Annotated in this window: 54 protein-coding genes and 1 pseudogene; 23 read left to right on the top strand and 32 right to left on the bottom strand. The window is 61.6% G+C overall.

Annotated elements, in window-relative coordinates:
- The 3 genes and pseudogenes from Q7J58_RS03825 to Q7J58_RS03815 all read right to left on the bottom strand — a co-directional run.
- A pseudogene (locus tag Q7J58_RS03825) lies at nucleotides 1-1481 on the bottom strand (aconitate hydratase B); the annotation flags it as partial.
- A 68-nt stretch (nucleotides 1482-1549) separates the two neighbouring features.
- Nucleotides 1550-2560: an aldolase/citrate lyase family protein gene (locus Q7J58_RS03820; protein WP_304823656.1), complete on the bottom strand. Its 1011-nt coding sequence runs from the start codon at nucleotides 2558-2560 to the stop codon at nucleotides 1550-1552.
- 21 nt (nucleotides 2561-2581) lie between these two features.
- Entirely contained in the window at nucleotides 2582-3568 is a 987-nt protein-coding gene (locus Q7J58_RS03815) for a malate dehydrogenase (protein WP_304823654.1), read from the bottom strand.
- Between the two features lie 212 nt (nucleotides 3569-3780).
- On the opposite strand from Q7J58_RS03815, the gene Q7J58_RS03810 reads away from it, so the two are divergent.
- The 19 genes from Q7J58_RS03810 (at nucleotide 3781) to Q7J58_RS03720 (ending at nucleotide 23102) form a co-directional block, all read left to right on the top strand.
- Nucleotides 3781-4617: a GntR family transcriptional regulator gene (locus Q7J58_RS03810; RefSeq protein WP_304823651.1), complete on the top strand. Its 837-nt coding sequence runs from the start codon at nucleotides 3781-3783 to the stop codon at nucleotides 4615-4617.
- 159 nt (nucleotides 4618-4776) lie between these two features.
- Nucleotides 4777-5208, top strand: a complete 432-nt coding sequence (gene sdhC / locus Q7J58_RS03805; protein ID WP_304823648.1) for a succinate dehydrogenase, cytochrome b556 subunit — start codon at nucleotides 4777-4779, stop codon at nucleotides 5206-5208.
- 22 nt (nucleotides 5209-5230) lie between these two features.
- On the top strand, nucleotides 5231-5596 hold the full coding sequence (gene sdhD / locus Q7J58_RS03800) for a succinate dehydrogenase, hydrophobic membrane anchor protein (RefSeq protein ID WP_304823645.1): 366 nt from the start codon (nucleotides 5231-5233) through the stop codon (nucleotides 5594-5596).
- A 4-nt stretch (nucleotides 5597-5600) separates the two neighbouring features.
- The gene (gene sdhA, locus Q7J58_RS03795; RefSeq protein ID WP_304823642.1) at nucleotides 5601-7406 is read left to right on the top strand and encodes a succinate dehydrogenase flavoprotein subunit; all 1806 of its coding nucleotides are present in this window, start codon (nucleotides 5601-5603) and stop codon (nucleotides 7404-7406) included.
- A 42-nt stretch (nucleotides 7407-7448) separates the two neighbouring features.
- Complete coding sequence (locus tag Q7J58_RS03790) at nucleotides 7449-8153, top strand: succinate dehydrogenase iron-sulfur subunit (protein ID WP_304823639.1); 705 nt, start codon at nucleotides 7449-7451, stop codon at nucleotides 8151-8153.
- Between the two features lie 19 nt (nucleotides 8154-8172).
- Nucleotides 8173-8481 (top strand): succinate dehydrogenase assembly factor 2, encoded by a 309-nt coding sequence (locus tag Q7J58_RS03785; protein WP_304823636.1) that lies wholly within the window; start codon nucleotides 8173-8175, stop codon nucleotides 8479-8481.
- A gap of 22 nt (nucleotides 8482-8503) precedes the next feature.
- Nucleotides 8504-9814, top strand: coding sequence for a citrate synthase (locus Q7J58_RS03780; RefSeq protein ID WP_304823633.1), 1311 nt, complete (start codon nucleotides 8504-8506; stop codon nucleotides 9812-9814).
- Nucleotides 9815-9939: 125 nt separating this feature from the next.
- Nucleotides 9940-11361, top strand: a complete 1422-nt coding sequence (gene leuC / locus Q7J58_RS03775) for a 3-isopropylmalate dehydratase large subunit (protein ID WP_304823630.1) — start codon at nucleotides 9940-9942, stop codon at nucleotides 11359-11361.
- 11 nt (nucleotides 11362-11372) lie between these two features.
- Nucleotides 11373-11504, top strand: coding sequence for an entericidin A/B family lipoprotein (locus Q7J58_RS03770; protein ID WP_304823628.1), 132 nt, complete (start codon nucleotides 11373-11375; stop codon nucleotides 11502-11504).
- Nucleotides 11505-12155 (top strand): 3-isopropylmalate dehydratase small subunit, encoded by a 651-nt coding sequence (gene leuD, locus Q7J58_RS03765; protein ID WP_304823625.1) that lies wholly within the window; start codon nucleotides 11505-11507, stop codon nucleotides 12153-12155.
- A 32-nt stretch (nucleotides 12156-12187) separates the two neighbouring features.
- Nucleotides 12188-13276: a 3-isopropylmalate dehydrogenase gene (leuB, locus tag Q7J58_RS03760; RefSeq protein ID WP_304823622.1), complete on the top strand. Its 1089-nt coding sequence runs from the start codon at nucleotides 12188-12190 to the stop codon at nucleotides 13274-13276.
- Between the two features lie 83 nt (nucleotides 13277-13359).
- Nucleotides 13360-14490, top strand: coding sequence for an aspartate-semialdehyde dehydrogenase (gene asd / locus Q7J58_RS03755; protein ID WP_304823619.1), 1131 nt, complete (start codon nucleotides 13360-13362; stop codon nucleotides 14488-14490).
- 181 nt (nucleotides 14491-14671) lie between these two features.
- Entirely contained in the window at nucleotides 14672-17428 is a 2757-nt protein-coding gene (locus Q7J58_RS03750; protein ID WP_304823616.1) for a FimV/HubP family polar landmark protein, read from the top strand.
- Nucleotides 17429-17716: 288 nt separating this feature from the next.
- Nucleotides 17717-18553, top strand: coding sequence for a tRNA pseudouridine(38-40) synthase TruA (gene truA / locus Q7J58_RS03745; protein ID WP_304823613.1), 837 nt, complete (start codon nucleotides 17717-17719; stop codon nucleotides 18551-18553).
- A complete protein-coding gene (locus tag Q7J58_RS03740; protein ID WP_304823610.1) occupies nucleotides 18550-19257 on the top strand; it encodes a phosphoribosylanthranilate isomerase in 708 nt (235 codons plus the stop codon). Before truA ends, Q7J58_RS03740 begins: the two co-directional genes overlap by 4 nt.
- Before the next feature lie 44 nt (nucleotides 19258-19301).
- A complete protein-coding gene (gene trpB, locus Q7J58_RS03735; RefSeq protein ID WP_304823607.1) occupies nucleotides 19302-20591 on the top strand; it encodes a tryptophan synthase subunit beta in 1290 nt (429 codons plus the stop codon).
- Nucleotides 20588-21397, top strand: coding sequence for a tryptophan synthase subunit alpha (gene trpA, locus Q7J58_RS03730; protein ID WP_304823604.1), 810 nt, complete (start codon nucleotides 20588-20590; stop codon nucleotides 21395-21397). The genes trpB and trpA overlap by 4 nt, the downstream gene beginning before the upstream one ends.
- A 149-nt stretch (nucleotides 21398-21546) precedes the next feature.
- Entirely contained in the window at nucleotides 21547-22425 is an 879-nt protein-coding gene (gene accD / locus Q7J58_RS03725; RefSeq protein WP_304823601.1) for an acetyl-CoA carboxylase, carboxyltransferase subunit beta, read from the top strand.
- Nucleotides 22426-22445: 20 nt separating this feature from the next.
- The gene (locus Q7J58_RS03720; RefSeq protein ID WP_304823598.1) at nucleotides 22446-23102 is read left to right on the top strand and encodes an LON peptidase substrate-binding domain-containing protein; all 657 of its coding nucleotides are present in this window, start codon (nucleotides 22446-22448) and stop codon (nucleotides 23100-23102) included.
- Nucleotides 23103-23189: 87 nt separating this feature from the next.
- Here Q7J58_RS03720 and nagZ read toward each other — a convergent pair whose 3' ends face one another.
- From nagZ to Q7J58_RS03610, 22 genes are all read right to left on the bottom strand, one after another.
- Nucleotides 23190-24281, bottom strand: coding sequence for a beta-N-acetylhexosaminidase (gene nagZ, locus Q7J58_RS03715; RefSeq protein ID WP_304823595.1), 1092 nt, complete (start codon nucleotides 24279-24281; stop codon nucleotides 23190-23192).
- A 40-nt stretch (nucleotides 24282-24321) separates the two neighbouring features.
- Entirely contained in the window at nucleotides 24322-24714 is a 393-nt protein-coding gene (gene acpS / locus Q7J58_RS03710; protein ID WP_304823592.1) for a holo-ACP synthase, read from the bottom strand.
- A 5-nt stretch (nucleotides 24715-24719) separates the two neighbouring features.
- A complete protein-coding gene (locus Q7J58_RS03705; protein WP_304823589.1) occupies nucleotides 24720-25490 on the bottom strand; it encodes a pyridoxine 5'-phosphate synthase in 771 nt (256 codons plus the stop codon).
- On the bottom strand, nucleotides 25487-26305 hold the full coding sequence (gene recO, locus Q7J58_RS03700) for a DNA repair protein RecO (RefSeq protein ID WP_304823586.1): 819 nt from the start codon (nucleotides 26303-26305) through the stop codon (nucleotides 25487-25489). The genes Q7J58_RS03705 and recO overlap by 4 nt, the downstream gene beginning before the upstream one ends.
- Nucleotides 26305-27240: a GTPase Era gene (era, locus tag Q7J58_RS03695; protein WP_304823659.1), complete on the bottom strand. Its 936-nt coding sequence runs from the start codon at nucleotides 27238-27240 to the stop codon at nucleotides 26305-26307. Before era ends, recO begins: the two co-directional genes overlap by 1 nt.
- 210 nt (nucleotides 27241-27450) lie before the next feature.
- A complete protein-coding gene (gene rnc, locus Q7J58_RS03690; protein WP_304823583.1) occupies nucleotides 27451-28131 on the bottom strand; it encodes a ribonuclease III in 681 nt (226 codons plus the stop codon).
- Nucleotides 28132-28174: 43 nt separating this feature from the next.
- Complete coding sequence (locus Q7J58_RS03685; protein WP_304823581.1) at nucleotides 28175-28522, bottom strand: DUF4845 domain-containing protein; 348 nt, start codon at nucleotides 28520-28522, stop codon at nucleotides 28175-28177.
- A gap of 39 nt (nucleotides 28523-28561) precedes the next feature.
- Entirely contained in the window at nucleotides 28562-29539 is a 978-nt protein-coding gene (lepB, locus tag Q7J58_RS03680; protein WP_304823578.1) for a signal peptidase I, read from the bottom strand.
- Entirely contained in the window at nucleotides 29539-31347 is a 1809-nt protein-coding gene (gene lepA, locus Q7J58_RS03675; protein WP_304823576.1) for a translation elongation factor 4, read from the bottom strand. Before lepA ends, lepB begins: the two co-directional genes overlap by 1 nt.
- Before the next feature lie 528 nt (nucleotides 31348-31875).
- Entirely contained in the window at nucleotides 31876-33378 is a 1503-nt protein-coding gene (locus Q7J58_RS03670) for a DegQ family serine endoprotease (RefSeq protein ID WP_304823574.1), read from the bottom strand.
- A gap of 89 nt (nucleotides 33379-33467) precedes the next feature.
- Entirely contained in the window at nucleotides 33468-34388 is a 921-nt protein-coding gene (locus Q7J58_RS03665; protein ID WP_304823571.1) for a MucB/RseB C-terminal domain-containing protein, read from the bottom strand.
- A 165-nt stretch (nucleotides 34389-34553) separates the two neighbouring features.
- Entirely contained in the window at nucleotides 34554-35282 is a 729-nt protein-coding gene (locus tag Q7J58_RS03660; RefSeq protein WP_304823568.1) for a sigma-E factor negative regulatory protein, read from the bottom strand.
- A gap of 58 nt (nucleotides 35283-35340) precedes the next feature.
- Nucleotides 35341-35982 (bottom strand): RNA polymerase sigma factor RpoE, encoded by a 642-nt coding sequence (rpoE, locus tag Q7J58_RS03655; protein WP_304823566.1) that lies wholly within the window; start codon nucleotides 35980-35982, stop codon nucleotides 35341-35343.
- A gap of 81 nt (nucleotides 35983-36063) precedes the next feature.
- The gene (locus Q7J58_RS03650; RefSeq protein WP_304823563.1) at nucleotides 36064-36546 is read right to left on the bottom strand and encodes a hypothetical protein; all 483 of its coding nucleotides are present in this window, start codon (nucleotides 36544-36546) and stop codon (nucleotides 36064-36066) included.
- A 35-nt stretch (nucleotides 36547-36581) separates the two neighbouring features.
- Nucleotides 36582-37826: a beta-ketoacyl-ACP synthase II gene (fabF, locus tag Q7J58_RS03645; protein WP_304823560.1), complete on the bottom strand. Its 1245-nt coding sequence runs from the start codon at nucleotides 37824-37826 to the stop codon at nucleotides 36582-36584.
- Nucleotides 37827-37919: 93 nt separating this feature from the next.
- On the bottom strand, nucleotides 37920-38159 hold the full coding sequence (acpP, locus tag Q7J58_RS03640) for an acyl carrier protein (RefSeq protein ID WP_304823557.1): 240 nt from the start codon (nucleotides 38157-38159) through the stop codon (nucleotides 37920-37922).
- 120 nt (nucleotides 38160-38279) lie between these two features.
- Nucleotides 38280-39041, bottom strand: coding sequence for a 3-oxoacyl-ACP reductase FabG (gene fabG / locus Q7J58_RS03635; protein ID WP_304823555.1), 762 nt, complete (start codon nucleotides 39039-39041; stop codon nucleotides 38280-38282).
- 16 nt (nucleotides 39042-39057) lie between these two features.
- Entirely contained in the window at nucleotides 39058-40008 is a 951-nt protein-coding gene (fabD, locus tag Q7J58_RS03630; RefSeq protein ID WP_304823552.1) for an ACP S-malonyltransferase, read from the bottom strand.
- A gap of 64 nt (nucleotides 40009-40072) precedes the next feature.
- A complete protein-coding gene (locus Q7J58_RS03625) occupies nucleotides 40073-41050 on the bottom strand; it encodes a beta-ketoacyl-ACP synthase III (RefSeq protein ID WP_304823549.1) in 978 nt (325 codons plus the stop codon).
- Nucleotides 41051-41068: 18 nt separating this feature from the next.
- Nucleotides 41069-42130, bottom strand: a complete 1062-nt coding sequence (gene plsX, locus Q7J58_RS03620; protein ID WP_304823546.1) for a phosphate acyltransferase PlsX — start codon at nucleotides 42128-42130, stop codon at nucleotides 41069-41071.
- 134 nt (nucleotides 42131-42264) lie between these two features.
- The gene (gene rpmF, locus Q7J58_RS03615; RefSeq protein ID WP_019575026.1) at nucleotides 42265-42447 is read right to left on the bottom strand and encodes a 50S ribosomal protein L32; all 183 of its coding nucleotides are present in this window, start codon (nucleotides 42445-42447) and stop codon (nucleotides 42265-42267) included.
- Between the two features lie 276 nt (nucleotides 42448-42723).
- Nucleotides 42724-43293: a YceD family protein gene (locus Q7J58_RS03610; protein WP_304823543.1), complete on the bottom strand. Its 570-nt coding sequence runs from the start codon at nucleotides 43291-43293 to the stop codon at nucleotides 42724-42726.
- A gap of 36 nt (nucleotides 43294-43329) precedes the next feature.
- Between Q7J58_RS03610 and Q7J58_RS03605 the strand changes: the two genes are divergently transcribed.
- The 3 genes from Q7J58_RS03605 (at nucleotide 43330) to galE (ending at nucleotide 45941) form a co-directional block, all read left to right on the top strand.
- Nucleotides 43330-43944: a Maf family nucleotide pyrophosphatase gene (locus Q7J58_RS03605; protein WP_304823540.1), complete on the top strand. Its 615-nt coding sequence runs from the start codon at nucleotides 43330-43332 to the stop codon at nucleotides 43942-43944.
- Entirely contained in the window at nucleotides 43941-44741 is an 801-nt protein-coding gene (locus tag Q7J58_RS03600) for an SAM-dependent methyltransferase (protein ID WP_304823537.1), read from the top strand. Before Q7J58_RS03605 ends, Q7J58_RS03600 begins: the two co-directional genes overlap by 4 nt.
- A 165-nt stretch (nucleotides 44742-44906) precedes the next feature.
- The gene (gene galE / locus Q7J58_RS03595) at nucleotides 44907-45941 is read left to right on the top strand and encodes a UDP-glucose 4-epimerase GalE (RefSeq protein ID WP_304823534.1); all 1035 of its coding nucleotides are present in this window, start codon (nucleotides 44907-44909) and stop codon (nucleotides 45939-45941) included.
- Nucleotides 45942-46061: 120 nt separating this feature from the next.
- On the opposite strand, the gene Q7J58_RS03590 is transcribed toward galE, so the two are convergent.
- The 7 genes from Q7J58_RS03590 to xdhC form a co-directional block, all read right to left on the bottom strand.
- The gene (locus Q7J58_RS03590) at nucleotides 46062-47033 is read right to left on the bottom strand and encodes a S49 family peptidase (RefSeq protein ID WP_304823531.1); all 972 of its coding nucleotides are present in this window, start codon (nucleotides 47031-47033) and stop codon (nucleotides 46062-46064) included.
- Nucleotides 47034-47045: 12 nt separating this feature from the next.
- Complete coding sequence (locus tag Q7J58_RS03585; protein WP_304823528.1) at nucleotides 47046-47429, bottom strand: Rieske 2Fe-2S domain-containing protein; 384 nt, start codon at nucleotides 47427-47429, stop codon at nucleotides 47046-47048.
- A 45-nt stretch (nucleotides 47430-47474) separates the two neighbouring features.
- Nucleotides 47475-48134, bottom strand: coding sequence for an HAD-IA family hydrolase (locus Q7J58_RS03580; protein WP_304823525.1), 660 nt, complete (start codon nucleotides 48132-48134; stop codon nucleotides 47475-47477).
- A gap of 23 nt (nucleotides 48135-48157) precedes the next feature.
- Complete coding sequence (fghA, locus tag Q7J58_RS03575; protein ID WP_304823522.1) at nucleotides 48158-49021, bottom strand: S-formylglutathione hydrolase; 864 nt, start codon at nucleotides 49019-49021, stop codon at nucleotides 48158-48160.
- A 2-nt stretch (nucleotides 49022-49023) separates the two neighbouring features.
- Nucleotides 49024-50130 (bottom strand): S-(hydroxymethyl)glutathione dehydrogenase/class III alcohol dehydrogenase, encoded by a 1107-nt coding sequence (locus Q7J58_RS03570; RefSeq protein ID WP_304823519.1) that lies wholly within the window; start codon nucleotides 50128-50130, stop codon nucleotides 49024-49026.
- A 77-nt stretch (nucleotides 50131-50207) separates the two neighbouring features.
- Nucleotides 50208-51404 carry a urate hydroxylase PuuD gene (locus Q7J58_RS03565; protein WP_304823517.1) on the bottom strand — a complete coding sequence of 399 codons (1197 nt, stop codon included), beginning with the start codon at nucleotides 51402-51404 and terminating at the stop codon, nucleotides 50208-50210.
- A gap of 212 nt (nucleotides 51405-51616) precedes the next feature.
- Entirely contained in the window at nucleotides 51617-52441 is an 825-nt protein-coding gene (xdhC, locus tag Q7J58_RS03560; RefSeq protein WP_304823514.1) for a xanthine dehydrogenase accessory protein XdhC, read from the bottom strand.
- Between the two features lie 188 nt (nucleotides 52442-52629).
- Here xdhC and Q7J58_RS03555 point away from each other — a divergent pair, with 188 nt between their 5' ends.
- Nucleotides 52630-53211 (top strand): hypothetical protein, encoded by a 582-nt coding sequence (locus Q7J58_RS03555; protein ID WP_304823511.1) that lies wholly within the window; start codon nucleotides 52630-52632, stop codon nucleotides 53209-53211.
- Nucleotides 53212-53382 lie beyond the last annotated feature (171 nt).

Here is a 53382-nt window from a genome sequence, read left to right as displayed (position 1 = left end):
AGCAGGCGGTTGAGCCAGCTGTGGATCACGCCGTCGCCAGGACGCAGGGCCACGCCGCCGCGGCTGCTGATGAACTTGGGCAGTTCGCGGTGGGTTTTCACGTCCACGGGTTTGGGGTAGGCAGCCGTGTGGCAGAAGGACTGCATCACCAAGTCGGCGCTGAAGCCCAGGCAGGCCAAGTCTTTCAGTTCATCGCGGGTCATGGGGCCGGTGGTGTCTTGGCTGCCCACGGTGGTCATTTTGGGTTCGCAATACGTACCGGGACGCACGCCCTGGCCTTCTGGCAAACCAACGGCGCGACCGACCATTTTTTGCGCCAGCGTGAAACCGGCGTTGGTGGCGGTGGGCACGCTGGGCAGGCGGAACAGCGTCGAGGCTGGCAGACCCAGGAATTCGCGGGCTTTGGCGGTCAGGCTGCGGCCAATGATGAGGTTGATACGACCACCGGCGCGCACTTCGTCAAACAGCACGTCGCTTTTCAGCTTGAACTCGGCCACGGTTTCGCCGTTTTTGACCAGCTTGCCGTCGTAGGGCAGCACGTCGATGACGTCGCCCATTTCCAGCTTGGACACGTCCACTTCAATGGGCAGCGAGCCGGAGTCTTCTTGGGTATTGAAAAAGATGGGGGCAATTTTGCCGCCGAGGGTGACGCCGCCGAAGCGCTTGTTGGGCACGAAGGGGATGTCCTGTCCGGTGGCCCAAACCACCGAGTTGGTGGCCGACTTGCGCGAAGAGCCGGTGCCGACCACGTCGCCCACGTAGGCCACCAGATGGCCTTTTTTCTTCAGGTCTTCAATGAACTGCATCGGGCCGCGCTTGCCATCTTCCTCGGGCTTGAAGGCTGCGTCCGGGCGGGTGTTCTTCAACATCGCCAGGTAGTGCATGGGGATGTCGGGGCGCGTGGTGGCGTCGGGCGCGGGCGACAGGTCGTCGGTGTTGGTTTCACCGGGCACCTTGAACACGGTGACGGTGATTTTTTGGTCCACTTCGGGGCGGCTGGTGAACCATTCCCCGTCGGCCCAGCTCTGCATCACTTCTTGGGCCACGGCGTTGCCGGCCTTGGCTTTTTCGGCCACGTCGTTGAAGTAGTCAAACATCAACAGGGTTTTCTTGAGCGCGGCACCGGCCACGGCGGCCACTTCGGCGTCGTCCAGCAGCTCAATGAGGGGGTGGACGTTGTAGCCGCCGACCATGGTGCCCAGCAGCTCGGTGGCTTTGGCTTTGGAGATCAGGGCGACCTGGATGTCACCGTGCGCCACAGCGGCCAGGAAGGATGCCTTGACCTTGGCCGCATCGTCCACGCCCGGGGGTACGCGGTGCGTGAGCAAATCCATCAGGAAAGCGTCTTCGCCTGCGGGCGGTGCCTTGATGAGTTCGATCAGGGCAGCCACCTGCTTGGCATCGAGGGCCAGCGGCGGAATGCCCAGCGCAGCGCGTTCGGCGGCGTGGGCGCGGTAGTCGGACAGGAAGGTTGCAGACATGGCGTTCTCCAGGAAAAAAGGAAATGTTCGTGGGTCTTGAAAAAAGCAACCGTGGGTTGCAAGCAAGCTCAGTGCCGCCCAGCACCGGTCCCGGTGGCGGTCGAAACAAAGTAGTGCCGCACCGGTTCGGGGAGCTGCACCCCAGTGCGGTGCGCGCGCTCCAGCAACTGCCAGTAATAACGGTAGCTGGCACGGTCGTGCAGGCGCCCTTCAAATTGCACCGGAGCCCAGTCGGTGGAGGCGGCGCGTTCAATAATGCAAGCTGCGTCGTGCACCTCGCCCTCGTTGGGTGCAAAAGCAGCCACGATGGCACGGATCTGGTCGGGGTGGATGCTCCACATGCGGGTGTAGCCCAGTTCGTTGGCGGCTTTGCGAGCGGCTGCCTTCAATGCCGACAGGTCTTTGAACTCGGTGACCACGCAATGCGAGGGCACTTTGCCGTGGGCGTGACACGCCGAAGCCATGTCGAGCTTGGCGCGCAGCACCAACGGGTGACCGAACTGGCCCGCTACACCCATGGCGCTCGCCGGTATGGCGCCACCGTGGGCCGAGACAAAGTCCATCAGGCCAAAACTCAGGCTTTGCACCCGAGGGTGGGCCGCGATGTCAAATGCGCGGTGCACCGCCGCTGGCGATTCAATGAGCACGTGCAGCGGCAACGCAGTGGCTCCAGCAGCGTCCAGCGCGGCCACGGCACGTTGCACATCGGCCACCGATTCGACCTTGGGCACCATCAGGTGCGTGAGACGCGCGGCCGCCCGGCCAGCAATGGAGGCTACGTCGGCATCGAAATGGGGATGGTCCACTGGGTGAACCCGCACCGCCACACGGGCTCGCGCCTGGGCCGCCAAGACCAGCTCGGTCACCAGCGCGGCATGCTCAACCTCGCCACCCACCGGAGCGCCGTCTTCGCAGTCCAGCGTCACGTCAAAAACGCAGGCACCCAACTCGTCGGTCATCTCGGCCTGCAACTGCAGGCTTTTGCGCATGCGCGCCTCAACCCCGCTGTAGTGATCACAGACCGGCAACGCAAACGCGCCGGCCTGTGCTCCTGCAAGGATGTCGCGCGGGTGAGGCATCACAGACGGGTTACCAAGCGGTTACAGCAGGTGCTTCACACCGTCTTTTTCGCCTTCGAGCTCGGCCAGGGTCTTGTTGATGCACTCTTGCGAGAAGGCATCGATTTCCAGGCCTTCGACCACGGTGTATTCGCCGTTGGCGCAGGTGACGGGGAAGCCGAACATCACGTCCTTGGGGATGCCGTACCAGCCTTGCGAAGGGATACCCATGGTGACCCATTCGCCGTTGGTGCCCAGGGCCCAATCGCGCATGTGGTCGATGGCGGCGTTGGCGGCCGAAGCGGCCGACGACAGGCCGCGCGCCTCAATGATGGCGGCGCCGCGCTTGCCCACGGTGGGCAGAAACACGTTGGCGTTCCATTCCTGATCGTTGATCATGTCTTTCACCGAAGCGCCGTCGATGGTGGCGAAACGGTAGTCGGCGTACATGGTGGGCGAGTGGTTGCCCCACACGGCCAGCTTCTTGATGGACGACACGGCCTTGCCGGTCTTGGCGGCCAGCTGGCTGGCGGCGCGGTTGTGGTCCAGGCGCAGCATGGCAGTGAAGTTGCCCGGCTTGAGATCGGGGGCCGACTTCATGGCAATGTAGGCGTTGGTGTTGGCGGGGTTGCCGACCACCAACACCTTGACGTCACGGCTGGCCACGGCATTCAGGGCCTTGCCCTGGGCGGTGAAGATGGCGCCGTTGATGGCAAGCAGCTCGGCGCGCTCCATGCCTGGGCCGCGGGGGCGCGAGCCAACCAGCAGCGCGTAGTCAGCGTCCTTGAAGGCGGTCATCGGGTCGCTGTGAGCGGTCATTTCAACCAGCAGCGGGAAGGCGCAATCGTCCAACTCCATCATCACGCCCTTGAGCGCCTTTTGCGGGCCGTCCACCGGCACTTCCAGCAACTGCAGGATCACCGGCTGGTCTTTGCCCAGCATCTCGCCCGAGGCGATACGGAACAGCAGGGCGTAACCGATCTGACCAGCGGCACCGGTAACGGCAACACGAACGGGCTTCTTGCTCATGGTGAAAACTCCAGAAAAGGACGTTGGGGAACGAAAAAATAGGATGTGAAACGATCCCTGAAACACGGAAAACAAAGGATCCGACCAACGGTCCGTGCATCAAGGCCTGTCTCCAAGTGTACCCTCGCAAACCCGGATACGTCAATTTGTCTTATGTCTTATATAAGATATGATTGCGATGACCGAGCGGTACCGCAGAGTCCACAGAACCCATGGCCAACCCATCCGCACACCCCCCTGAACCGCCACCCCAAGACGGCCGCATTGCGGCCGAGGGTACGGAGCACTCGGCTGCCGATGGTCCAACCCAACCCAGCCATATCGCACCTGCGTTCAGCCCGCTTTACCAGCAAATCAAAACACTGATCTTGCGCAGCCTGCAGGCCGGAGAGTGGAAACCGGGCGACATGATCCCCAGTGAATTCGACCTGGCTGCGCGCTTTCGCGTGAGCCAGGGCACGGTGCGCAAAGCCATCGACGAACTGGCCACGGACAACCTACTGGTACGCCGCCAGGGCAAAGGCACCTATGTAGCCACCCACGCCGAGCAGCACATCCAATACCGTTTTTTGCGCCTGCTGCCCGACACCGGCGACCTTGCTGGCCAAGGCCCGGCCGAGCGCCGCATCATCGAATGCCGCCGTTTGCGTGCCAGCGCCGAGGTGGCTCGCCAGCTGGCGTTGCGCACGGGCGACCCGATCCTGCAGGTCAAGCGCGTGCTGGCCTTTGCCGGCACACCTGCCATTCTGGAAGACCTGTGGCTACCCGGCGGTCCCTTCAAAGGCCTGACGCTGGAAACCTTGTCTGAAGACAAGGGGCCGATGTACGCGCTGTTTGAAACGCAGTTTGGTGTGCGCATGGTACGCGCCACCGAAAAGATCAAGGCCGTGAGCGCCGACGCCGACGCAGCCCGGTTGCTGGGTGTACCCGAGGGCCACCCGCTGCTGAGCGTGGAGCGCCTTGCCTGCACCTACAACGACGTGCCCATGGAGCTGCGACGCGGCTTGTACCGCACCGAATCGCGCCACTACCGCAACGAACTCAGCTAAGCCACGCATGCACCAGTGCCATGAAAGTCAGAGCAAACATCCGAGTGTCAGCCTCCGGTATGCTGCGTTGCAATAGAATTTGACAGCCCGTGGTCTGAGTTACCAACGAGTTACATCCCCCTTCCAAACCCCCTGTCCTCCCCGGAAGAAAGCCCCACCATGACCGAGTTGACCAAGAAGCGGCCCGAGTTCCGCAACATCAACGCCTTCAAGGATCTCACCACCTACCGCTTGCCACTGGCGGGCTGGGTGTCGATCCTGCACCGCGCCAGCGGCGGCCTGATGTTCATTTTGTTGCCGCTGATCGTCTGGCTGTTCGACACCTCGGTGTCTTCGGAACTGTCGTTCGAACGCTTCAGCGCCGCCTTCTCGGTGGGTCTGGGTTTTGTGCCTAGCTGGTTCTTCAAGCTGGTCGTGCTGGCCATCATCTGGGCTTACCTGCACCACCTGATCGCCGGTGTTCGCCACCTCTACATGGACGCCCGCCATGCGGTGAGCAAAGAGTTCGGCAAGTCTTCAGCCATCGCCACCCTGGTGCTGAGCATCGGCTTGACCGTGGTGCTGGGCGCCAAGCTGTTTGGCCTGTACTGATTCACCGCGAGGAAATAACAACATGTCTGTCAATTTCGGATCCCACCGCGTCGTCACTGGCGCCCACTACGGTTTGCGCGACTGGCTGGCGCAGCGCGTCACCGCCGCCCTCATGGCGCTGTTCACACTGATCGTGCTGGTGCAGGTGCTGTTCACCAGCGGCCCCATCGGCTACGAAACATGGGCTGGCATCTTCGCCGCTCAATGGATGAAAGCACTCACATTCGTGATCTTCGTTGCCCTTGCTTACCACGTGTGGATCGGCATGCGCGACATCTGGATGGACTATGTCAAGCCCGCAGGCATTCGCCTCGCGCTGCACGTCTTCACCATCGTCTGGCTCGTGGCCTGTCTGGGCTGGGCTGTTCAAGTTCTCTGGAGGCTCTAAAGCCATGACCGCAACTGCAAATCTTCCCAAGCGCCAATTTGATGTGGTGATCGTCGGTGCTGGCGGCTCCGGCATGCGCGCCTCGCTGCAACTCGCCCGCGCCGGCCTGAAAGTGGCTGTTCTCTCCAAAGTGTTCCCCACCCGCAGCCACACCGTGGCGGCGCAGGGTGGCGTGTCGGCCTCGCTGGGCAACATGAGCGAAGACAACTGGCATTACCACTTCTACGACACCATCAAGGGTTCGGACTGGCTAGGCGACCAGGATGCCATTGAGTTCATGTGCCGCGAAGCCCCGAAAGTGGTTTACGAGCTGGAACACTTCGGCATGCCGTTCGACCGCAACCCCGACGGCACCATCTACCAGCGCCCCTTCGGCGGCCACACCGCCAACTACGGCGAAAAGCCGGTGCAACGCGCTTGCGCCGCCGCCGACCGCACCGGCCACGCCATGCTGCACACGCTGTACCAGCAAAACGTGGCCGCCCGCACCACTTTCTTCGTCGAATGGATGGCGCTGGATCTGATCCGCGACGCCGAAGGCGACGTGGTGGGCGTGACTGCCCTTGAAATGGAAACTGGCGAAACCTACATCCTGGAAGCCAAGACCACCTTGCTGGCCACCGGCGGTGCAGGTCGCATCTTTGCGGCTTCCACCAACGCCTTCATCAACACCGGTGACGGTCTGGGCATGGCGGCTCGCGCCGGCGTTCCGCTGCAAGACATGGAGTTCTGGCAGTTCCACCCCACCGGCGTGGCCGGCGCGGGCGTGTTGCTGACCGAAGGTTGCCGTGGCGAAGGTGCGATTTTGCTCAACAGCAACGGTGAGCGCTTCATGGAGCGCTACGCGCCCACATTGAAAGACCTGGCGCCACGCGACTTCGTGTCGCGCTGCATGGACCAGGAAATCAAGGAAGGCCGTGGCTGCGGTCCCAACAAAGACTACGTGCTGATGAAGCTCGACCACCTGGGTGCCGAGACCATCCGCAAGCGCTTGCCGTCGGTGGAAGAAATCGGCCACAACTTCGCCAACGTCGACATCACCCGTGAGCCCATTCCGGTGGTGCCCACCATCCACTACCAGATGGGTGGTATCCCCACCAACATCCACGGTCAGGTGGTTGCACCCGACGGACAAGGCGCCCAAAAAGTGGTCAATGGCCTCTACGCGGTGGGTGAATGCGCTTGCGTCTCCGTGCACGGAGCCAACCGCCTAGGCACCAATTCGCTGCTGGACTTGCTGGTGTTCGGTCGTGCTGCCGGCAACCACATCGTCGAATTCAACGACAAGAACAAGACCCACAAACCACTGCCCGCCGATGCGGCCGACAAAACCCTGGCTCGCCTGGCTCGCCTGGACAACACGACCAGCGGCGAATACGCGCAGGACGTGGCCAACGACATGCGCGCCATCATGCAGCAACACGCGGGCGTGTTCCGCACCCAGGCGTCCATGGACGAAGGTGTGACCAAAATCAACGCATTGCGCTCGCGCGTGGCCAACATCACCCTGGGCGACAAGTCCAAGGTGTTCAACACCGCCCGAATCGAAGCGCTGGAAGTGGACAACCTGATGGAAGCCGCACAGGCCACCATGACCTCAGCCGCCGCCCGCCGCGAGTGCCGTGGCGCCCACACCGTCAACGACTACGAGCGCCCCGCCGATGACGCCCAGTTCCCACTGGGTCGCAACGATGTCGAATGGATGAAGCACACGCTGTGGGACAGCGCCACCAACAGCCTGTCGTACAAGCCCGTGAACTTGAAGCCGCTGACCGTGGCCTCGGTGCCGCCCAAAGTGCGCACGTTCTAAGCCAGCGTCCATCCCGAACAGAACAAGCCCGGAGAAAACACCATGGCCCTTCGCACATTCAAGATCTACCGCTACGACCCGGAAAAAGACGCCAAGCCCTACATGCAAACCATCGAGGTCGAACTCGACGGCCAGGAGCGCATGTTGCTGGATGCACTGATGAAGCTCAAGAAAGTCGACCCTACAATCTCCTTCCGCCGCTCCTGCCGCGAAGGCGTCTGCGGTTCGGACGCCATGAACATCAATGGCAAAAACGGTCTGGCCTGCCTGACCAACATGAACACGCTTCCCGGCGTGATCACCCTGAAGCCACTGCCTGGCCTGCCGGTGGTGCGCGACCTGATCGTCGACATGACGCTGTTCTTCAAGCAATACAACAGCATCAAGCCTTACCTGATCAACGACACACCACCACCCCAGACCGAGCGCCTGCAAAGCCCGGAAGAGCGCGACGAACTGAACGGCTTGTATGAGTGCATTCTGTGCGCCAGCTGCTCCACCAGCTGCCCCAGTTTCTGGTGGAACCCCGACAAGTTCGTGGGTCCTGCCGGTCTGCTTCAGGCCTACCGCTTCATCGCCGACAGCCGCGACCAAGCCACCGCCGAGCGTCTGGACAACCTGGAAGACCCCTACCGCCTCTTCCGTTGCCACACCATCATGAACTGCGTGGATGTGTGCCCCAAGGGTCTGAACCCCACCAAGGCCATTGGCAAGATCAAGGAAATGATGGTGATGCGCTCCATCTGAACGCAACGCCAGGCACACCATGAACGCCAGCACCACCAGCGATGCCCTGCTCGACCAGCGTGCCCTGAGCAAGCTGCGCTGGCGCTGCCGGCGCGGCCTGCTCGAGAACGATTTGTTTATCGAGAAGTTCTTCAGCAGGCACGAATCTGGCTTGACTGTCAGGCAGGCTGAAGCCCTGGGGGTTCTAATGGATTTGTCCGACAACGATCTTCTGGATCTGCTGCTCGGTCGCAAAACTCCCCAGAGCGATTTGGCCAGTGACACCGTCAGCCACGACGATGTCCTCTTTGTACTGGGCATGCTTCGCGCAGCCCGACATCCCATTTAAGACCCCCTTAAAAGGAAACCGCATGAAACTCGTAGACAACAAAGCCACCTTGTCGTTTTCCAACGGCAGCCCCAGCGTCGAATTGCCGGTGTATGCCGGCAGTGTTGGCCCGGACGTGATCGACATCCGCAAGCTGTATGGCCAGACCGGCATGTTCACCTACGACCCCGGCTTCCTGTCCACCGCATCCTGCCAGTCGGCCATCACCTATATTGATGGCGACAAAGGCGAGTTGCTGTACCGCGGCTACCCCATCGAACAGCTCGCCACCCAGTGCGACTACCTAGATACCTGCTACCTGCTGCTCAACGGTGAACTGCCCAACGAGGCACAGCGTAGCGACTTTCACAAGCTCGTGATCAACCACACCATGGTGAACGAGCAAATGCAATTCTTCATGCGCGGTTTCCGCCGCGACGCACACCCCATGGCCGTGCTGACCGGTCTGGTGGGGGGTATGTCGGCCTTCTACCACGACAGCACGGACATCAACAACCCGAAGCACCGAGAAATCGCCGCGATCCGACTGATCGCCAAGATGCCCACGCTGGTGGCCATGGCCTACAAATACGGCATTGGCCAGCCTTACATGTACCCGCGCAACGACCTGAGCTACTCGGGTAACTTCCTGCGCATGATGTTTGGCACGCCTTGCGAAGAGTACGTGGTGAACCCGGTGCTGGAGCGCGCACTCGACCGCATCTTCATCTTGCACGCCGACCACGAGCAAAACGCGTCCACCTCCACGGTGCGCCTGTGCGGTTCGTCAGGCACCAACCCGTTTGCAGCCATTGCCGCTGGCGTGGCTTGCCTGTGGGGCCCTGCCCACGGCGGCGCCAACGAGGCCTGCCTGAACATGCTGGAAGACATCCAGCGCCAAGGCGGTGTGAGCAAGGTCGGTGAGTTCATGGAGAAGGTCAAGGACAAAAACTCAGGCGTGAAGCTGATGGGTTTTGGCCACCGCGTCTACAAAAACTACGATCCACGCGCCAAGCTCATGCAGGAAACCTGCAACGAAGTGCTGGCCGAATTGGGTCTGGAAAACGACCCACTGTTCAAGCTGGCCAAAGAGCTGGAAAAGATCGCGCTGGAAGACGAATATTTCGTGTCACGCAAGCTCTACCCGAACGTGGACTTCTACTCCGGCATCGTGCAGCGCGCCATCGGCATTCCCGTGAACCTGTTCACCGGTATTTTTGCGCTGGCCCGCACCGTGGGCTGGATCGCCCAGTTGAACGAAATGATCAGCGACCCCGAGTACAAAATCGGCCGTCCGCGCCAGCTGTTCACCGGCTCGACCACCCGCAGCGTCAAGCCCGTCGCCGAGCGTTGATTCGCCCCTGCTGCGGCCTCTGGGCCGCTGGCACCGACCGCACGCCCGCACGCTGACAGCGCTGCGGGCGTTTTGTTTGCGCAAGACTTAAAATAACGGGTTCTGAAGACCCTCACAGGACATTCATGGGACGCACGCTCTACGACAAAATCTGGGACGAACACGTCGTCCACACCGAAGAAGACGGCACGGCCGTGCTCTACATCGACCGCCATCTGGTGCACGAAGTCACCAGCCCACAGGCCTTTGAGGGTCTCCGTCAGGCCGGCCGCAAGGTCTGGCGCGTGAGTTCGATCGTCGCCACCGCCGACCACAACACCCCCACCACCGGCTGGGAATTGGGTTACGACGGCATCACCGACCCCATCAGCAAAGAACAGATCACCACGTTGAACAGCAATATCGCCGAATTCGGCGCTGCGGCGTTCTTCCCCTTCATGTCCAAGCGCCAAGGCATCGTGCACGTGATTGGCCCGGAAAACGGCGCTACCCTGCCCGGCATGACGGTGGTGTGCGGCGACAGCCACACCTCCACGCACGGCGCTTTTGGCGCGCTGGCGCACGGCATCGGCACCAGCGAGGTCGAGCACGTGATGGCCACGCAAACGTTGCTGGCCAAAAAGGCCAAAAACATGCTGGTGAAGGTGGAAGGCGCGCTCGCCAAAGGCGTGACCGCCAAGGACATCGTGCTGGCCATCATTGGCAAGATCGGCACCGCGGGCGGCACGGGCTACACCATCGAATTCGGCGGCAGCGCCATTCGCGCCCTGTCGATTGAAGGCCGCATGACGGTGTGCAACATGGCCATTGAAGGCGGCGCACGCGCTGGCCTGGTGGCGGTGGACGATAAAACCATTGAGTACGTCAAGGGCCGTCCGCTCTCGCCCACCGGCTTGGAATGGGATCTGGCCGTGGCCTATTGGAAAACCCTGCAGTCCGACGCCGACGCCGTGTTTGACACCGTGGTCGAGCTCGACGCCACCCAGATCCTGCCGCAGGTCACCTGGGGCACCTCGCCCGAGATGGTGCTGGGCATTGACGGCACCGTGCCCGACCCGGACAAAGAAAAGGATGCCAACAAACGCGGCGCCATTGAGCGCGCGCTGGTCTACATGGACCTGCAACCCGGCAAGGCGCTGAACGACATTTTTGTGGACAAGGTGTTCATCGGCTCCTGCACCAACAGCCGCATTGAAGACATGCGCGAAGCGGCTGCGGTGGTGAAGAAGCTCGGCCAGAAGGTGGCCAAGAACATCAAGCTCGCCCTGGTGGTGCCCGGTTCTGGCCTGGTGAAAGAGCAGGCCGAGCGCGAAGGCCTGCACGAGATCTTCAAGGCGGCTGGTTTTGAATGGCGCGAACCCGGCTGCTCCATGTGCCTGGCCATGAATGCGGACCGGCTGGAACCTGGCGAGCGCTGCGCGTCCACCAGCAACCGCAACTTTGAAGGCCGCCAGGGCAACGGCGGACGCACGCACCTGGTGTCGCCCGCCATGGCCGCTGCCGCCGCCGTGCACGGCCATTTCGTCGACGTTCGTCAATTCGCCTGAAAGGAACCACCATGAAACCGTTTGCTACCCTGTTGTCCATGATCTTTGTGCTGGCGCTCGCCGGCTGCAACACCGTGCAAGGCGTTGGCCAAGACGTGCAAAAAGCCGGACAGGTGCTTGAAGACGCAGCCAAGAAGAAGTAAATGAACCAATTCACCGTGCACAAGGGCCTGGTGGCCCCCATGGACCGCGAAAACGTTGACACCGACGCGATCATCCCCAAGCAGTTCCTGAAGTCGATTCGCAAGACCGGTTTCGGCCCGAACCTGTTCGACGAGTGGCGTTACCTGGACAAAGGCGAGCCCGGCCAAGACCCTGCCAGCCGCAAAGCCAACCCCGACTTCGTGCTGAACCAGCCGCGCTACACCGGTGCGTCGGTGTTGCTCACGCGCAAAAACTTCGGCTGCGGCTCCAGCCGCGAACACGCACCCTGGGCGATTGACCAGTACGGCTTTCGCGCCATCATCGCGCCCAGCTACGCCGACATCTTCTTCAACAACTGCTTCAAAAACGGCCTGCTTCCCATCGTGCTGCCCGAAGCCACGGTGGCGCAGTTGTTTGATGAGGTGTTCGCGTTTCCTGGCTACAGCCTCACGATCGATCTGGAGCGCCAGGTGATCGTGAAGCCCCTGGGCGATGAAATCCCCTTTGACGTACAGGCTTTCCGCAAATATTGCCTTCTCAACGGGCTGGACGATATCGGCCTGACGCTGCGCCACAAAGACAAGATCGCCGCGTTCGAAGCGGCTCGCCTTGCCACGAAACCGTGGCTTGCCCACACGATGGTGTCCTGAGCGGACACGACCCAACCCCAGACAGACAATCCATGAAAATCGCAGTTCTACCAGGTGACGGCATCGGCACCGAAATCGTCGCCGAAGCGGTCAAAGTCCTCAGCGTGCTCGACCTGCCGTTTGAGATGGAATCGGCCCTGGTGGGCGGTGCCGCCTTTGAGGCCCACGGCCACCCGTTGCCCGAATCCACCCTGAACCTGGCCAAGGCCGCCGACGCCATTTTGTTTGGCGCCGTGGGTGACTGGAAATACGACACGCTGGACCGCCCGCTGCGACCCGAACAGGCAATCCTGGGTCTGCGGAAAAACCTGGGTCTGTTTGCCAACTTCCGTCCGGCTATCTGCTACGAGCAGCTGGTGGGTGCTTCCAGCCTCAAGCCCGAAATCATTTCGGGTCTCGACATCCTGATCATTCGCGAGCTGACCGGTGACATTTACTTTGGCCAGCCGCGCGGCCGCCGCGTGGCCACCGACGGCCACTTCCCCGGTGCGGAAGAAGCGTTTGACACCATGCGCTACAGCCGCCCGGAGATCGAGCGCATCGCCCATGTGGCGTTCCAGGCTGCGCGCAAGCGCAGCAAAAAGGTCACCAGCGTGGACAAGGCCAACGTACTGGAAACCTTCCAGTTCTGGAAAGACGTGGTCACCGAAGTGCATGCCGAATACCCCGACGTGGAACTGGAGCACATGTATGTGGACACCGCCGCCATGCAGCTGGTTCGCGCACCCAAGAAGTTCGATGTGGTGGTCACCGGCAACATGTTTGGCGACATTCTGAGCGACGAAGCCTCCATGCTCACCGGATCCATCGGCATGCTGCCGTCGGCATCGCTGAACGCGAAAAACCAGGGTTTGTACGAGCCGAGCCACGGCAGCGCGCCGGACATCGCTGGTCAGGGTATTGCAAACCCGCTGGCTACAATACTGTCCGCTGCCATGATGCTCCGCTTCTCACTCAACCAGCCGCAAGCCGCCGATCGCATTGAATCTGCGGTCCAGGACGTGCTCGCGTCCGGATTGCGCACGGTAGACATCTGGTCTGAAGGCACCACCAAGGTCGGTACCCGGGAAATGGGTGACGCCGTCGTGGTGGCCATCACCAAAACCATTACCAAGGGCTGAATCAGCTCCGGTTCGTCACGCCCTCCCCCGGCACGACGAGCCGGGCGGAAACAGAGATATTTCATCTTCGAAAGGGCAATGCAATGACGAAACTCGTAGGACTGGTAGGCTGGCGCGGCATGGTCGGCTCCGTGCTGATGGACCGCATGGTTGAAGAAAAAGACTTCGACCTGATCGAACCCCTGTTTTTCTCCACCTCCAACGCTGGCGGCAAAGCCCCGGCAATGGCGAAAAACGAAACCACGCTGCAGGACGCTTTCAACATCGACGCGCTCAAGCGCTGCGACATCGTGATCACGGCCCAGGGCGGTGACTACACCAGCGAGGTGTTCCCCAAGCTGCGCGCAGCCGGCTGGAACGGCCACTGGATCGACGCTGCTTCCACGCTGCGCATGGAAAAAGACGCGGTCATCATCCTGGACCCGGTCAACATGCCCGTCATCCAGAACGCGTTGGCCCACGGTGGCAAAAACTGGGTGGGCGGCAACTGCACCGTGAGCTGCATGCTCATGGGTGTTGGTGCGCTTTACAAGGCCGGTCTGGTGGAGTGGATGAGCACGCAGACCTACCAGGCGGCTTCGGGCGGTGGTGCGCAGCACATGCGCGAGTTGCTCACCCAGTACGGCACGCTCAACGCCGAGGTGAAGTCGCTGCTGGACGACCCCAAGAGCGCCATTCTGGAAATTGACCGCAAGGTGATCGCCAAGCAGCGCAGCCTGAGCGGCGCTGAAACGGCCAACTTCGGTGTGCCACTGGGTGGATCGTTGATTCCGTGGATCGACAAAGATCTTGGCAACGGTATGTCCAAAGAAGAGTGGAAGGGCATGGCCGAGACCAACAAGATCCTCGGCATGGGCGAGGGCTTCGGCTCAGCGGCCATTCCGGTAGACGGCTTCTGCGTGCGCGTGGGAGCCATGCGCTGCCACAGCCAGGCACTCACCTTCAAGCTGAAGAAAGATGTGCCCGTAGCGGACATCGAAGCCATGATCGCAGCAGATAATCAGTGGGCCAAAGTGGTGCCCAACACACGAGAAGCCACCATCAAGGATTTGACGCCCGTGGCCGTGACCGGCACCATGACCATCCCGGTCGGTCGCATCCGCAAGCTGGCCATGGGCCCAGAATACGTGGGTGCCTTCACCATCGGCGACCAGTTGCTGTGGGGTGCTGCCGAACCCCTGCGCCGTATGCTGCGCATTTTGCTGGATGCATGACGCACCGCATTGTGTCGTCGCACAGCGACATGGTGACTGCTTGTTCACGTTGCAAGTTCGCAACGTGAACAAGACAGCTCGGCGACAGAAGGTAGGCAATGAAACTCAGGCGGAGTCTCAGCTTGTCTCTGTAATCCGTTGATGTTAAGGTCAAATTTCGGTTTTTTACGTCGAGGTCTACGTGACATCCAACACCCGCTACACCCTATCCCACCACGTATCCACCCACTCAGGGGTAGCAGGTTCACGCAGTCTTGCGCGCAGGCATGCCGTCGCCGCTGCGGTGGTGCTGTGCACCGGATTGACGCACTTGGGTGAAGCGCAAGCGCTGGCTTTGGGTCGTATCATGGTTCAGTCGGCCTTGGGTGAGCCGCTGAAGGCTGAAATCGATGTTCCCGATATCAACACAGACGAAGCGGCCAGTCTGCGCGTCGGGCTCGCTTCTGGCGATGCATTTCGCGCAGCTGGCATGGACTTCAACGCGGCGCTCAGCAGCCTACAGATCACCCTGCAACGCCGGGCGAACGGGTCAGCTTACCTAAGATTGACCAGCACACGTCCGGTCAATGAGCCCTTTGTTGACCTGATCGTAGAAGCCAATTGGGCTTCGGGCCGGATCGTACGTGACTACACGTTGTTGCTTGATCCACCCAACTTGCGCACAGCCGTGCCGGTGGCGCCTCTGCCTGCGGCTGTCATGACACAACCAGAGCCGCAAGTGCGCCCCCCAGCGGTGCGTCCCAGCGATCCAGCCATCCGGGCGCAACCAGCACCAACCCCGACTGCGCCAACCGCGACGGCAACACCGGCAGAACGTCCTCGTCCTGTAGCACCTGAAACACGCCCTGCAGCGGCATTACCACCATCGTCAAAACCCCCTGGCGATCCGGATAAGGTTGTGGTCCGCGCAGGTGACACCGCTGGGCGTATTGCCGAGACCAATCGACCACCCCGTGTCTCTCTGGACCAAATGCTTGTGGCCATGCTGCGGGCAAACCCCAATGCCTTTATTGCGGGCAACGTTAACCGCATCAAAGCTGGGGCGGTGCTTGACCTACCCAGCGCAGCCGACGCTGGCAGCGTGAGCCCAGAGGAGGCACGCCAAGTCATCGTTGCGCAAAGCCGTGACTTCAACGAGTTCCGCCGCCGTCTGGCCAGCACCATTCCAGCCACCTCAGTGGCAGCGGCCGACCGCCAAGCCTCCGGGCGCATTCAAACCGAGGTTCAAGACCAGAAACCCTTGGCTCCAGCGCAGGACAAGCTGACCCTGTCCAAAGGGATCACACCGGCGCAAAGCGCCAGCGCAGACAAAATTGCCCAAGACCGACAAGCGCAAGAAGCATCCAGCCGGGTGGCAGAACTGTCCAGAAACATTGAAGACCTCGCCAAAGTAGGCACCAGCTCTGCGACGGTCGCAGCCAACACGGCGGGAACTGTTGCAACGGAGACTGCGGTGCCAGCACCTGCACTGACGGTACCCACGCCACCACCGACACCCTCAACAGCAACCGCAGCCACATCACCGACAGAAACCAGCCCGACCGCGGGTTTATCGAGCCCCTCCGAGACAACCGCATCAAAGCCACCAGCCCCCCCGGTTGCCAAGCCTGCGCCCCTGCCCGTAACCGCACCGTTATCCGATACACCTTCGCTGATCGACGATCTGCGTGACAACCCTCTGGTAATGCCTGCTGCGGGAGGCTTGCTGGCACTGCTGGTGGGCTTTGCTTTTTATCGGATTCGTCAACGCAAACGGGACCATGGCGTTGACAGCTCTTTCCTGGAAAGTCGTCTGCAACCCGACTCCTTTTTTGGCGCCAGCGGTGGTCAGCGTATCGACACAGCCGATGCCAGCGTCTCTGGCTCGTCCATGGTGTATTCACCCAGTCAGCTTGACGCGGCAGGTGACGTAGACCCCGTCGCCGAAGCCGACGTTTATCTCGCTTATGGCCGCGATCTACAGGCAGAAGAGATTCTTAAAGAAGCAATGCGCAACACCCCTCAGCGGGTCGCCATCCACAGCAAGCTGTTAGAAATTTACGCCAAACGCCGAGATGCCAAAGCCTTCGAAGTTGTTGCAACGGAAGCCTTTGATCTGACCCAAGGTCAGGGCGCGGAATGGGAACAAGCCTGCACGCTGGGGCGTGAGCTTGAGCCGGCCAACCCACTCTACGAACCGGGTGGCCGTCCGCCGGCCAAAGCCGGGATGGCAGGTGCATTCATGGCTGGCGGTGCCCTGCACACCGTGCAGATAAACACCAGCAGGCTGCCTCAAAGCAGCGGCACAGCAGACAGCCCCATGAGCCTCGACTTGGACTTGGACTTTTCCATGGACGAGCCTTCCGCACACGCCAACCCGGCTTTTTCAACCGCCGCAGCGATATCAGGTATGGGCGATCTGGAGCGTACCGATGCACTGACCCAAGCCAACCCCACGTTGAATGCATCGCCCGCGTCGATACCTTTCGATCTGGACTTTCCATCGGAGCCTGCGCCCATCGAAATACCTGCTCTGGCTGAGCAAAACGCCGATTTGAGCTTGCTGGATCCAAACAACCTGACCTTTGACAGCAACGACGTTCTGCCCGACTTCGAGCTGGAAGCACACCAGCCGTTCGAGCAGTCAAACCAGGACCAAAACAGACCCCAGCCAGTGCAGCAGAGCACCCAAGCAAATCCCTTCGACACCGATGCGGAGTTGCTGTCGTTTGACCTGAACGATATCAAGCCAAACATGGGAAGCAGTGAAGTCCAAACCGCTGACGAACACGAACAGGTGGCCGAGGAAAACCCGCTGGACACCAAGTTGGCACTGGCTGAAGAATTTCGGTCGATCGGCTATATGGAAGGTGCCCGATCTCTCGCGGAAGAGGTGCTGGCAGAAGCAACAGGCACACTCAAGACCAAGGCGAGCAGATTCTTGGCCGATCTCAACTGACGACTCCAACCAGAACGGAAACGCCCCTTGCACTGTGCAACGCTTTCAGGCGTTCCTGCCGCCGACAGCGCCAGCCCAACCGCAGACACTCGCGAATCTCTAGACGCACCGGCTGGCCCAAGCCGCACCCCTGAAGCCTGTCGAACCTGGGGGGCTGATAGTGAAAATCGGCCCAAGCGCGGCTGTTTTTTGCCGGATCTCCAGGCCCACAGACCCGCTGCGGTTCAAGAAGACGGTGCAAACGTAGTTTTATTCAACGACAGGACTGCTGCGGCCGATTTCCAGCCGATGCTTTCCACGTCAGACCGTCTCATAGACGCACGCGCCCCGCTCACCACCCGCATGGCGCTGGGTGTCAGCTACAACGGCAGCGCCTACGATGGCTGGCAAAGCCAGCTCAGCGGCCGCACAGTGCAGGACGAACTGGAACGGGCCTTGACCCGCTTCATTGCTCACGGCCCCATCAGAACCTTGTGCGCAGGCCGCACCGATGCAGGGGTGCACGGCCTGATGCAGGTGGTGCACTTTGACAGCCCGGTGGTTCGCCCAGACCACGCATGGATGCGGGGCACCAACAGTTTTTTGCCGCATGACATTGCCGTGCACTGGGCACGCCAAGTGCCGGCCCACTTCCATGCGCGCGCCAACGCCGTGGCGCGCCGCTATGCCTATGTGCTGCTGGAATCGCCGGTGCGCCCCAGCGTGGACGCCGGGCGGGTGGGCTGGGTGTTTCGCCCCATGGCGCTGGAACCGATGCAAGAGGCCGCACAAGCTCTGCTGGGTGAGCACGACTTCACCTCCTTTCGTGCAGCCCAGTGCCAGGCCCATTCGCCGGTCAAACAACTGCGGCGCATCAGCATCACCCGCCGCGGTGCGTACTGGCGGTTTGAATTTGAAGCCTCCGCGTTTTTGCACCACATGATCCGCAATATCATGGGCTGCCTGATCGCCATCGGCAACGGCAACCACCCGGCGAGCTGGATGACCGAGGTGCTGCACGCCCGCAGCCGCGACGCCGCAGCGCCCACGTTTTCGCCGGATGGTCTCTACTTTCTCGGCCCGCTGTACGACGAATCGCTGGGCATCCCGACGCAAACCGCCGCTTTCGACTGGTTACCCGGATGAACGAAGCAGGCCAAGCCGCCCCCAAGCCCATGCACCACACGCGCATCAAGATTTGCGGTCTGACCCGGGAGGTCGATGTAGACGCCGCCGCACAGGCAGGCGCCGATGCCGTTGGATTTGTGCTGTACGCCAAAAGCCCGCGCCACGTCACGCCCGAGCGCGCGGGCGAACTGGCCCGGCGCCTGCCTGCCTTTGTCACGCCGGTGCTGCTGTTCGTGAACGCCAGCCCCGAGCACATCCGCCTGGGCCTCGAAGCCGTACCCCATGCCCTGGTGCAGTTTCATGGCGACGAAACCCCAGCCGACTGCGCCGCCACAGGGCGCCCTTACATCCGTGCGGCCCGTATTCCCGCAGGCCCCGCAGGTGCGGGCTTTGATCTTCTAAAATACGCACAAGACTTCGCCGCCTCACAGGCCGTGCTGCTCGACGCCCATGTCGAGGGATACGGCGGCGGCGGCCAATCCTTCGACTGGACAGCCTTCAATTGGTCACATCCGCTTCTAAACGCCAGCTCTCGCCTCGTTTTGTCTGGTGGACTCACGCCTGCAAACGTGATCGATGGCATCAACCGCGTACGGCCCTGGGCCGTTGACGTGAGTTCCGGGGTTGAGGCCAGCAAAGGCATCAAGGACCCGGACAAGATGCACGCATTTGTGGCCGCCGTGCGAGCGGCCGATGCAGCCCTTCACCGCAGCCCTGTCTGAGCCCCATCTGTGGGGGCTGAGCGGGCATTCGACCAGAGACACCCATGACCACCTACCAGCAACCCGACGCCCGCGGCCATTTCGGCATCTACGGCGGCAGTTTCGTGAGTGAAACGCTCACCCACGCCATCAACGAGCTCAAGGCCGCCTACGCCAAGTACCAGAACGACCCCGAGTTTCTGGCCGAATTCAAGAGCGAGCTGGCGCATTTCGTGGGCCGCCCATCGCCCGTGTACCACGCGGCCCGCATGAGCCGTGAACAAGGCGGTGCACAAATATTCTTGAAACGCGAGGACCTGAACCACACCGGCGCGCACAAGATCAACAACACCATCGGCCAGGCCATGCTCGCCAAACGCATGGGCAAGCCGCGCATCATTGCCGAAACCGGCGCCGGTCAGCACGGCGTGGCCACCGCCACCATCTGTGCCCGCTATGGCCTGGAGTGCGTGGTCTACATGGGCAGCGAAGACGTGAAGCGCCAGAGCCCCAACGTCTACCGCATGAAGCTGCTGGGCGCCACCGTCGTGCCGGTGGAAAGCGGCAGCCGCACACTGAAAGACGCGCTCAACGAAGCCATGCGCGACTGGGTGGCCAACGTGGACAACACCTTCTACATCATCGGCACGGTGGCCGGTCCGCACCCTTACCCGATGATGGTGCGCGACTTCCAGAGCGTGATTGGCGAAGAATGCTTGGTGCAGATGCCCGAGATGCTGAAAGCCGCAGGCTGCACCCATGAGCAGCCCGACGCCGTGGTGGCCTGCGTGGGCGGCGGCAGCAACGCCATGGGTATTTTCTACCCCTACATCAACCATGCAGCCACCCGCCTGATCGGCGTCGAGGCGGCCGGTGAAGGCATGGAAAGCGGCAAGCACTCGGCATCGCTGCAAAAAGGCAGCCCCGGCGTGCTGCACGGCAACCGCACCTACGTGCTGCAAGACGACAACGGGCAGGTGACCGAAACCCACAGCATCAGCGCCGGTCTGGACTACCCCGGCGTCGGCCCCGAGCACGCGTTCCTGAAAGACATCGGCCGCGCCGAATATGTGGGCATCACCGACACCGAGGCGCTGGACGCCTTTCACTACCTGTGCCGCACCGAAGGCATCATCCCGGCACTGGAATCGAGCCATGCCGTGGCCTACGCCATGAAGCTGGCCAAGACCATGCGGTCCGACCAGTCCATTCTGGTCAACCTCTCAGGCCGGGGCGACAAGGACATTGGCACCGTCGCCGACCTGTCCAAGGCCGACTTTTACTGCCGTCCCAGCTGCCGTGGCCAGTCGGTCAAGGGCGGCGCCGAAACATCTTCCATCGCATTCGCAAAATGAGCCGCATTGAACCCGCACTGGGCGCGCTGAAAGCCCGGAACCGCAAAGCCCTGATACCGTTCGTCACCGCAGGTTTCCCCTTTGCCAACATCACCCCCGACCTGATGCACGGCATGGTGGAAGCCGGTGCCGATGTGATTGAGCTCGGCGTACCGTTTTCCGACCCGTCGGCCGACGGCCCGGTGATCCAGAAAGCCGGCGACCGCGCTTTGACCCTGGGCATCGGCCTGGTACAGGTGCTGGCCATGGTAAAAACTTTCCGCGAACGCAACAACACCACACCGGTGGTGCTCATGGGCTACGCCAACCCGGTTGAACGCTACGACCAGAAGCACGGCGTGGGCAGCTTCGTGCGCGACGCCAGCGCATCGGGCGTGGACGGCATGCTGATCGTGGACTACCCACCGGAAGAATGCGAAGAGTTCGCGGCCGCCTTGCGCGCCCACAACATGGACCTGATCTTTTTGCTGGCCCCCACCTCCACCGACGAGCGCATGGCGCAGGTCGCGCGTGTGGCCAGCGGCTATGTGTACTACGTATCGCTCAAGGGCGTGACCGGTGCCGGCACACTGGACGTGGGCCAAGTGGAAGCCATGCTGCCGCGCATCCGGGCGCACGTGAACGTGCCGGTGGGCGTGGGTTTTGGTATTCGCGATGCTGAAACGGCCCGCGCCATCGGGCGCAGCGCCGATGCCGTGGTGATTGGCAGCAAGATCATCCAGCTGATCGAAAACGAGCCACACGAAAAGGTCGTGGCGGTAGCGTCCAACTTCCTGCGCGCCATCCGCAAGGCGTTGGACACCTGATCGACCGTGTTTTAATTCGCCAAACAACCCACTGACAGACAACGCCGCGCAAAGGCCCTCAATCCAGCGCAGATCCGGCTTTGCTGGGCTGCCGGTCCCCTTGGCTGATGCCCAGCGGCGCGGGGTCGCTCAATTTTGGAGAACACACCATGTCCTGGCTAGAAAAACTGCTGCCTCCCAAGATCACGCACACCGACCCGACCGAGCGCCGCAGCGTGCCCGAGGGCTTGTGGATCAAGTGCCCCAGCTGCGAAGCCGTGCTGTACAAAAACGATCTGGAGAAAAACCAGAACGTGTGCCCGCATTGCCGCCACCACCATCGCATTGGCGCCCGCGCGCGCCTGAACGCGTTTCTGGACGCCGAAGGCCGCTACGAACTCGGCCAGGAAGTGCTGCCGGTTGATGCCCTGAAATTCAAGGACAGCCGCAAGTACCCCGAGCGACTGAAAGAGGCGCTGGAAAACACCGGTGAAACCGACGCGCTGATCGTCATGGGCGGCGCCGTGCAGGGTGTCAACCTGGTCGTGGCGTGTTTCGAGTTCGACTTCATGGGCGGCTCCATGGGCTCGGTGGTGGGTGAGCGCTTTGTGCGCGGCGTTGAAGAAGCCATTGCGCAAAAAGTACCTTTTCTGTGTTTCACCGCCACCGGTGGTGCACGCATGCAGGAGGGTCTGCTGTCGCTGATGCAGATGGCCAAGACCAATGCCGCCCTCACCCGTCTGGCCAAAAAGGGCCTTCCCTACATCAGCGTGCTGACCGATCCGACCATGGGTGGTGTATCGGCCGGTTTTGCCTTTTTGGGCGATGTGGTGATTGCCGAGCCCAAGGCACTGATCGGCTTTGCCGGCCCGCGTGTGATTGAAAACACTGTTCGTGTGAAGTTGCCCGAAGGCTTCCAGCGCGCTGAATTTTTGCAAACCAAGGGCGCGGTGGACTTCATCTGCGACCGCCGCGAACTGCGTTCAACCGTGGCCAATATCCTGGCCATGCTACAGCGCCAGAGCGCCGACGCGGTGGTCAACGATTGACTGCTGAAACGCCTCCCTGCATGCTCACGCTGTCACAACTGCCACTGTTTCCGCTGCAGACGGTTTTGTTTCCGGGTGGCTGGATGCCGCTGCGGATCTTCGAGGTACGTTACCTCGACATGATCAGCCGCTGCCACAAAGCAGGCGCTCCCTTTGGCGTCGTGGGCCTGCGCGAAGGCAGCGAAGTCCGACGCATCGACCCCAAGGCACCACCGCATGGTGATGCCTTTGCCAAAGAAGTGTTCTACCCCGTGGGCACACTCGCGCAAATAGAGCGCCTGGAACGCCCGCAACCCGGGCTGCTGGTGATCCATTGCCGTGGCCTGCAGCGCTTTCACATCACGTCCAGCCAGCAGTTGCCTCACGGCCTGTGGATAGGCGATGTGCGGCTGGACGAAGCAGAGCCCGTGGTGCCGGTGCCCGAAGACCTGTCCAGCACACGCGACGCGTTGCAACGCCTGCTGAACAACCTGCTGGAGCGCGAGCCTGAGGCGAAAAACGAACTGCCCCTTCAGCCGCCCTACCAATGGGACAATTGCGGCTGGGTCGCCAACCGCTGGGCCGAGCTGCTGCCTGCGAAGGCCGAACTCAAACAGCGCTTGATGACACTGGACAACCCGCTGGTGCGGCTGGAACTCATCTCGGACCTGCTCGACCGAATGGGCGTTGAGCGCTGATCAAGACCAGGACTTACGCGAAGCCGCAGGCAGTACCAGGGTACGACAAGGCGAAGCAACAACGCCATGGTGGTTTTGCGCAAGTCCTTAGGGCAGCAACGAGAGCGCCCGCATGTAGCGCTCGCTGACCATCAAGTTATCCCAATCCATGGCTGCACCGCGCGGCAGCAGCGCCAGGCGGCGTTCCTCGCTTGCGGGGTTGGGCTGCCACTGGCCCTCAATGACCGCACGCGACACATCGTTGATCGCCACGTCTATCGGCGCACCGCCATCCACCACCGACTGGTTGCACAACACCGCCATATCGCCCCCAGCACCCAGGGCGGCCAGGGCCGCTTCGGCAAAGCTCAGGTCGCGCCCGTCCATGTGGCGGGCCGCTTCCATGCTCAGGTCGTCGCTGAAGATGGCGCCGGTAAAGCCCAGTTGGTGGCGCAGTACATCTTGCAGCCAGCGCGGTGAAAAGCCGGCGGGCCGGCTGTCCACTTTGGGGTAGATCACATGGGCGGGCATCACCGCCTGCAGGCTGGCCGAAAGCCAGCCATACGGAGCGGCATCCTCGGCCAAAATGGCCTTCAGGCTGCGCTTGTCCACCGGTATCGCCAGATGTGAGTCGGCGCGCACGAAGCCGTGGCCGGGAAAGTGTTTGCCGCAGTTGGCCATGCCGCTTTGCTGCAGACCCAGCATCAAAGCCTGTGCCAGCAGCGTCACCATGCGCGGGTCACGCCCCAGCGAGCGGTCACCAATCACCGAGCTTTCACCGTAGTCCAGGTCGAGCACCGGAGCAAAGCTCAGGTCCACGCCACAGGCACGCAGTTCAGCACCCAACACATAACCCGTGGCCACGGCCGCGTTGCTGGCATGCAGCGCGGACGCACCCGCCACCTCGCCCTTGCGCTCGGGCTTCATCCACAGCGCACCCAGCGCCGCCATGGGCGGCAGGTGGGTGAAGCCGTCGGTGCGAAAGCGCTGCACGCGCCCACCTTCGTGGTCCACAGCAATCAGTAGGTCGGGCCGCACCGCCTTGATCTGGCGACACAGCCGGGTCAGCTGCGTGCGGTCTTTCCAGTTGCGTCCAAACAAAATGACCCCGCCCACCAGCGGGTGCGCCAAACGCTGGCGCTCAGCGGTGGTGAGGCTGTGGCCAGCCACGTCGATGATGAAGGGTGCGTGTGGATTCATGGTCAATCGCATGTTGGCGAAAGCAAAAGGGGATCGGTCTTCAACCGCGTTCGACCACCACAAAGCTGGCGGCATAGTCGGTCTCGTCGGTCACGGTCACGTGGGCGCGCAGGCCCTGGGCATCAAACCAGGCCTTCAGCTCACCGTGCAACACAATCACAGGCTGCCCACTGGGTTGGTTGACGATTTCGCAGCGCCGCCAAGTCATGGGCATGCGCATGCCCAGGCCAATGGCTTTGGAGAAGGCTTCTTTGGCAGAAAACCGGGTGGCCAGATAGCGCAAGCCCCGCTGCGGCCATCGGGCACTGCGCTGCTGCCAGACGGCGAACTCGGCATCGGTCAGCACCTTGCGCACAAAGCGCTCGCCTTGGCGCTGCCAGGTGGCCTCGATGCGGCGGATGTCACAAACATCGGTGCCAATGCCGTAAATCATGCGGCTCAGGCGAACGCGTCGGCGATGCAGTGTTTGTAAGCGGCCACGGTGACGCCATAGCCCATTTCCAGCGCATCGGCCATCAGCGCATGGCCAATGGACACCTCGCGCACACCGGGTACCGTGCGCAGAAACGCCGTGAGGTTATCGCGGTTGAGGTCGTGGCCCGCATTCACACCCAGGCCCACATCCAGCGCCGCCTGCGCAGCGGCGCGAAAGCGCTCCAGCTGTGCGGCGCGCTCGGGCGTGGCCCAGGCGGCCGCGTAAGGCTCGGTGTAGAGCTCCACCCGGTCGGCGCCCACCGCTTTGGCCTCCGCCATGGCGCCAGGGTCGGCGTCCATGAACAAGCTGACCCGCGCACCCAGCGCCTGCGCCTGTGCAATGAGGGGGCGCAAGCGGTCGGCATCGGCGGGGAAGCTCCAGCCATGGTCGCTGGTGAACTGGCCTTCAGAATCGGGCACAAAGGTCACCTGATGGGGCCGAACGGCCTGGACAAAACCCATCAGGTTGTGAAACGGATTGCCTTCGATGTTGTATTCGCGGTCGGGCCAGGCCTTCAGCAACTCGGCCAGATCGTGCACATCGTGGGCACGGATGTGGCGCTCGTCCGGGCGCGGGTGTACCGTGATGCCGCCAGCGCCAGCCTGCAGACACAGGGTGGCCGCGCGCGTCACAGACGGAATGCCCAGGTGGCGCGTATTGCGCACCAAGGCCACCTTGTTGAGGTTGACGGACAGCGCTGTGTGCGGGGTATGAAGGGCTGAAACCACGGTCATGGTGTGGGTCGTTGGGTTGCGGTGGCGGGTGGCGCTGGCGCCTGCGAGACATCTGGCTGGCGCGGCCGGGACATGGCCTGAACATCCAGCATCAACTGGCGGGTTTTGAACACCCGCACACCGCTATGGTAGTGCAGCAGGTGGCGCAGTTGGGGCCGCAAGGCTTGCAGGCTGGGGGCGCATGCGCGCAGCGCGCTCATGAAAGGCGCTGGATCGTCCAGCGCGGTTTGCAGATCCAGGCACTGCGCACCGGTGAGCGGGTGGCTGTCGTCGCCATGGGCGTGGCGCAGGCCGTGCTCGGGTGCCAGCACGTAAAGGCCCTGCGGGTCCAGTTCGGCCAGGGTGCTGCCCTCATGGGCCAGGTCGGGCAGCAGTCCCACGTCGCGCAGCAGCAACAATTCAAAGGCGCGCAAGACCAGCTGCTGCGCGTCACCGCGCTCGGCGAGCAACTGCACGGCAAACCGGTAGTGGTCAAACAGGGACGGATGCGCGTCGTCTCGCGCCAGCAGGCGCATGAGCAATTCGTTGAGGTAGCTGCCCGACAACAAGGCTTCGCCCGTGGGCATCACATGCCCGCCCTGCCATTGGGCGGCCTTGAGGGTGCGCACTTCGGCGTCGCCGCCCCAGCTGAGCTGCAGCGGCTGCAGCGGCAAGAGCACCGGACGAAACTGCGAGGTGGGCCGTTTCACACCCTTGGCCACCAGGGCGATGCGGCCATGGTTGCGGGTGAAAACTTCCAGGATCAGGCTCGACTCGCTCCAGTCGTAGCGGTGCAGGACAAACGCGGGCTCATCAGAAAACCGGCGCGTGGCCATCACTCATAACCAAACGAGCGCACCCGGGCATCGTCGTCGGCCCAGCCCGAGCGCACCTTCACCCACAGCTCCAGGAAGACCTTGCAGTCCCAGAGCTTCTCCAACTCCTGGCGGGCTTCGGTGCCGATCCGCTTGAGTTTTTCGCCCTTGTCACCAATGACCATGCCCTTGTGACCCTCGCGCTCCACCACGATGGTGGCGGCGATGCGCTTGAGCTGGCCCTCTTGCTCGAATTTGTCGATGATGACGGTCGAGGTGTAGGGCAGTTCGTCACCGGTCAGGCGGAACAGTTTTTCACGCACCATTTCACTGGCCATGAAGCGCTCGCTGCGGTCGGTCAGCTCCTCGGGGTCGTGCATCCAGGGTTGCTGCGGCAGATAAGGCGCACAAATGCCAAACAGACGCTGAATGTCTCTGGCGTTCTTGGCTGTCATGGGCACAAATTCGGCAAATGGGTGGCGCTCTTGCATGGAACGCAACCAGGGCGCCAGATCACCGCGGCGGTGCACCAGGTCGAATTTGTTGGCCAGCAGCACCACCGGGATGTTGCGAGGCAACAGATCGAGCACCTTGGCGTCGGCCAGGTTGAAGTTGCCCGCCTCCACCACAAACAAAATCAGGTCCACATCGGCCACGGCACCCAGCACCGTTTTGTTCAGCGCGCGGTTCAAGGCGTTGCCGTGGCGGGTCTGAAAGCCCGGGGTGTCCACAAACACAAACTGGTTCGGCCCCACCGTGCGGTAACCGGTGATGCGGTGGCGCGTGGTTTGCGCCTTGCGCGACGTGATGCTGACCTTTTGCCCCACCAGCGCGTTGAGCAGCGTGGACTTGCCCACGTTGGGCTTGCCCACAATGGCGACGTAGCCGCAATGCTGCGCTGCCGGATCGACCACCTCCACTTCGGCCACCTCGGGCGCCTGATTGTCAGGAGCCATGTCCGCTGGTGCAGCGACATCCGCCTTGCGCAGCGCCCGCGCGAGCATGGCATCCAGCTCGGGATTGGCCACAGGAGCAGCGGGCGAAGAAGCGGGGTTCGGAGGAGCAGATTTTCGGGACATGGGTCGTGTATGCGGAACAGGGCAAGAAAGGAATAAAACGCGTCGGTAGAACGGCCAGGCCGCACCACCCACCCAAAGCCGAGCCAGCTAAACGCCAGCCATGAGGTGTTGCAGCATGGCAGCGGCAGCCGCCTGCTCACCAGCGCGGCGCGAAGCACCTATACCGCGCTCGCTACGGCCGGTTTCGGTGATGGTGCACTCCACGTCAAACGTTTGCTTGTGTGCTTCCCCCAACGTGGCTACCACCCGGTATGCAGGCAGTTTCATTTTGCGCGCCTGCAGCCACTCCTGCAATTCGGTCTTGGGGTCTTTGCCCATGGCGCTCATCTGGGCGTTGAGTTCGACGCCGCTGTACAAACGGTGCACCAACGCGGCGGCCACCTCAAAGCCCGCATCGAGGTACACAGCACCGATGATGGCCTCCAGCGCATCGGCCAAAATGGATGGACGCTTGTGACCGCCTGAGCGCTTCTCACCGTCACCCAGCCGCAAGCAAGCTGACAGGCCCAGGGTAGAAGCCATTTTGAACAATGTGTCTTGTTTCACCAAGTTGGCACGCACCCGAGACAAATCGCCTTCGGGCAGTTGACTCAGTTTTTCAAACAGCAGGCCCGACACAGCCAAGTTAAGCACCGAGTCGCCCAGAAACTCCAGGCGCTCGTTGTGGTCTGAAGTGAAACTGCGGTGCGTCAGCGCTCGCTCAAGCAAGCGCGGATTGGCAAAATGGTGGTTCAAGCGCTTTTGCAGCGCGAGCAATTCAGGATTCAAGACAGCGGGTCTCCGTGGCACTGCAAGCGGCCGCAAGAGGCCCTCACTTGGAGCCACCTTCGTATTTCATGGTCAGGTAGGCCGGGCCGAACAGATGAATTTCACGGCTGTAAGCAAAAGAAACCACCACTTGGTCACCTTCCTTGCCAACCTCCAAATCTCTACCAGAAATAGAGTGGATATTGTCAACCTGTGCTGATTTGTCAAAAATGCTCCGAACCTCGCTCACAGTGCTACCCGCAGCGGCTTTCTTTGCGGCTTTTTGCACAGCCATAAATTCAACAAAGGTTGGAACCACCTGCGCCACGATCACGCCGGTGAACGCCAGCAGGAGACCAGCGACAAGCAAGCCCACAAACGTCAAACCGCGTTGCTGCTGTTTCAATTTCATGTGTTGTTTCCTTCAGAAAGACGGAGAACCCCTTCAGACTCATTCGAACGAGCCGATACGTCTCAGATCGCCAAAATTCATCCAGACAAAAAAAGCTTTGCCAACGATATTGGCCTCGGGCACAAAGCCCCAATAGCGGGAGTCCAGTGAATTGTCCCGATTGTCACCCATCATGAAGTAGTGTCCCTGGGGCACCTTGCACACCACACCCTCCACCGAGTAGCGGCACGCGTCCTTGTTCGGGAAGTCGGTGGCACCAGGTATGAACGCAGGATGGTCGTCATCGTTCAGGGTGTTGTAGCTGCGGGCATCCAAGGTTTCACGAAACTGACGGGCGTAGCGCATGGAGTCGCCATCAAAAAACTCAGGCTGCACGGTACGGGGCACTGGCTTGCCGTTCACCGTCAGTTCTTTGTTCAGATAAGCGACTTCATCACCCGGTACACCAATAACCCGTTTGATGTAGTCCAGGCTGGGTTGGGGCGGGTAACGAAACACCATTACATCACCACGTTGCGGGTCGTTGTTGGCCACCAGCTTGGTGTGGAAAACAGGCAAACGGATACCGTAGTGGTATTTGTTCACCAAAATCAGGTCGCCCACACGCAAGGTCGGAATCATCGATCCTGAGGGAATTTTGAACGGCTCGAACATGAACGAGCGCAACACAAACACCGCCAGAATCACGGGAAACAGGCCTGCGGTCCAGTCCAGCCACCAAGGCTGCATCAGCAGCTTCTGACGCGCGGGCTCCACGTCACCGTCGATATTGCTGAAACCCTGCTGGATCAGTGCCGCCTTGCGCGCGTTGTGCTCGTCAAGCAGTTTGTGCGCCAAGCGTTTTCGTTGAGGTAAAAACACCGCTTTTTCGAGCACCCAGTAAATACCCGTCACCACCGTGGCCAGCATCAAGAGCACCGCAAAGCTGCTTTCCACCACACCCATGTACCATGCGCCGGCATAGCCCACAATGGCCGCCAGCACCATGGCCGTGATCGTGCTCATCAACGCCTGCATCAGTCTTGCACCTGCAAAATGGCGAGGAAGGCTTCCTGGGGCACCTCGACCGAACCAATCTGTTTCATGCGTTTCTTGCCTGCTTTTTGTTTCTCAAGGAGTTTGCGCTTGCGGCTGATATCGCCGCCATAGCATTTTGCCAGCACGTTTTTGCGCAGTGCCTTGATGGTTTCGCGCGCAATCACGTTGCCACCAATGGCCGCCTGAATCGCCACGTCGAACATCTGGCGGCTGATGATCTCGCGCATCTTGGCGACCACCGCACGCCCGCGGTATTGCGACTGCGAGCGGTGCACGATGATGGACAGCGCGTCCACCTTTTCGCCGTTGAGCAAGATATCCACCTTCACCACATCGGCGGCTCGGTATTCCTTGAACTCGTAGTCCATGGAGGCATAGCCCCGACTCACCGATTTGAGTTTGTCGAAGAAGTCCAGCACGATCTCGCCCAGCGGCATGTCGTACGTCAGCATGACCTGCTTGCCGTGGTAAGACATGTTGAGCTGCATACCGCGCTTTTGATTGGCCAGCGTCATGACGGCGCCCACATACTCCTGCGGCATGTAAAGGTGCACCGTCACAATAGGTTCACGGATCTCTTCCATGCGGCCCTGATCAGGCATCTTGGACGGATTCTCGACCATGATCACCTCACCATCGGGCTTGACCACCTGGTAGACCACGCTGGGTGCGGTGGTGATCAGGTCCTGATCGAACTCGCGCTCGAGCCGCTCTTGCACAATTTCCATGTGCAGCAAGCCCAGAAAACCGCAACGGAAGCCAAAGCCCAGCGCCTGCGAAACCTCGGGTTCGTACATCAGCGCGGCGTCGTTGAGCTTGAGCTTTTCCAGCGCATCGCGCAGACCGTCGTACTGGTTGGCTTCGGTGGGGTACAGGCCAGCAAACACCTGCGGCTGCACCTCTTTGAAACCAGGCAGCGCCTCAGTGGCGGGGCCAAGGTTGTTGGGAAGCTTCTTTTCCAGCGTGATGGTGTCGCCCACCTTGGCGGCCTGCAACTCTTTGATACCCGCAATGATGTAGCCCACCTCGCCCGCTTCCAGCGACTCGCGCGGCTCGTTTCCGGGTGTGAAGACGCCCAGATTGTCGGCGTTGTACACCGTGTTGGTGGCCATCATCTTGAAGCGTTCACCCTTGAGCAAGTGGCCATCCACCACCCGCACCAGCATCACCACACCCACGTAGGCGTCGTACCAGCTGTCCACAATCATGGCGCGCAGCGGTGCGTCAGGCTTGCCTTTGGGCGGTGGAATCCGTGCCACGACAGCTTCCAAAATATCTTCCACGCCCATGCCGGTTTTGGCCGAACACGGGATTGCATCGGTCGCATCGATACCAATCACGTCCTCGATCTCGACCTTGGCGTTCTCAGGGTCTGCGTTGGGCAGATCCATTTTGTTGAGCACCGGCACCACTTCCACGCCCAAATCGAGAGCGGTGTAGCAGTTGGCCACGGTCTGCGCTTCCACGCCCTGGCTGGCGTCCACCACCAGCAGCGCGCCTTCGCAGGCCGACAGTGACCGACTCACCTCGTAAGAGAAGTCCACGTGGCCGGGGGTGTCAATCAGGTTCAGGTTGTAGACCTGCCCGTCGCGGGCCTTGTACTGCAGAGCAGCTGTCTGCGCCTTGATGGTGATGCCCCGCTCTTTCTCGATGTCCATCGAGTCGAGCACCTGCTCGCTCATCTCGCGGTCGGACAGCCCGCCACAGCGTGAAATGATGCGGTCGGCCAACGTGGACTTGCCATGGTCGATGTGCGCGATGATCGAAAAATTGCGGATGTGATTCATCAAGAAACCAGCTCAAACACGAAAAGACCTCCCCGCCCTTGAAAGGGCCAGGAGGCATAAAAAAGGGCGCGTCAAGTGTTGACGCGCCCATAACCAACAATCAAGGGCAACTGCGATAGTTGGGGTTTCATTGTAGGCAAAAAGCCTGGAATACACACCACCCATACCCGAGAACCAGATTGTTGCAGCGCAGCAACATGAAATTTATCCACAGCCCCAGCGCAGTGAAAACGAAAAGCTGGGCATCGTTTGTGGCTGAAATCAGCCTGCTGCGACTGTTTTACTCACAGAAAGCAGGACCACGTTGGTGGCACGCAAGCACCACTCAAACCGATCCGATTTTATCGAATCCGAGGAACAGCCTCGGTAACCAAGTCAGCGTTCGTCAACTTAAAAATGATCCTTTCGGCGAAGTGGGTAGCGACCAGGGTATGGCTTACCACCCACTTGCGTCAAAACAGCCGGCCCTTCATCCATCAAGCGGGGGGTTGAGGTGGCACCGCCGACACGACCTCGTCCCAAGGATGTTCAGCGTTCAGGCCGGATCACCGCGTATTGAGCCCACTCGCCACGGCGAAAAAGCACATTCACCGGGCGTGTTTTGTCCAATCTGGCCAGAGCAGCCTCCAACTCCTTCACGGTGGAAGTGTCGGCGTTGGCAACAGCAACAATCACATCGCCTTCACGCAAACCGGCACGCGCAGCAGGGCCCTCGGCGGACTGAACTCTCACACCACCTTTTACGCCCAGCTCTTTCTTTTGTGCAGCACTGAGATCGGCCACGGTAAGCCCCAACACCTTGGCGGCTCCAGCGACCTGTGGCTTGGGCGCTTCTGGCGCTTCTGCACGAACTTGCGGTTGCTCGGGTTCCAGCTCCGCCACCGTCACAGACAAATCGCGCTGGCTACCCCGGCGAAACACCGTCATGGAGCTTTTGTTGCCGGGCTTCGTGTTGCCCACCAAGCGCGGCAGGTCCACCGATTTGTCGATCTCTTTGCCATCGAATTTCAGAATAATGTCGCCCGGCTCAACACCCGCCTTGGCGGCTGGCGAGTTGGGTTCGACACCCCGCACCAGTGCGCCCTTGGGCTGGCCCAGCCCGATCGACTCGGCAACCTCTTTGCTGACCTGGTCGATCTGCACCCCAATGCGCCCGCGCGTGACGCGGCCTGTGGTGCGGATCTGATCCGACACGCGCACCGCCTCGTCGATCGGAATGGCAAATGAAATACCTTGAAAGCCACCCGAGCGCGAATAGATCTGGCTGTTGATACCCACCACCTCACCGCGCATGTTGATCAGTGGCCCGCCCGAGTTGCCGGGGTTGATCGCCACATCGGTCTGGATGAACGGAAGAAAGTCGCCTGTATCACGTTTCTTGGCGCTCACAATGCCAGCGGTCACGGTGTTTTCCAGGCCGAAGGGCGAGCCAATGGCCATCACCCATTCGCCCACACGCAAGCGGTTCACATCACCAATCTTCACGGCGCTCAAGCCTGAGGCGTCGATCTTCACCACAGCCACGTCGGTGCGCTTGTCGACCCCCACCACAGTGGCTTTGAATTCGCGTTTGTCGGGCAGCGTCACGATCAGTTCATCGGCCCCATCCACCACATGGGCGTTGGTCATGATCAGCCCATCTGCGCTGAGGATGAAACCGGAACCCACACCGCGCGGCTGAGCTTCTTCCGACGGGCCGCGATCGGGGCGCGGGCCTCGCGGCGTCACACCGGGTGGCACCGGAATGCCAAAACGACGAAAAAATTCCAGCATCTGCTCATCGGCCCCTGAGCCGGATTCGGCACGGGCACTGGCCCGCTCCAGCGTGCGGATGTTGACCACCGAAGGCCCCACCAGATCCACCAGATCGGTGAAATCGGGCAACCCGCGCACACTGGGGGCAACCGGCACCACCGGGGTTTGGGCCGACAAGGTCTGCGGCAACAACAGCGCCGCAGTGCCGCCAGCGGCCAACACGGCTGCCGCCGCAACGGCAAGAACAGGCTTATGGACAAGATGGCGAAGCGTCATGGTGATCCTTCAAAAAAGGGCAACAACACAGAAAAATACGGGAATGGGCCCGTTGCGAGGAAGCAAGGGATGGAGGCCGCAGGCAAGGCTTAGCGCGTTCGCTCCAGCGCGTAGGCAAAACGGCGCAGCGTGGCCGTGGGCACCTCACCCAGCACTGTCAACCAGTAGGTGCCCACACGGCGGGTCAGCGAATGGGTGGCGCCAGACACTGCGGTCTTTTCCTTGCCATGGCGCTGGGCGTCGTAGGGCTCCACGAACAGTGAAACCGAGGCCAATCCGTCTGAAAACACCCACTGCATCGGCGCAGCAGCGCCACCACCCACAGACTCGGCCACTTCGCGGGTATGGCAGCTCATGGGCAGGAAACCGGGCACGGACTCCTTCATGCGCCAGCCTTCTGCTTCAGCGGTGGTCTTTTTCAGCACCGGCCGTTGCACGTCATAACCTTTGGTGTCTTTCATGAGCCGAGTGAGTTTGCCCATGCTCACCGGCGCGTCCAGCTGCAGCTCCGAAAATGCCACCTGCTCCAGCACCGCGCCCTGCTCTCCCAGTGTTTGCAACTTCACCACCAAGCCGGTTTTTTTCTCTGACCAGATGCGGAAACCAAAGCGCAAAGCATCTTTGGGCTGGATCTCGACCACATCGGCCAGGTAACCGGCCACACGCTCGGTACCCGCCTCGCTCACGCCATAAAACTCGGGTATCCCATTGCTGGGTGTGCGCAGCAGCTCGGGGAACAAACCCAACGACTCGCGCTTTTCAACCCATGCCGTCTTGGTCTCCGGCACAAACGTGATCACCTCGTTGTTGCGCCGAATGGTTGTGCGCGGCGCACCCGTGAGGGTGTCCACACGCTCCATTTGCTGCTCGCCATCGCACACATGCCAGATGCGGGACGCCGACATGGACGATCCCGCCGACACCACCAGCGTGCCCATGTAAGCACGCTGGCGCGAGGCTTCGTGCATACGCATCAGCCACTCATTCACACTGCGGGACTCGGTGGCCACAGGGGATGCAGTCTGAGCCTGCAGCGGCGCCCAGAAGCCAGCGATCAATGCGACCAGTGCTGCCGCGCGCCACGGCAAGGGCTTTGTCACTGGCACCCAACGGGCCAACGCGTTCAGGGGTCCCGTCAAAGCAACACGCAAAGGCAAGGCAAGCGTCATGGCGGTTCAGCGTCCGGTCGCGTCGTATGTGGCGTTGCGCAGGAAACCTGCGGGCATTTGCAGGGCAGACATACCGCCGTGCTGGCGGTGCTCGGCCATCAAGGCTTCCAGCTGGACGTCCCGAATCACGGCACCTTGCGGTGTGTTCACCACCACGGCTGTGCTTTCCGGCAACTGCGGTGCAGCAATGCCTGGGTTCGCGCCGACTAGAGCCAACTGTGCACCAGCACCACCGCGGACACCCGACGGTGCTGAGCCCAGCACCGTCCAACTCACCGCCATCACCGCGGCGAGCGAGGCCAGTCCAGCCACCATCTTCCAGCGAAACACGGCGTCGTTGGCGGCCGGCGCGCGCGCATGCCCCACCACCCCGGGTGGGGCCATGGGTAACACGGGCGGCACAGACAACGGTTGAACAACAGATGCCTCGACCTGCAACCGCGCGCGGATGCCCGCCAGAAAGTCTTGCGAGGTTTTGGTCGCCACTGCGGGCGCCGAAGCGCGCAGCACATCACCAATCACCTGGTAGCTGTGCCATCCTTCAAGACCCTGGCTCTCTCGATCCAGAGTTGCCAGCCAACGGTCAAGTTCAGCTTCAGTCAACTCACCATCTACAAAGGCAGACAAACAGCTTGCCGGCTCAAACTCCAGCGAAGTGGCGTGAGACGAACTCGATGCAGGGTTACCCATCCATGCGTCTGTCGTCAGGTCCGTGTGTGTGTTGGCGGCGTTCATGTTGACTTCCAAATATCTGATACAGCGATTACAAGCACTCTCGTGGGACCACGAGGCGCTACCATCGTTTTCCCGTTTGGCGTTCCAGCATGGGCTTGATGCGACTGGAAATCGCTTCGCGGGCCCGGAAAATCCGGGACCGCACCGTGCCGATGGGGCAATCCAGTGCCTGAGCAATATCGTCGTAGCTCAAGCCCTCTACTTCCCGCAAGGTAATGGCCATGCGCAGCTCTTCGGGCAATGCGTCCAAGGCCGCGTTCACGGCCTGTGCAATCTCCTTGCTGGCCAGCACCGCCTCGGGCGTCTCGGTGTCGGCCACATTCGAATTTAGTTCGCGTTCCAGTGAGGAAGTTTCATCGTCGTCGCCAGATTTCATTTGCGACTGGAAAACCAGCGGATCGCGTTTGAGCTCCATGAGCTGCTTTTTAGCGGTATTGACCGCAATCCGATACAGCCAGGTGTAGAACTGCGCGTCCCCCCGAAACTGGGCCAGGGCACGGTAAGCCCGAATGAAAGTCTCCTGAGCAATGTCCTGCACCAGGTCGCTGTCTCGCACCATCCGTCCAATCAGACGCTCCACCCGGCGCTGGTACTTGATGACCAGCATGTCGAACGCGCGCGACTCTCCGGCGAGGGTTCGTTGAACCAACATGACATCACTGTCGGGCGGCGGTGGAGCGGTGTGGTCTTCGGGTGTCATGCGCGCGGAAATATAACCCACTGGGACAGTGTGAAAGGCTGAGGCAATGCACAGCCCATTTTTCGGCTCATGCCCGATGCCTCAAGCCAACCGCACCAACGCCCGGCGCAGGTCGTTCCAGCGCGTGGGGTCGCTGTCGCACTCGACCCAGAGCCAGCGGTGCGCGCCGTCTGGATTGCGCACCCGCAACAGCATGCGGCTTTGCAGGTCGAGCACCCGTTCCACTTGCTGCAGGGGCGCGCCGTCGGCAAGGGCATCGCGGTGCCAGTGCCACACACCGGCGCGCGTCTGCCCACTGAACGGCGCACCCAGCGCATCCCATTGCAACCACCCCACGGGAGCGTTCAGCCAGCTCCGCCAGGCAAACCCGGCCCAACCCAGCCAAAGCAAGCCACCCAGCCAGCCAGCCACCCGGGTCAGCCAAGGCGCATCGGCCGCTGCGCCCAGCCAGGGCCACCACCAGAGCAGCAACACCAGCAGGCCGAGGCCGGCCAGTGCGCACAGCAGGCCCGCGTAAAAAGCACAACGCCCCACCGGGAACACCACCGATGGGGCGTTGCGCATGCGCTGTTTTGAAAATAACGTTGTTCAGGAGCAGGTCAGACGCGCCGGAAAACCAGTGTGCCGTTCGTGCCGCCAAATCCGAAGTTGTTCTTCATCGCCACATCGATCTTCATGTCCCGTGCCGTGTTGGCGCAGTAGTCCAGGTCGCATTCCGGGTCCTGGTTGAAGATGTTGATGGTCGGCGGGCTCTTTTGGTGGTGTACCGCAAGCACCGTGAACACGCTCTCAATGCCACCGGCACCACCCAGCAAATGACCCGTCATCGACTTGGTGGAGTTCACCACCGTCTTTTTGGCGTGGTCACCCAGAGCGGCCTTGATCGCATGGGTCTCGTTCACATCGCCCAGCGGCGTGGACGTACCGTGTGCGTTGAGGTAGTCCACCTGATCGGCGTTCACCCCTGCGTTGCGCAAGGCGTTCACCATGGCGCGGCGTGGGCCGTCCATGCTCGGCGCCGTCATGTGACCCGCATCGGCGCTCATGCCGTAGCCCGACAGCTCGGCATAGATTTTGGCGCCACGGGCTTTGGCGTGCTCGTACTCTTCCAACACCATCACGCCAGCACCCTCGCCCAACACGAAGCCATCACGGTCTTTGTCCCAGGGCCGAGAAGCCGTGGTCGGGTCGTCGTTGCGGGTCGACAAAGCGCGCATGGACGCAAAGCCACCCACGCCCAGCGGCGACACCGTCGCTTCGGAACCGCCCGCCACGATCACATCGGCATCGCCGTACTCGATCTTGCGCGCAGCTTCACCAATGCAGTGCAGACCGGTGGTGCAAGCCGTGACGACCGCGAGGTTGGGGCCTTTGAAGCCAAACCGCATCGACACATGCCCGGCGATCATGTTGATGATCGAGGCAGGCACGAAAAACGGCGAGATCCGGCGCGGGCCGCGGCTCACGTATTCGGCGTGCGTCTCTTCAATCAAGGGCAAGCCACCGATGCCCGAGCCGATGATGCAGCCGATGCGGTTGGCGGTTTCTTCGTCCAGGGCGTCGCCCACAGGCAAACCCGAGTCCACCACAGCCTGGTGGGCTGCGGCGATACCGTAATGTATGAATGAGTCCATTGACCGCGCTTCTTTGGCGGTGATGTAAGACTCAAGATCAAACCCCTTCACCTCGCCCGCGATCTTGCAGGAGAAATTTGACGCGTCAAATCGGGTGATGAGGTCGATGCCGGACTTGCCAGCAAGAATATTGGCCCAGGCTTCAGACACCGTGTTGCCCACGGGGCTGACACAACCCAGGCCGGTCACGACAACGCGACGTCGGCTCATTGGTGTCCCCCACGCTCTTTACAGCGTGTAATGCACTGCCACCCCAAAGGAAAGAAACCCCTCGGGGCGACCGTGCGTTGGCTCATGGATGGCTTAAGCCTTCTGGTGGGCCATCGCGTAATCGATGGCATTTTGGACGGTGGTGATCTTCTCTGCGTCTTCGTCCGGGATCTCGATACCAAATTCGTCTTCCAGGGCCATCACCAGTTCAACCGTGTCCAGCGAGTCGGCGCCCAGATCGGCCACGAAGGCCTTCTCGCTGGTGACCTGACCCTCTTCCACGCCGAGTTGTTCGGCAATGATTTTCTTAACACGTGCTTCGATATCGCTCATAAGTCCCTCTGAGGGTGGTTGAAATACAGACCGTCATTTTAGCCGGCCTAGAGAGGCATCCCTAGACGGCCCGCCGGACGGCTTATGCGGCGTTGGAAACAAGGGTGCCAGTCGGCTCCATCAGGCCATGAACATGCCACCGTTGACGTGCAATTCCTGTCCCGTCACATAAGCAGCCTGCGGGCTGGCCAGGTAAGCCACAGCGTGCGCAATGTCGGCGGGCTTGCCCAAGTGGCCCAGAGGAATCTGACCCAGCAAGGCTTTTTGCTGCTCTTCGGGCAAGGCTGCGGTCATGTCGGTTTCAATGAAACCCGGCGCCACGCAGTTCACGGTGATGTTGCGGCTGCCCAGCTCACGGGCCAGTGCACGCGTCATGCCTGCCACGCCGGCTTTGGCGGCTGCGTAGTTGGCCTGGCCGGCATTGCCCGAGGCACCGACCACACTGGTGATGCTGATGATGCGGCCATAGCGCTGCTTCATCATGGGCCGGATCACCGCGCGGCTCATGCGAAACACCGCCTTCAGGTTGGTGTCGAGCACGGCGTCCCAGTCGTCGTCTTTCAGGCGCATGGCCAGCATGTCGCGGGTGATGCCGGCATTGTTCACCAACACCTGCAAACCGCCATGGGCTTTCACGATCTCGTCGATCAAGGCCTCGGCCGCCTTGGCGTCGTTCACGTCGAGCCGGGCACCGCGGCAACCAGCCGCCGCACCAGGCACAGCGGCCAGCACGGCACCGATTTTGGCGGCACCTTCGTCGCTGGTGGCTGTGCCGATCACGGTCAGACCGCGCGCCACGAGTTCGTGCGCAATGGCGGCACCAATACCGCGCGAAGCGCCCGTGACCAAGGCCACCTGGCCCGCAAATTGGATTTCAGACATGGGTGTACTCCTTGTGTCAGGCCAGCAGGGCCTTCGCATCAGCCAGCGTGGCCGGGTCGTAAAGGGCTGAGCCGGTCAGTTCGGCGTCGATGCGCTTGACCATCCCGGCCAGCACCTTGCCCGGGCCGCATTCCACCAGCGTGGTCGCACCGCGGGCCTTGATAGCTGCCACGCATTCGACCCAGCGCACCGGCCCGAAAGCCTGGCGCACCAGCGCGTCGCGTATGGCGTCGGCGTCGGTCTGCACCGCCACGTCAATGTTGTTCACCACCGGAATCTGGGGGGCCGCCAACACCGTGGCCGCCAGTTTTTCCCGCAGCTTTTCTGCGGCAGGCCTCATCAGGCTGGAATGGAACGGGGCCGACACCGGCAAAGGCAAAGCGCGCTTGGCGCCGCTGGCTTTGAGCATTTCGCAGGCTTTTTCCACCGCCGCCTTGCTGCCCGCAATCACGGTTTGCGCAGGGTCGTTGAAGTTCACCGCCTCCACCACCTCGTCGCTGCCCGCGCCAAACGTGGCCTGCGCTTCGGCGCAACCGACGATCACGCGGGCTGCGTCCATGCCCAAGATAGCGGCCATGGCACCCGTGCCCACCGGCACGGCCTCTTGCATGGCCGCTGCGCGAAAGCGCACCAGCGGTGCCGCCTGCGCCAGCGTCAACACGCCCGAAGCCACCAGCGCCGAATACTCACCCAGCGAATGGCCCGCCACCACGGCCGGCAGCGCGCCACCGTCGGCGCGCCACACGCGCCAGGCAGCCACACCCGCCACCAGCATCACCGGCTGGGTGTTGGTGGTGAGCGCCAGCGCTTCTTTCGGGCCTTCCTTGATCAGCTTGGCAACGTCTTCACCCAGGGCGTCCGACGCTTCTTTCAGCGTTTCCAGCACAGCGGGGTGATCGCCCCAGGCGTCGAGCATGCCGACCGATTGCGAACCTTGACCAGGAAAGACAAAAGCAAAATTCTTCATGTTTCAATCCACACCCGGAATAGCCGGGCGAAACAGTAACGGTGTTGCGACAGACCGACTCAGCCTAAAAGTCCAGCAGCACAGCGCCCCAGGTAAAGCCACCACCCACGCCTTCGAGCATGAGCGTGTCGCCTTTCTTCACCTGACCAGCGCGCACCGCGTGGTCCAGCGCCAGTGGGATGGAGGCCGCCGACGTGTTGCCGTGCTGGTCCACCGTCACCACCACCTTGTCCATGGGCAGCTTCAACTTTTTGGCCGTGCTTTGCATGATGCGGATGTTGGCCTGGTGGGGAATCAGCCAGTCGATGTCGGCCGAGGTCTTGCCCGCCTTGGTCAAGGCCGCACGCGCGGTGTCTTCGAGCACACCCACCGCCAGCTTGAACACCGCCTGGCCGTCCATTTTCAGCAGCGGGTCGCCCAGTACGTTGCCACCCGACACATGGCCCGGCACGCACAAGATACCGCTGTGCTTGCCATCGGCGTGGATATCGGTGGCCAAAATACCCGGCGTGTCGCTGGCTTCCAGCACCACCGCACCCGCTCCATCGCCGAACAGCACGCAGGTGGTGCGGTCGGTGAAATCCAGAATGCGGCTAAACACTTCGGAACCCACCACCAGCGCTTTGGTCGCCGTACCCGTCTGGATCAGAGAGCTCGCCACCGTGAGCGCATAAATGAAACCACTGCACACAGCCTGTACGTCAAACACCGGGCAGCCCGCAATGCCCAGTTTGTGCTGCAAAAGGGCTGCGGTGGAGGGAAAAACCATGTCGGGCGTCGACGTGGCCACAATGATCAAGTCAATATCTGTGGGCACCACACCGGCCGCATCCATCGCCTGACGGCAGGCTTCTGCGGCCAGGTCGCTGGCAAACACGCCATCGGCCGCAAAGTGCCGTGCCCGAATGCCGGTGCGCTCCACGATCCACTCGTCGCTGGTCTCCACGCCGCGCTGGGCCAACATGTCCACCATGTCGGCATTGGTCAGGCGCTGGGGGGGCAGGCTGCTGCCGGTGCCGGTGATGCGGGCGTAACGTGTCATGCGAGGGACTGGCTTGTATTAAATGGTCGGAATGCTTTTGAACTCACTGGGTGCCGCGCTCCCGGCAATCAGCGGGGCTGCGTGGGCTATGCGTTCCCGCACGTTGTCCAACAAGTTGTTGTGGGCCGCATCATAAGCCCGGCACAGCGCCTGCTCAAACGCGAAGGCGTCAGCCGACCCGTGGCTCTTGAACACCAGCCCGCGCAGCCCCAGCAGGGCTGCTCCATTGTAACGACGGTAGTCAGCGCGCTTTTTAAAGGCCGATAGAACCGGATAAGCGCAGATAGCTGCCAGCTTTGTCAGCCAGTTGCGAGAAAACTCATCTTTGATGAAACCTGCGAACATGGTCGCCACACCTTCGCTTGCCTTGAGAGCCACGTTGCCGACAAAGCCATCACACACAACGATATCGGTCGTTCCCTTGAAGATATCGTTTCCTTCGACGTTCCCAAAGAAATTCAAATCACCCGTGTTGGCCGCATTACGCAACAACACACCGGTTTTTTTGATGATTTCGCTGCCTTTGATTATTTCTCCACCCACGTTGAGCAGCCCCACCGTGGGTTCCGGCCGCCCCGTGATCGCCACCACCAGGGCCGATCCCATCACCGCGAACTGCAACAGGTGCTCGGCGGTGCAGTCCACATTGGCGCCGAGATCCAGCACGGTGGTGGCTCCGCCGCGGGCATTGGGCAACTGGGACGCAATGGCCGGGCGATCAATACCATCCAACGTCTTGAGCACATAGCGGGCGATCGCCATGAGCGCGCCCGTGTTACCAGCCGACACGACCGCCTGGGCCGCACCGTCCTTGACCTGCTGAATGGCCACCCGCATGGACGAGTCTTTTTTGCGGCGCAGCGCCACCTCCACCGGGTCGTCCATGGTAACGACCTCGCTGGCGGGGACAACGGTGCAACGAACGTTATCCAGAATCTGCGGCCATGCAGCAAAAATCGAAGGCTGCCCCACCAGCAACAACTGGGCGTTGGGGTGACTGGCCAAGAAAGCCACGCAGGCTGGCAACGTCACAGCTGGACCGACGTCTCCCCCCATGCAATCCACAGCGATGGTGATCATGACAACATCCCGGTGCAGGCGCTCAGGGCACCCCAAGAATGAAAAAAGCCCGCATGGATCATGCGGGCCTGTGCCTGGATAGAGCTACAGACCCCGTGCGCGACACCGCGGCGAGGCCTGTGGCTGCCCGTCACTTAGGCTTCTGACTTGTTTTTCAGCACTTGGCGACCACGGTAAAAACCGTTGGGGCTGATGTGGTGACGCAAGTGGATTTCACCGGTGGTAGGCTCCACGGCGATACCCGGCACGTTGAGCGCGTTGTGCGAACGGTGCATGCCACGCTTCGATGGGGATTTTTTGTTTTGCTGTACGGCCATGATGGGCTCCTGAAATCGGTTGGGGTGAAACGGGGTGGCCTAAACAGGGTGGATTCATGGGGTGACCAAAATGCCAAAATACCCAATCAACCAACTGTGGCAACTATCAAGCACCCGACCCGACCACACAATGTGCAAACGAGTACAAGCGCAAAGCCAAGCATTATAGCCTGAAGCCAGCAGCGATACAAAAGTAAATCCGACGAATGCGGGCTTTGCACTGCAGCAAGCAGCGCCGGCAACCTACCCCGGCAAGTTCGACAAGCACAAAACCACTTACTTCTTCAAGCGCGCCAGTTCGGCGAACGGATTTCTGCGCTGTGGCCCATCACCCTCTTGACCCACACCCGGGTCGGCAGCCTGCATCACCACCGGCAGCGGACACACCTCGTGCATGGGAACCAATGGCAACTCCATCAGCAATTCATCTTCCAGCAATTCATGCAGACTGGGGCGCGGCTCCAGGGCCAACAGATCTTCTTCACAGTGATCGTCTTCTGCTTCGGCTGCGGCTTCATCGGCCACAAAACGGAACCAGCGGTCCACCACGAGCACCGTCTCAGCAGGGCCCAGACAACGCTGACACGTCAACGGCATCGACGTACGTGCCTCCAGGTGCAACCACACGGCAGGCGCACCGCCCTTGGCGCCAGGGCGCATCTCACCATGAGCTTGCCAGTGCACCTGCAATGCTGAAAACTGGGTTTCTGCGTCCAGATGAGCCTCGGCCAACAGCCGTTCAAAGCGGTTCAGCGGGTCGTCGGCCTGCAGGCTGGCACCGGCCAGAGCAAATGCCCGCATGTCCAGGCGGTCGGCATTCCATGCCATTTTGGGGTTGGGATTCATGCCGGGAGTGTAAAAGAATGCTGGGAGAATACCGGTATGTCTGTTCTCAGCACCACGGCTCCCAACCCCCTCTCACGCCCGCTCATTTTGGGCTCCACCTCGCGTTACCGGCGCGAGCTGCTCGGCCGCTTGGGCGTGCCGTTTGACGTCGTCAGCCCCCAGGTAGACGAAATCCCGCGAACCGGCGAGACACCCGCCGCCCTGGCCCTGCGCCTGGCCATAGCCAAGGCGCGCGACGTGGCAATGCGCCACCCGCAAGCGGTGGTGATTGGCAGCGACCAAGTGGCTGACCTGCACGGTGAACCCCTGGGCAAGCCCGGCACCCATGAACGCGCCGTAGCCCAACTGCAACGCATGCGCGGACAAACCGTCGTCTTTCAAACCGCACTGGCCGTGGTGTGCCTGGAAACCGGGTTTGAGCAATGTGAACTGGCTGCCGTGCGCGTGGTGTTCAGAGATCTGAGCGACAGTGAAATTGAGAACTACCTGCATGCCGAACAACCTTACGACTGCGCCGGCAGCGCCAAAAGCGAAGGCTTGGGCATTGCTCTGCTGGAGCGCATTGACAACGACGACCCGACCGCCCTGGTAGGCCTGCCGCTCATTCGAACCTGCCGCATGATCCGCGCCGCTGGGGTGCAGTTGTTATGAACACCAGCACCGCCAAGCCCGGCTCGCTCTATTTGGTGCCCACCCCGCTGGACTTCGGCGTCAGCCAAGACAGCGCGACAGCTCCCAGCCAGTGGCTGCCAGCCGAAACCCTCACCGCCGCCAGCAGCCTTACCCACTGGATCACCGAAAACGCCAAGAGCACCCGAGCCTTCCTGAAAAGGGTAGAAGCGACCCAAGGCTTGGCCGCCCCCCTGCAAGGCCAACACATCACCGAACTGCCTCGCGCTGCCCACAAAAAGGGGGATCACACACCCGATACCCAGGGTGATGCTCTAGCCCGCACCCTGCTGGCACCGGCCTTGCTGGGACACGATATGGGCCTGGTCAGCGAAGCCGGTATGCCCGCCATTGCAGACCCCGGCAGTTCCATCGTGCGCGCTGCACACGCCATGGGCTTGCGCGTGGTGCCCCTCACGGGCCCGGTCTCGCTCATGCTTGCGCTGGCCGCCAGTGGTTTGAACGGCCAGAACTTCGCGTTTGTGGGCTATGTGCCGCAGGAAGCCACCGAGCGAACCCAACGCGTGCGTGAACTGGAATCCCTGGCCCTGAAAACAGGGCAAACGCAAATATTCATCGAAACACCCTACCGCAACACCGCCCTGCTGCAGGCCCTGATGAAAACCTTGCACCCGCATACGCGGTTGGCTGTTTGTTGTGCCCTCACGCTGCACAACCAGGTCGTACGCAGCGCGTTGGTACACGACTGGAAGCGAGGCAACGGTGCACTGGCGGGGCTTCCTCTGGACGCACCTGCGGTGTTTTTGATTGGGCGATAAGGGTTCTGGATCGTGGTTTTGAAGATCCACAGCTTCATTCGGCAAGGACAATGTCAACAGACCTTTCATCGCTTTTGACGAAACGGTATTGGAAGTTGTTTGGGCGCAGTTAGGATTTGGGGTTATTGAACCCCCTTCAGGCGTTCACCACCCAGACCCCCACCCATGAAAATTCTTCTGACTGGCGGCGCCGGCTATATCGGCAGCCACACCTTCGTTGCATTGCGAGATGCGGGCTTTGAGCCTGTGATTCTGGACAACTTCGCCAACAGCCACCCAGCGGTGCTTGAGCGCCTGGAGCGCATCACGGGCCAGCCGGTGCTGCTGGAGCGCGGGGATGTTTTGGACACGCCTTGGGTGGAGGCGGTGTTGCGCCGCCACCAGCCGGTGGGTGTGGTGCACTTTGCTGGCGACAAGGCCGTGGGCGAAAGTGTGGCGCAGCCGCTGAAATATTTTCACAACAACATCGGTGGCGCGGTGAGCCTGATGCGCGCCATGACGGCGGTGCACGCCGACGGCTCGGTGCCTGCTGTGCCCACGCTGGTGTTCTCCAGCAGCGCCACGGTGTACGGCGACCCGGCTTCGGTGCCCATTACCGAAGACTTTCCGCGCAGCCACACCAACCCATATGGCCACAGCAAGCTGGTCATTGAGGACATGCTGACGGCGGTGCGCACGGCCAATCCGGTGTGGCGCGTCGGGACACTGCGTTACTTCAACCCGGTGGGTGCGCACCCCAGCGGGCTGATCGGCGAAGACCCGGCAGACATACCCAACAACCTGATGCCGTTTGTGGCGCAGGTGGCGGTGGGTCTGCGGCCTTATCTCAATGTGTACGGCAACGACTACGCGACGCCCGACGGCACGGGGGTGCGTGACTACATACATGTGGTCGATCTGGCGGCAGGCCATGTGGCAGCGCTGCAAGCCCTGCTGGGCCAAGGCGAAAGCTTCACGGTGAACCTGGGCACGGGCCGGGGCAACAGTGTGCTGGAGGTGGTGCGGGCCTTTGAAGCCGCCAGCGGGCGCCCCGTGCCGTACCAATTTGCTCCGCGCCGTGCGGGCGATGTGGCGCAGTGTTACGCCAATGCCGCATTGGCCAAGCAATTGCTGGGCTGGGAAGCCCGGCATACGCTGGACCAGATGTGCGCCGACAGTTGGCGCTGGCAGAGCGGGAACCCGAACGGCTACCGAGGTTGAAGATCACGGCGCATGTCGACTCGGTTGGTGCCTTGAAGCGTGGCATTGCTGTCGCTGCGTGGCATACAGCGATGCCGTGATTTTTTCAGACAAGGGGATCCGTCAAGAACTGACGCGGACTTACTTCACCTGAACGCCCGCAGCCCGTGCTGCCAAGAACACACCCTCGCCAACGCTGGCGCCAAAACGTTTGGCCAGGCGCAGGCCGAGGTTTTCGCGTTGGGTGTAATCGACGATATCTGCGGCCTTGACGATTTCACGCGCCACAAAGTCCAGGCTGCCCAGACCATCGGCCAACCCCATGGTCACAGCTTGCTGGCCACTCCAGACCAAGCCACTGAAGGTATCGGGTGTTTCTTTGAGGCGTGTTCCACGGCCTTGTTTGACCACCGTGATGAACTGGGTGTGAATTTCACCCAGCATGGTCTGAATGTAGGCGCGCTGCGCATCATCTTGCGGGCTGAAGGGGTCAAGCATGGCCTTGTTTTCACCGGCGGTCATGAGTCGGCGTTCGATACCCAGTTTTTCCATGAGCCCGGTAAAACCGAAACCATCCATCAGCACACCGATGCTGCCGACCAGACTGGCTTTGTCGACATAAATGTCGTCTGCAGCGGCGGCGATGTAGTAGGCGGCCGATGCGCAGGTTTCTTCCACCACGGCATAGACTTTTTTGTTGTGCAGCGCCTTGAGGCGGGTAATTTCGTCGTTGATGATTCCGGCCTGCACAGGGCTGCCGCCGGGTGAGTCGATCAACAACACAATGGCTTGGGCGCCCGGGTCTTCAAAGGCAGAGACGAGCGAACTGACCACGTTGCTGGCACTGGCTTGGGCACCAGAGGCAATTTCGCCCCGAATTTCAATGACGGCGGTGTGGGGGGTGCGGATGGATGTGCTGACACTGTCGGCGCTGTAGATGAACCAGGCGATGGCGCCAAAAATGCCAAGCCAGACCAGCCGCATGAACGTTTTCCAGCGCCGGGCGGCCTGCTGTTCTTTGAGGGTGGCGAATACCAGTTTTTCGATGGTGGCGCGCTCCCAGCCTGGGGTGCTGCTGGCGCTGGCGGGCAAGCCCGCGTTGTCGTCGTTCATGTTGCGGGGCTCTCAGAATTCAACAGGTTTGAGGTTGTATTGTGACTGCCAGTGCACCACGCCGCCGTGCTCCAGCAGTTCAATTTTGACCAACCCACCCCGGCAGGGTCCGCCCGTGCAGGCACCCGAGGTGGGCTCGTAGGTAGCGCCATGGGTGGCACACAGAAGCCAGCGACCAGAGCCGTCAAAAAACTGGTTCGGCTGCCAGTCCATTTCCATGGCCACATGGCTGCAGCGGTTGAGATACGCGTATGGCTGCCCACGGTATCGCACGGCAAAGGCGCGGCAGGTTTGGCCAGCGTAAACCACATCAAAGGGCACAGCCCGTCCGCCATCGGCCAGGTCGCGGCTGTTGCACAGAGGGTAACAAGGGTCGGAGGAAGAGGCTGCGTTCATGTTGAGGAAAGACCTGGCCCAAGCACGGCGAAACGGCCAAAGGCCTCAGGCGTTGGCACTCAACCAGTTGTGCAGCTCGCGCACCGAATGGGCCACGTGCAAAGGGTTGAGCGCATGGAATGCGTCGGATTCGTGGGCGCCGTAGCTCACACCCACGCTGGCGCAACCGGCGTTCAGGGCCATTTGCAGATCGTGGGTGGTGTCGCCAATCATGAGGGTGCGCTCGGGGTCCACACCGAATTCGGCCATGAGCTCTTCCAGCATGAGCGGGCTGGGTTTGCCGGCGGTTTCGTCGGCGGTGCGGGAAGCGTCAAACATGCCTTGCAGCTCCACCGTGCGCAGCACGTCGTTGAGTCCGGTACGGCTTTTTCCCGTGGCCACGGTGAGCCAGTGGTGGCGGCTTTTGAGTTCGGCCAGCAGAGGCAACACACCGTCAAACAGGCTGAGGTCGTGCTGGCGGGCCATGTAATGGTGGCGGTAGCGCTCACCCAGCAAGGGGTATTTGTCTTTCGGCACATCGGGCGCCGCATGGGCCAGGGCCTGCATCAGACCCATGCCGATGACGTAGCTGGCCGATTGGTCGGTGGGCACGGTACCACCCACATCGGCCACGGCGGCCTGGATGGCGCGGGTGATGAGGGCGGTGGAGTCGAACAGGGTGCCATCCCAGTCGAAGGCAATGAGGTCGAATTGGCGAGGACGCATGGCGGTGGTGTGTGACGCGGTGTTCAAGCAGCAAAGGCCTGTGCGTGGTGCCGCAAATGGTCCTCCACAAAACTGGCGATGAAGTAATACCCGTGGTCGTAGCCCTCGTGGCGGCGCAGGGTGAGCGGCTGGCCGGCCTGTGCGCAAGCGGCCTCAAAGGCTTCGGGGTGGAGCTGTTCAGCGAGAAATTTGTCCGCCAAACCTTGGTCCACCAGAATGCCGCCCGGGTACGGCGCCGTGGGTTGCTCGGCCATGAGCCGGCTGGCATCGTGTGCCATCCAGGTGGTTTCGTCTTGTCCCAGATAGCCGGTAAAGGCTTTTCGGCCCCACGGGCATTGGGAGGGTGCGCCAATGGGCGCAAAAGCCGACACACTGCGAAACACGCCGGGGTGGCGCAGCGCCAGTGTGAGGGCGCCGTGGCCCCCCATGGAATGGCCGAACAGACCTTGGCGTGCGCCGTCCAGCGTGAACTCGCTCACCACAGCGGGCAACAGCTCTTTAAGCAAGTAGCTTTCCATGCGCCAATGGCCCGCCCAAGGAGCTCGGGTGGCGTCGAGGTAGAAGCCCGCGCCCACGCCAAAGTCCCAGTGATGGTCTTCGCTGTCCACGCCCGCACCGCGCGGGCTGGTGTCGGGCGTGAGCAGGGCCAAGCCGAGTTCGGCGGCGGTGCGCTGGGCGCCGGCCTTGATGGCAAAGGTCTCTTCGGTGCAGGTGAGCCCTGCCAAAAAGGTGAGCAGCGGCACAACTTGCCCGGCCAGTGCCTGCGGCGGCAGAAACAGGCCAAAGCGCATGGGCAGGCCGATTTCACTGGAAGCGTGTTTGTAAAAGCGCTGCACGCCACCGAAGCAGCCGTGCTCGCTGAGCAGTTCGAGTCGGTTCAATGCCATGGTCAGAATTCAATGACGCTGCGAATGGACTCACCGCGCTTCATCAGTTCGAAGCCTTCGTTGATGTCTTCCAGCTTGAGCTTGTGGGTGATCAGGTCGTCGATGTTGATCTTGCCGTCCATGTACCAGTCGACGATCTTGGGCACGTCGGTGCGGCCGCGTGCACCGCCAAAGGCCGAGCCTTCCCACTTGCGACCGGTAACCAGCTGGAACGGGCGGGTGGAGATTTCGGCGCCGGCTTCGGCCACACCGATGATGATGCTGCGGCCCCAGCCCTTGTGCGTGCATTCCAGCGCGTCGCGCATCACCTTCGTGTTGCCGATGCATTCAAAACTGTAGTCGGCGCCGCCGTCGGTCAACTGCACGATGGTATCGACCACGTTGGCGTGCTCTTTGGGGTTGATGAAGTGCGTCATGCCAAACTTGCGGGCCATGGCTTCACGCTCGGGGTTCAGGTCCACACCAATGATTTTGTCGGCGCCCACCATCCTGGCGCCCTGAATCACGTTCAGGCCAATACCGCCCAGGCCGAACACGACCACGTTGGCTCCAGCCTCCACCTTGGCGGTGAAGATGACGGCGCCGATGCCGGTGGTGACGCCGCAACCGATGTAGCAGACCTTGTCGAACGGCGCGTCTTCGCGGATCTTGGCCAGCGAGATTTCAGCCGCGACCGTGTAGTTGCTGAAGGTGCTGGTGCCCATGTAATGAAAGATGGGCTGGCCGTCCAGACTGAAGCGGCTGGTGGCGTCGGGCATGAGGCCTTTGCCTTGCGTTCCGCGAATGAGCTGGCACAGGTTGGTTTTGCGGCTCAGGCAAAACTTGCACTGGCGGCATTCGGGCGTGTAGAGCGGTATGACGTGGTCGCCCTTCTTGAGCGAGGTCACGCCCGGGCCCACGTCCACCACAATGCCAGCACCTTCCTGGCCCAGGATGGCAGGAAAAATGCCTTCGGGGTCGGCGCCGCTGAGGGTGTAGTAGTCGGTGTGGCAGATGCCGGTGGCTTTGATTTCGACCAACACTTCACCGAATTTCGGGCCTTCAAGGTCCACGGTTTCAATGGTCAGGGGCTGGCCTGCTTTCCAGGCGACGGCGGCTTTGGTTTTCATGGTTGCGGTATGAAGCGGTTGAACAACCGCTTGAGATTAACGCAGATCACACGCACCCGACGCCAGGGGCTTTCCCGTCAATCCATCTGGGCCCCGCCTTTGAACCACTGCGCAAACAGCGCGCGCTCTGCGTCGGTGATGCCGGTGGCGTTGTTCATGGGCATGAGCTTGGTGACCACGACTTGCTGGTACACCGTCTGGGCGTGCAGCTTCACGGCCTCGGGTGAGTCGAGCCGCACGTTTTTGGACGCAAGCGCCTCGCCGTGGCACATGACACAGCGCTGCTCAATGACGGGCTTGAGCTGGGCGTAGCTCACGGTGTCGGGCACCGCCACCGCCTGCACCGGGGCGGGCTTGAGCCAGACGATGAGTGCCAGCAACACCAACACACCGACTGCCGCGTAAGGCCAGGGGTGGTTGTTGCGACCCAGTTTGAAGCCGTGGCGCAGCACGAAAAACTGGCGAATGGCGGCGCCAGCCAACATCATCCCGATCAAAACGACCCCGTTGTATTCGTGGGTGTAGGTGAAGCTGTAGTGGTTGCTCAGCATGGAGAACAGCACCGGCAGCGTGAAGTAGGTGTTGTGCACACTGCGCTGCTTGCCGCGCTTGCCGTGGATGGGATCCACCGGGCGGCCGGCCTGGATGTCGGCCACCACGGTGCGCTGGCCGGGAATGATCCAGAAGAACACATTGGCGCTCATGGTGGTGGCGATCATGGCGCCCACAATGAGGAAGGCGGCGCGGCCCGCAAACATTTGTGTGGCGGCGTAAGCGGCCACACACACCAGCACCAGCACCAGCGCGCCCACCTTGGCATCGCCGTTTTCGCTTTGCCCCAGGGTGCGGCAAATCGCGTCGTACAGCAGCCAGAACACCACCAGAAAGGCAAGCGCTGCGGCAATCGCACCGGCTGGGCTCCAAGCCATCACGTTGGGGTCGATCAAATAGACGCTGGGGCTCCAGAGGTAGGAGATGAAAAACAGCGCAAAGCCCGAGAGCCAGGTGGAATAGCTTTCCCAGTAAAACCAGTGCAGGTGACCGGGCAGCTTGGGCGGGGCACCTGCAAATTTGACCGGGTGGTAAAAACCGCCGCCGTGCACAGCCCAGAGCTCGCCGCTGACGCCGTCTTTTTTCAATTGTTCATCTTCGGGCGGCGTGAGACTGCTGTCGAGAAAGACAAAGTAAAAAGAGGAGCCAATCCAGGCGATGGCCACAATGACATGCAACCAGCGCAGCAGCAGGTTGGCCCAATCCAGCAGATAAGTTTCCATGGCACCTCAACACAACGGGAAAACCGTCAGGGTTTGCGACTCACCACCGCGGGCGCTCTGAGTCGGCTGAGGGCCGCGATTGAGTGTGAGGCGTCACACCCGCTCCGCTGCGACCGGTACAGCGCAAAGTGTATACAGTTTCTGCAAACACTTGATGCTGGGAAAACCCGAACCAACGGATTTTTTGCAAACCGATGCGCCCACTCTGTCCTTCAACCCGCCCCCGTCGCATTCAAAAGCAACAATTGCGCCACCACCGATGCAGCGATGACGGCGGGTGCTTTGTCTGTGATGCCAGGCAGGCCAATCGGACAGGTCACATGGGCCAATTCTGACGGGCTGAACCCACGCGCCTGCAAGCGGCGTCCAAAGGTGGCCCATTTGGTGCGACTGCCAATGAGTCCCACAAACGGCAGATCGTGGCGCTCACGCTGGCGCTCCAGACAAGCGGCCACCACATCCAGGTCTTCGGCGTGCGAAAAGCTCATGACAAGGACGCGTGAGCCAGGGACAAGGTGGCGCACCGCGGCGTGTACCGGATCGGAATGCTCGGTGTGCACCTGGGTCGGCGTGTCCGGGGCAAACACGTCGTCGCGGCTATCGACCCAGTGCACGGCAAACGGCAGCGGTGCCAGCGCCTGCACGATGGCGTGGCCCACATGGCCGCCACCAAACAAGGCCAAGGGTGTCAGGCGCGGTTGAAGCCGTTGGCTCAGTTGCTGCACATCGTCGGCGCTGACGGGTTCGAACCCCAGTTCCAACGCACCACCGCAGCACTGGCCAAGCCGGGGACCCAACACGGTGCGTTGCGTCCAGGGCGCGGGAACGCTGGAGGAGCCAGCCAGGTGCAGGCGTGCCTGGCTCAGCGCGTCCCACTCCAGGTGCCCACCCCCGATGGTGCCGAACACACGTTGGGCGAACACAGCCATCCAGGCACCCGCTTCACGCGGCACCGAGCCTTGGCTGTGTTGCACCGTCACCAGCACAGCCGGCTGGGTGCGCAGTTGCGCCAAAAACGCGTCCAAGGTATGCGCCATGGGTGAATGTGCGGTGAAGATGTCCGAAGGGGTGTGTGAAAAAGCCAGCCAATCCCAATTGGTCGTCAGTATCCGGGCGACTGTGCAAATCGGATTTCAAGAATCACAATACACTCGATTCGTTTGCCCATATGGCCGCCGAGCGCCAGGCCAAGGGGCTCTTGCAGCGCAACACAGGCACATCCTATATGAGAGACATTCCACCCGCACCGCAGCCGGCGTTGGCCCGCAACACAGCCAACAGAACCGAAGACCGCCCATCCTGGGCATGGCTGGGCATTTTGACCGCCACCTTGCTGGCCGCTTGCGCCACGCCACTGCCCCCAGCACCGCCGCCCCCCCCACCGCCGCCAGCACCGGCCCCCGCCCCGCCACCACCACCACCGCCTCCACCCGTTGTGGAGGTGCCAGCACCCACCTTGATCTCGCACGCCACCACGCCCAAAGACTACCGGCAAGACGGTGCACGGCACATCTACAAGCACAACGGTCACCGCATCCACAAAGGCCAGCTGCCCCCGCTGATGCATGCGGTGGGTGTGTTGCAAGTGGACCTGGATGACCGAGGCAACGTGCGCAACCTCAACTGGATGCGCGCGCCATCGCACGTGCCCGACGTGATGCGTGAGATTGAGCGCACGGTCAGGGCTGCGGCACCGTTCCCGGCACCGGTGCGCATGGGACCTGTGACCTACACCGATGTGTGGCTGTGGGACAAGAGCGGCAACTTCCAGCTCGATACGCTCACCGAAGGCCAGCGGCTGCGCTGAACAATGGGTGTATCGCCAAGGCCCGCTTGTTGCGGGCCTTTTTCATGTGCGCCCAGCATGGGCGCACTCCTGCGGGTGCAAGTCCCGCCGCAAGTTGACCAAGACGAGCGAAGCGAAGCGCAACCGCATGAGGGCGACCGAGTGTGGGAAGGAAGCGTGGAGCGCAAATCA

The organism is Hydrogenophaga sp., assembly GCF_030656115.1.
In the GTDB taxonomy this organism is placed as follows: domain Bacteria; phylum Pseudomonadota; class Gammaproteobacteria; order Burkholderiales; family Burkholderiaceae_C; genus Hydrogenophaga.
This window is presented reverse-complemented; position numbering and strand designations above follow the sequence as displayed.

What these genes read in the sequence shown, in the direction of transcription:
- Q7J58_RS03820 (WP_304823656.1), bottom strand. Translation starts at nt 2,560, where the DNA reads ATGCCTCACCCGCGCGACATCCTTGCAGGAGCACAGGCCGGCGCGTTT.
- Q7J58_RS03815 (WP_304823654.1), bottom strand. Translation starts at nt 3,568, where the DNA reads ATGAGCAAGAAGCCCGTTCGTGTTGCCGTTACCGGTGCCGCTGGTCAG.
- Q7J58_RS03810 (WP_304823651.1), top strand. Translation starts at nt 3,781, where the DNA reads ATGGCCAACCCATCCGCACACCCCCCTGAACCGCCACCCCAAGACGGC.
- sdhC (WP_304823648.1), top strand. Translation starts at nt 4,777, where the DNA reads ATGACCGAGTTGACCAAGAAGCGGCCCGAGTTCCGCAACATCAACGCC.
- sdhD (WP_304823645.1), top strand. Translation starts at nt 5,231, where the DNA reads ATGTCTGTCAATTTCGGATCCCACCGCGTCGTCACTGGCGCCCACTAC.
- sdhA (WP_304823642.1), top strand. Translation starts at nt 5,601, where the DNA reads ATGACCGCAACTGCAAATCTTCCCAAGCGCCAATTTGATGTGGTGATC.
- Q7J58_RS03790 (WP_304823639.1), top strand. Translation starts at nt 7,449, where the DNA reads ATGGCCCTTCGCACATTCAAGATCTACCGCTACGACCCGGAAAAAGAC.
- Q7J58_RS03785 (WP_304823636.1), top strand. Translation starts at nt 8,173, where the DNA reads ATGAACGCCAGCACCACCAGCGATGCCCTGCTCGACCAGCGTGCCCTG.
- Q7J58_RS03780 (WP_304823633.1), top strand. Translation starts at nt 8,504, where the DNA reads ATGAAACTCGTAGACAACAAAGCCACCTTGTCGTTTTCCAACGGCAGC.
- leuC (WP_304823630.1), top strand. Translation starts at nt 9,940, where the DNA reads ATGGGACGCACGCTCTACGACAAAATCTGGGACGAACACGTCGTCCAC.
- Q7J58_RS03770 (WP_304823628.1), top strand. Translation starts at nt 11,373, where the DNA reads ATGAAACCGTTTGCTACCCTGTTGTCCATGATCTTTGTGCTGGCGCTC.
- leuD (WP_304823625.1), top strand. Translation starts at nt 11,505, where the DNA reads ATGAACCAATTCACCGTGCACAAGGGCCTGGTGGCCCCCATGGACCGC.
- leuB (WP_304823622.1), top strand. Translation starts at nt 12,188, where the DNA reads ATGAAAATCGCAGTTCTACCAGGTGACGGCATCGGCACCGAAATCGTC.
- asd (WP_304823619.1), top strand. Translation starts at nt 13,360, where the DNA reads ATGACGAAACTCGTAGGACTGGTAGGCTGGCGCGGCATGGTCGGCTCC.
- truA (WP_304823613.1), top strand. Translation starts at nt 17,717, where the DNA reads ATGCTTTCCACGTCAGACCGTCTCATAGACGCACGCGCCCCGCTCACC.
- Q7J58_RS03740 (WP_304823610.1), top strand. Translation starts at nt 18,550, where the DNA reads ATGAACGAAGCAGGCCAAGCCGCCCCCAAGCCCATGCACCACACGCGC.
- trpB (WP_304823607.1), top strand. Translation starts at nt 19,302, where the DNA reads ATGACCACCTACCAGCAACCCGACGCCCGCGGCCATTTCGGCATCTAC.
- trpA (WP_304823604.1), top strand. Translation starts at nt 20,588, where the DNA reads ATGAGCCGCATTGAACCCGCACTGGGCGCGCTGAAAGCCCGGAACCGC.
- accD (WP_304823601.1), top strand. Translation starts at nt 21,547, where the DNA reads ATGTCCTGGCTAGAAAAACTGCTGCCTCCCAAGATCACGCACACCGAC.
- Q7J58_RS03720 (WP_304823598.1), top strand. Translation starts at nt 22,446, where the DNA reads ATGCTCACGCTGTCACAACTGCCACTGTTTCCGCTGCAGACGGTTTTG.
- nagZ (WP_304823595.1), bottom strand. Translation starts at nt 24,281, where the DNA reads ATGAATCCACACGCACCCTTCATCATCGACGTGGCTGGCCACAGCCTC.
- acpS (WP_304823592.1), bottom strand. Translation starts at nt 24,714, where the DNA reads ATGATTTACGGCATTGGCACCGATGTTTGTGACATCCGCCGCATCGAG.
- Q7J58_RS03705 (WP_304823589.1), bottom strand. Translation starts at nt 25,490, where the DNA reads ATGACCGTGGTTTCAGCCCTTCATACCCCGCACACAGCGCTGTCCGTC.
- recO (WP_304823586.1), bottom strand. Translation starts at nt 26,305, where the DNA reads ATGGCCACGCGCCGGTTTTCTGATGAGCCCGCGTTTGTCCTGCACCGC.
- era (WP_304823659.1), bottom strand. Translation starts at nt 27,240, where the DNA reads ATGGCTCCTGACAATCAGGCGCCCGAGGTGGCCGAAGTGGAGGTGGTC.
- Q7J58_RS03685 (WP_304823581.1), bottom strand. Translation starts at nt 28,522, where the DNA reads ATGAAATTGAAACAGCAGCAACGCGGTTTGACGTTTGTGGGCTTGCTT.
- lepB (WP_304823578.1), bottom strand. Translation starts at nt 29,539, where the DNA reads ATGCAGGCGTTGATGAGCACGATCACGGCCATGGTGCTGGCGGCCATT.
- lepA (WP_304823576.1), bottom strand. Translation starts at nt 31,347, where the DNA reads ATGAATCACATCCGCAATTTTTCGATCATCGCGCACATCGACCATGGC.
- Q7J58_RS03670 (WP_304823574.1), bottom strand. Translation starts at nt 33,378, where the DNA reads ATGACGCTTCGCCATCTTGTCCATAAGCCTGTTCTTGCCGTTGCGGCG.
- Q7J58_RS03660 (WP_304823568.1), bottom strand. Translation starts at nt 35,282, where the DNA reads ATGAACGCCGCCAACACACACACGGACCTGACGACAGACGCATGGATG.
- rpoE (WP_304823566.1), bottom strand. Translation starts at nt 35,982, where the DNA reads ATGACACCCGAAGACCACACCGCTCCACCGCCGCCCGACAGTGATGTC.
- Q7J58_RS03650 (WP_304823563.1), bottom strand. Translation starts at nt 36,546, where the DNA reads ATGCGCAACGCCCCATCGGTGGTGTTCCCGGTGGGGCGTTGTGCTTTT.
- fabF (WP_304823560.1), bottom strand. Translation starts at nt 37,826, where the DNA reads ATGAGCCGACGTCGCGTTGTCGTGACCGGCCTGGGTTGTGTCAGCCCC.
- acpP (WP_304823557.1), bottom strand. Translation starts at nt 38,159, where the DNA reads ATGAGCGATATCGAAGCACGTGTTAAGAAAATCATTGCCGAACAACTC.
- fabG (WP_304823555.1), bottom strand. Translation starts at nt 39,041, where the DNA reads ATGTCTGAAATCCAATTTGCGGGCCAGGTGGCCTTGGTCACGGGCGCT.
- fabD (WP_304823552.1), bottom strand. Translation starts at nt 40,008, where the DNA reads ATGAAGAATTTTGCTTTTGTCTTTCCTGGTCAAGGTTCGCAATCGGTC.
- Q7J58_RS03625 (WP_304823549.1), bottom strand. Translation starts at nt 41,050, where the DNA reads ATGACACGTTACGCCCGCATCACCGGCACCGGCAGCAGCCTGCCCCCC.
- plsX (WP_304823546.1), bottom strand. Translation starts at nt 42,130, where the DNA reads ATGATCACCATCGCTGTGGATTGCATGGGGGGAGACGTCGGTCCAGCT.
- rpmF (WP_019575026.1), bottom strand. Translation starts at nt 42,447, where the DNA reads ATGGCCGTACAGCAAAACAAAAAATCCCCATCGAAGCGTGGCATGCAC.
- Q7J58_RS03610 (WP_304823543.1), bottom strand. Translation starts at nt 43,293, where the DNA reads ATGAATCCCAACCCCAAAATGGCATGGAATGCCGACCGCCTGGACATG.
- Q7J58_RS03605 (WP_304823540.1), top strand. Translation starts at nt 43,330, where the DNA reads ATGTCTGTTCTCAGCACCACGGCTCCCAACCCCCTCTCACGCCCGCTC.
- Q7J58_RS03600 (WP_304823537.1), top strand. Translation starts at nt 43,941, where the DNA reads ATGAACACCAGCACCGCCAAGCCCGGCTCGCTCTATTTGGTGCCCACC.
- galE (WP_304823534.1), top strand. Translation starts at nt 44,907, where the DNA reads ATGAAAATTCTTCTGACTGGCGGCGCCGGCTATATCGGCAGCCACACC.
- Q7J58_RS03590 (WP_304823531.1), bottom strand. Translation starts at nt 47,033, where the DNA reads ATGAACGACGACAACGCGGGCTTGCCCGCCAGCGCCAGCAGCACCCCA.
- Q7J58_RS03585 (WP_304823528.1), bottom strand. Translation starts at nt 47,429, where the DNA reads ATGAACGCAGCCTCTTCCTCCGACCCTTGTTACCCTCTGTGCAACAGC.
- Q7J58_RS03580 (WP_304823525.1), bottom strand. Translation starts at nt 48,134, where the DNA reads ATGCGTCCTCGCCAATTCGACCTCATTGCCTTCGACTGGGATGGCACC.
- fghA (WP_304823522.1), bottom strand. Translation starts at nt 49,021, where the DNA reads ATGGCATTGAACCGACTCGAACTGCTCAGCGAGCACGGCTGCTTCGGT.
- Q7J58_RS03570 (WP_304823519.1), bottom strand. Translation starts at nt 50,130, where the DNA reads ATGAAAACCAAAGCCGCCGTCGCCTGGAAAGCAGGCCAGCCCCTGACC.
- Q7J58_RS03565 (WP_304823517.1), bottom strand. Translation starts at nt 51,404, where the DNA reads ATGGAAACTTATCTGCTGGATTGGGCCAACCTGCTGCTGCGCTGGTTG.
- xdhC (WP_304823514.1), bottom strand. Translation starts at nt 52,441, where the DNA reads ATGGCGCATACCTTGGACGCGTTTTTGGCGCAACTGCGCACCCAGCCG.
- Q7J58_RS03555 (WP_304823511.1), top strand. Translation starts at nt 52,630, where the DNA reads ATGAGAGACATTCCACCCGCACCGCAGCCGGCGTTGGCCCGCAACACA.